Origin of the sequence: Psychrobacter aquaticus CMS 56 (assembly GCF_000471625.1) — a bacterium.
Taxonomy (GTDB): domain Bacteria; phylum Pseudomonadota; class Gammaproteobacteria; order Pseudomonadales; family Moraxellaceae; genus Psychrobacter; species Psychrobacter aquaticus.
This window is the reverse complement of the sequence record NZ_AUSW01000033.1, coordinates 115,343-164,068: the sequence shown is the minus strand read 5'-3', so window position 1 is coordinate 164,068 and position 48,726 is coordinate 115,343. Positions and strand designations below refer to the sequence as shown.

General features: G+C 42.6%; 40 protein-coding genes and 1 pseudogene (1 of these 41 running past the window's edge). 29 read left to right on the top strand and 12 right to left on the bottom strand.

The genetic code is table 11. The features are described 5' to 3' along the window. From M917_RS09605 to M917_RS09585, 5 genes are all read right to left on the bottom strand, one after another. A partial coding sequence (locus M917_RS09605) for a hypothetical protein (protein ID WP_040642507.1) occupies positions 1–1,370 on the bottom strand: 1,370 nt, incomplete at its 3' end. Between the two features lie 732 nt (positions 1,371–2,102). Continuing rightward, positions 2,103–2,441, bottom strand: a complete 339-nt coding sequence (locus M917_RS09600) for a hypothetical protein (RefSeq protein WP_021814627.1) — start codon at positions 2,439–2,441, stop codon at positions 2,103–2,105. Positions 2,442–2,573: 132 nt separating this feature from the next. Then, positions 2,574–2,702, bottom strand: coding sequence for a hypothetical protein (locus tag M917_RS14535; protein WP_264629460.1), 129 nt, complete (start codon positions 2,700–2,702; stop codon positions 2,574–2,576). Positions 2,703–2,918: 216 nt separating this feature from the next. Beyond that, complete coding sequence (locus M917_RS09590) at positions 2,919–3,737, bottom strand: DODA-type extradiol aromatic ring-opening family dioxygenase (protein WP_021814624.1); 819 nt, start codon at positions 3,735–3,737, stop codon at positions 2,919–2,921. A 119-nt stretch (positions 3,738–3,856) separates the two neighbouring features. Further along, positions 3,857–4,303, bottom strand: coding sequence for a DoxX family protein (locus M917_RS09585; protein ID WP_021814623.1), 447 nt, complete (start codon positions 4,301–4,303; stop codon positions 3,857–3,859). 160 nt (positions 4,304–4,463) lie between these two features. Between M917_RS09585 and M917_RS09580 the strand changes: the two genes are divergently transcribed. Continuing rightward, positions 4,464–5,381: a LysR family transcriptional regulator gene (locus tag M917_RS09580; protein WP_021814622.1), complete on the top strand. Its 918-nt coding sequence runs from the start codon at positions 4,464–4,466 to the stop codon at positions 5,379–5,381. A 122-nt stretch (positions 5,382–5,503) separates the two neighbouring features. On the opposite strand, the gene M917_RS09575 is transcribed toward M917_RS09580, so the two are convergent. From M917_RS09575 to M917_RS09565, 3 genes are all read right to left on the bottom strand, one after another. Continuing rightward, a complete protein-coding gene (locus M917_RS09575) occupies positions 5,504–5,800 on the bottom strand; it encodes a hypothetical protein (protein WP_021814621.1) in 297 nt (98 codons plus the stop codon). 244 nt (positions 5,801–6,044) lie between these two features. Further along, positions 6,045–6,362 (bottom strand): hypothetical protein, encoded by a 318-nt coding sequence (locus M917_RS09570; RefSeq protein ID WP_021814620.1) that lies wholly within the window; start codon positions 6,360–6,362, stop codon positions 6,045–6,047. A gap of 793 nt (positions 6,363–7,155) precedes the next feature. Continuing rightward, complete coding sequence (locus M917_RS09565) at positions 7,156–8,073, bottom strand: LysR family transcriptional regulator (RefSeq protein ID WP_021814619.1); 918 nt, start codon at positions 8,071–8,073, stop codon at positions 7,156–7,158. Between the two features lie 258 nt (positions 8,074–8,331). Between M917_RS09565 and M917_RS09560 the strand changes: the two genes are divergently transcribed. The 17 genes and pseudogenes from M917_RS09560 to M917_RS09485 form a co-directional block, all read left to right on the top strand. Further along, positions 8,332–9,450, top strand: a complete 1,119-nt coding sequence (locus tag M917_RS09560; protein ID WP_021814618.1) for a muconate/chloromuconate family cycloisomerase — start codon at positions 8,332–8,334, stop codon at positions 9,448–9,450. Between the two features lie 87 nt (positions 9,451–9,537). After that, a complete protein-coding gene (gene catC / locus M917_RS09555; RefSeq protein WP_021814617.1) occupies positions 9,538–9,828 on the top strand; it encodes a muconolactone Delta-isomerase in 291 nt (96 codons plus the stop codon). A 230-nt stretch (positions 9,829–10,058) separates the two neighbouring features. Next, positions 10,059–10,982, top strand: a complete 924-nt coding sequence (catA, locus tag M917_RS09550; RefSeq protein ID WP_021814615.1) for a catechol 1,2-dioxygenase — start codon at positions 10,059–10,061, stop codon at positions 10,980–10,982. Between the two features lie 152 nt (positions 10,983–11,134). Next, entirely contained in the window at positions 11,135–12,514 is a 1,380-nt protein-coding gene (benA, locus tag M917_RS09545; protein WP_021814614.1) for a benzoate 1,2-dioxygenase large subunit, read from the top strand. A 60-nt stretch (positions 12,515–12,574) separates the two neighbouring features. After that, positions 12,575–13,072, top strand: coding sequence for a benzoate 1,2-dioxygenase small subunit (gene benB, locus M917_RS09540; protein ID WP_021814613.1), 498 nt, complete (start codon positions 12,575–12,577; stop codon positions 13,070–13,072). 76 nt (positions 13,073–13,148) lie between these two features. Continuing rightward, complete coding sequence (gene benC, locus M917_RS09535; protein WP_021814612.1) at positions 13,149–14,165, top strand: benzoate 1,2-dioxygenase electron transfer component BenC; 1,017 nt, start codon at positions 13,149–13,151, stop codon at positions 14,163–14,165. Positions 14,166–14,212: 47 nt separating this feature from the next. Further along, on the top strand, positions 14,213–14,992 hold the full coding sequence (gene benD, locus M917_RS09530; RefSeq protein ID WP_021814611.1) for a benzoate diol dehydrogenase BenD: 780 nt from the start codon (positions 14,213–14,215) through the stop codon (positions 14,990–14,992). Between the two features lie 91 nt (positions 14,993–15,083). Then, positions 15,084–16,280, top strand: a complete 1,197-nt coding sequence (gene benE / locus M917_RS09525; protein ID WP_021814610.1) for a benzoate/H(+) symporter BenE — start codon at positions 15,084–15,086, stop codon at positions 16,278–16,280. A gap of 68 nt (positions 16,281–16,348) precedes the next feature. After that, complete coding sequence (locus tag M917_RS09520) at positions 16,349–17,056, top strand: 3-oxoacid CoA-transferase subunit A (RefSeq protein ID WP_021814609.1); 708 nt, start codon at positions 16,349–16,351, stop codon at positions 17,054–17,056. A 26-nt stretch (positions 17,057–17,082) separates the two neighbouring features. Continuing rightward, positions 17,083–17,742: a 3-oxoacid CoA-transferase subunit B gene (locus M917_RS09515; RefSeq protein ID WP_021814608.1), complete on the top strand. Its 660-nt coding sequence runs from the start codon at positions 17,083–17,085 to the stop codon at positions 17,740–17,742. 34 nt (positions 17,743–17,776) lie between these two features. Further along, complete coding sequence (gene pcaF, locus M917_RS09510; RefSeq protein WP_021814607.1) at positions 17,777–19,015, top strand: 3-oxoadipyl-CoA thiolase; 1,239 nt, start codon at positions 17,777–17,779, stop codon at positions 19,013–19,015. A 54-nt stretch (positions 19,016–19,069) separates the two neighbouring features. Next, positions 19,070–19,849 (top strand): 3-oxoadipate enol-lactonase, encoded by a 780-nt coding sequence (pcaD, locus tag M917_RS09505; RefSeq protein WP_021814606.1) that lies wholly within the window; start codon positions 19,070–19,072, stop codon positions 19,847–19,849. A gap of 80 nt (positions 19,850–19,929) precedes the next feature. Further along, positions 19,930–21,225, top strand: coding sequence for a M20 family metallopeptidase (locus M917_RS09500; RefSeq protein WP_021814605.1), 1,296 nt, complete (start codon positions 19,930–19,932; stop codon positions 21,223–21,225). A 72-nt stretch (positions 21,226–21,297) separates the two neighbouring features. Then, positions 21,298–22,644 (top strand): NADP-specific glutamate dehydrogenase, encoded by a 1,347-nt coding sequence (gene gdhA / locus M917_RS09495; protein WP_021814604.1) that lies wholly within the window; start codon positions 21,298–21,300, stop codon positions 22,642–22,644. Between the two features lie 496 nt (positions 22,645–23,140). After that, positions 23,141–24,505: an MFS transporter gene (locus M917_RS09490; protein ID WP_021814603.1), complete on the top strand. Its 1,365-nt coding sequence runs from the start codon at positions 23,141–23,143 to the stop codon at positions 24,503–24,505. A 175-nt stretch (positions 24,506–24,680) separates the two neighbouring features. Continuing rightward, positions 24,681–24,848: an Exonuclease, RNase T and DNA polymerase III gene (locus M917_RS14045; RefSeq protein ID WP_021814602.1), complete on the top strand. Its 168-nt coding sequence runs from the start codon at positions 24,681–24,683 to the stop codon at positions 24,846–24,848. 285 nt (positions 24,849–25,133) lie between these two features. Next, positions 25,134–26,081, top strand: a pseudogene (locus tag M917_RS09485) (Fic family protein); the annotation flags it as partial. Between the two features lie 1,140 nt (positions 26,082–27,221). On the opposite strand, the gene M917_RS09480 reads toward M917_RS09485, so the two are convergent. Together M917_RS09480 and M917_RS09475 are read right to left on the bottom strand one after the other, a co-directional pair. Then, positions 27,222–28,454, bottom strand: a complete 1,233-nt coding sequence (locus tag M917_RS09480; RefSeq protein WP_021814598.1) for an NnrS family protein — start codon at positions 28,452–28,454, stop codon at positions 27,222–27,224. A 435-nt stretch (positions 28,455–28,889) separates the two neighbouring features. After that, positions 28,890–29,273 carry a DUF1971 domain-containing protein gene (locus tag M917_RS09475; RefSeq protein WP_021814596.1) on the bottom strand — a complete coding sequence of 128 codons (384 nt, stop codon included), beginning with the start codon at positions 29,271–29,273 and terminating at the stop codon, positions 28,890–28,892. 236 nt (positions 29,274–29,509) lie between these two features. On the opposite strand from M917_RS09475, the gene M917_RS09470 reads away from it, so the two are divergent. After that, positions 29,510–30,988 (top strand): MFS transporter, encoded by a 1,479-nt coding sequence (locus tag M917_RS09470; protein WP_021814595.1) that lies wholly within the window; start codon positions 29,510–29,512, stop codon positions 30,986–30,988. A gap of 130 nt (positions 30,989–31,118) precedes the next feature. On the opposite strand, the gene narL is transcribed toward M917_RS09470, so the two are convergent. Further along, on the bottom strand, positions 31,119–31,784 hold the full coding sequence (narL, locus tag M917_RS09465; protein ID WP_021814594.1) for a two-component system response regulator NarL: 666 nt from the start codon (positions 31,782–31,784) through the stop codon (positions 31,119–31,121). A gap of 121 nt (positions 31,785–31,905) precedes the next feature. Continuing rightward, on the bottom strand, positions 31,906–33,861 hold the full coding sequence (locus M917_RS09460) for a histidine kinase (RefSeq protein WP_021814593.1): 1,956 nt from the start codon (positions 33,859–33,861) through the stop codon (positions 31,906–31,908). A 442-nt stretch (positions 33,862–34,303) separates the two neighbouring features. On the opposite strand from M917_RS09460, the gene M917_RS09455 reads away from it, so the two are divergent. The 10 genes from M917_RS09455 to moaB form a co-directional block, all read left to right on the top strand. Continuing rightward, positions 34,304–35,683, top strand: a complete 1,380-nt coding sequence (locus M917_RS09455; RefSeq protein WP_021814591.1) for a NarK family nitrate/nitrite MFS transporter — start codon at positions 34,304–34,306, stop codon at positions 35,681–35,683. A 344-nt stretch (positions 35,684–36,027) separates the two neighbouring features. Next, complete coding sequence (locus M917_RS09450; RefSeq protein ID WP_021814590.1) at positions 36,028–39,786, top strand: nitrate reductase subunit alpha; 3,759 nt, start codon at positions 36,028–36,030, stop codon at positions 39,784–39,786. A 122-nt stretch (positions 39,787–39,908) separates the two neighbouring features. Beyond that, positions 39,909–41,447: a nitrate reductase subunit beta gene (gene narH, locus M917_RS09445; protein WP_021814589.1), complete on the top strand. Its 1,539-nt coding sequence runs from the start codon at positions 39,909–39,911 to the stop codon at positions 41,445–41,447. 1 nt (position 41,448) lies between these two features. Then, positions 41,449–42,303, top strand: coding sequence for a nitrate reductase molybdenum cofactor assembly chaperone (gene narJ, locus M917_RS09440; protein ID WP_021814588.1), 855 nt, complete (start codon positions 41,449–41,451; stop codon positions 42,301–42,303). Between the two features lie 14 nt (positions 42,304–42,317). Continuing rightward, on the top strand, positions 42,318–43,043 hold the full coding sequence (gene narI, locus M917_RS09435; protein ID WP_021814587.1) for a respiratory nitrate reductase subunit gamma: 726 nt from the start codon (positions 42,318–42,320) through the stop codon (positions 43,041–43,043). 56 nt (positions 43,044–43,099) lie between these two features. After that, entirely contained in the window at positions 43,100–44,287 is a 1,188-nt protein-coding gene (locus tag M917_RS09430) for a globin domain-containing protein (RefSeq protein WP_021814586.1), read from the top strand. Positions 44,288–44,369: 82 nt separating this feature from the next. Next, positions 44,370–45,464, top strand: a complete 1,095-nt coding sequence (locus M917_RS09425) for a peptidylprolyl isomerase (protein WP_021814585.1) — start codon at positions 44,370–44,372, stop codon at positions 45,462–45,464. A 67-nt stretch (positions 45,465–45,531) separates the two neighbouring features. Further along, the gene (locus tag M917_RS09420) at positions 45,532–46,830 is read left to right on the top strand and encodes a molybdopterin molybdotransferase MoeA (protein WP_021814584.1); all 1,299 of its coding nucleotides are present in this window, start codon (positions 45,532–45,534) and stop codon (positions 46,828–46,830) included. A 206-nt stretch (positions 46,831–47,036) separates the two neighbouring features. Next, entirely contained in the window at positions 47,037–48,140 is a 1,104-nt protein-coding gene (moaA, locus tag M917_RS09415) for a GTP 3',8-cyclase MoaA (protein ID WP_021814583.1), read from the top strand. A 59-nt stretch (positions 48,141–48,199) separates the two neighbouring features. After that, positions 48,200–48,726 carry the 5' portion of a molybdenum cofactor biosynthesis protein B gene (gene moaB, locus M917_RS09410; RefSeq protein WP_021814582.1) on the top strand. Its footprint extends 7 nt past the window's final position, so the window shows 527 of its 534 coding nt (coding positions 1–527); the start codon lies at positions 48,200–48,202; its stop codon lies off the right edge, out of view.

The following is a 48,726-nucleotide window of genomic DNA, read 5'->3' as shown; positions in this document are numbered from 1 at the left end:
ACGTCAATCGCAAAAGATAATAACAACCCCTGAAGGCATTCTAGCTCAGAGTCTGTATACTTCTGCTCTTTTTTGAACTGTATTAACTTTAGTTTCCATGAGTTTTCATCCGAAAACTCGTTCTTTTGCATAAGCCTAAATGCATTAGGTGTAAAAACCAAGCTCCCCTTAATTTCGATGGATTCTCTATAGTTGAGCCAGTCAGGGACGCTATCATATATTGCCGTTATATTAGAAACATACCAGTCACCAAAGTTATCGTGCTTGAACTCTTTAAATTTATATAGAAAATTCTTCCCTTTTAAAATAAATTCATTGCCATATCTATCATTAAATACAGTGAAAGGATCTAATGTAATATCTTCTTTGATAATGTCGACGACATCAGTATTTGTTAAATTATGAGCATCATAATTTTGACTTTGATTATCGATTAGATAATTTTTTATAGTGTTCCTGATACCACTAAAGTAATCAGAATCAAAGCCTGCTGTTGTGATATAGAATACCGGCGAGAATGAATTATCAACTTCTGACAAGTCTGTAATGGCTTGCTCTACCAATAATTTTAGTTGAGTCTTATCCACTAATTTAGTATGGCCGGTTGAATGGCCTTCTAGTAGAAGTCTTAACGCCAATGCTTCGTTGCGCAGTAGTTTTTCTTGAAAACTGTCGGACTCAATTCCCAATAATTTTAATATTAAAACACCTAAGTCGCTCCAGTCTTGGTGAGTTGTGCAAATAACATCCTTGTGCTCACCCATAAATATAGGTTTATTAATCTTGTTAAAATCTAAGGATTTTTCAAAACCACTCAGCACAAATCTTTCTGTGTCGTCAATTTCTTCACTTTCTTTATAAATCACACTATTAGTATTGATGTTTCTGTGAATGATATCCTGGCCATGCAATATCTCAATACCCTCTATCAGCCTTAATACATTCTTCCATAAAAGCATTCTACTGGTAGTAGACATTATCTTGTTTTTGCTTAACCAATGACTTCTGCTATTAGAAAATAAGCTTATCCTTTTGGGCTTGGCTTCTATTTCTATTAGCTTGGTATCCAGTGTTTTAGACTCTTCATCAGTTGGATAGATTAGGCAGTAATTACCACTGTTATCGATGAAGCTATCATGAATTACTTCAAGATATTTTTCTGCCTTAGTAACAGATTTTAGCTTATTTAATTGGCGAGTTTCGTTTAACCAAATTTCCTTGGCTAGCTCTTCATTAAGTGAGTTTTTTGCATACCAAAATTTAAGCTTAAAAACTGTGTCATTATCTAAATACTTCCAAACTTCTAGTAAATCAGTCCGTGACTCTTCTTCAATTTTGAATTTATCAGCTATTGAGTCTATAAATGCCATTGTTATAAGTTCCAAGGTGTTTTGTTATAATATTGACCTCATTCTTAACTGAGTATATCAAGCTAATTACTTTTTGAGGTATGATAATTAAATCTTAAAATACACTGATAAAAGCATTTACAGAGTTTTTAGAGTATACGATAATGAAAACGCGAAACTACACCCCTGAAATTAAAGAATGCTCCGTTCGCATGCTGATTGAAGCGGCGGGCGACTATCCTTCCACCTGGTCAGCTATTCAAGCAATAGCACCAAAGATAGGCTTACCCCTGCTGTCAAATCCGTAGACATTAACTTGAAAGATTTTAATCAATAAATGGTCTGAGCAGATTGATGTGACTATCTCTGGCTGGCAAGTACAAAATATGAAGGTTAAATATAGATGGTTAACACTCAATCGGTTAGAGTATTAGTCATCTATCAATACCATTCTACTTTATATTGACAACTGCATAATTCGCGATTGCAATCGGTTTGTTTGAAGCTTCTACTGGTACAATAGCCAAATTTATTCTTACTTTTTCTCAACATAGCTCAGATAGATGGACATTTTCATGAATGCAATTTCAATAGTAGTAAATAGGCTACTAGCTATATATGAAACATAGCATTAGCAGCCTATTTTTTTACTCAAGTCATGTTTTTGATACTGGTATTTAGTAATACAAACTAATTAGTAGTGATTTATCACATATATAATTTCAAATATGTGCTGGCATGCCAGCCTTACTATTATCCAACATTACAACTTGTTAGCACTGGCGTACCCTTCTTGATAATTTTTAATAAATTAGCACCATCAGATTCACCCTCATAACTACTACTATAGTATCCGTCGATTTCTATTGTCATTGGAATGCGATAGCACTTCTTTTTATTAAGCTTTAATCTCTCAATCTGAGGATTGTCTGACTCAAGCGCAAACTGAGTAGGATAGTTTGTTTTAGGCACTTTGGGAATCATCGCTTTTGATTTGCTATCCACAGTAAATTCAGCCGGAAACCCTGCTTCATTAATCAGATTATATTCAAGAATTCCTGATACTACAGTCTTTCCTTTATATGTTGTCATGCCATCATTATTAGTAGTACCGATCTTTAATGGCGTAGCTGGTTTAGTGCTTGCCTTTGCTGCAGGGGCAGCATAAGCTGATACACCAGTAAGTGATAGAGTTGCTGCAATAGCAAGTGATACTATAACGTATTAAAGGTAAAAGGCGGTAACGTCATTATCTACCTCTCCTTTAATCTCACCTTGAGAAATAGCAATGGTCATCTTGCTCCCCGCAGTGTTATTATCAACGTCGTTATTTGCGGCGAATGCAGAAGCCATACTGACACTTAAAAGTAAGATAGCCACCTTGCTATATAATTTCATCATCCGCTTAAAAAACATCATCGACGCTCCTCTTTTGTCTTTTAATAGCCCACTCAATTTCTGGCTATTCTCATTTATTGATTTGTACTTATTGGTCAATAATAAAGTTGGCGCTCAACGCTGTATCGTTTTTTATTCGCGCCATATTTTCTATCAAATCTACGCCACCATTTAACCAAATTGAAAAGCGGATAACTGCGTTTTTAGCACTTGCTGGGAGTAAACCTTACGTCCTTTATCGCTCCCTGCTGCACCCACCGTCACCATCAGCGGTAGCAAATGCTCTTGTTGCCCTAATAGATGTGAATCCAATGCATGAGGCGCATCTACCCAATTAGTAAGCGCTGTAAAGCGCTCATCTGCATCGGCTGCAACGGTAGTCGTCAGCCACTCATCAAAACGCTCTGACGGTGCGGTAAAGCTTGCATCGCCATAGCCGCTCATATTGTGAAAACTCATGCCACTACCAATGATTAGCACCCCTTCTTGGCGTAAAGAAGCCAGTATTTCACCTACAGTCAAATGTGCTTTTGGATCCAAATCATTACGTAGTGATAACTGTACTACTGGGATATCAGCGTCAGGGAACATCAATTTCAACGGGATAAACATGCCATGATCAAAGCCTCTGGAACAGTCCTGCTTATTCGCTAGATCTGCATCGGTAAGCAACTTGCCTATGCGCTCAGCTAATACAGGCGCACCAGCTACGGGGTATGTCAGCTGATAAGTATGTTCAGGAAAGCCATAATAATCATAAATCAAGTCAGGTTTTGGGTCAGATGTCACCCTAAACTCAGGCGTCTGCCAATGCGCGCTAATGATCAAGATAGCCTTTGGCAGCTCAGGTAATTGAACAGCAATGCCTGTTAAAAAGTGAGCCATCCCATCCCACATATCCGCAGGTTGCCAATCCATAAAAAAGCAAGGTCCTGCACCGTGAGGAATAAAGAATACGGGCTGCTTAACTGCGGTTGATTGATTACTCATAAAATGCTACTCCATTGCTCTTTATCACCACAACGAATAAAGTGACAACAAGTGTAAATATTAAAAAAAGCGCTAGGCATCAGCTAATCTAGCTTTTGCTCTATCAATAGCAATTAAACTCAACCCATTTTTTCTGATAATGCCTTATCTATACTAAGATAACCGCCACCTTGTACGGCTAGGGAAAGCAAAGCGACCATCAAAACTAAGGCATATTCGTAACCACCATCAGCGGCAAATAGCCCATTACTGATATGGACAGAGAAAATAGCAATTAACATAGTAAATGCAGCAATGAGGGCGGCAGGTCGCGTGAGTAATCCTAATACTAAGGCAAGACCACCGAAGAACTCAGCACCGCCTGCCAATATAGCCATTAACAAGCCAGGCTCCATACCCATACTGCTCAGCCATTGCGCGGTGCCTGTTAGCCCATTGCCACCGAACCAACTAAATAACTTTTGCGCACCATGTGCGGCCAAAATTAAACCCACTGGCACACGCAAGATTAGTGCAGCCGCGCCAGCGTTAGAGTGTAAAGTCTTACTGAATAGTGACGTTTTCATTTATAATTTTTCCATTGTATTTATTATTAAGAATTATCTAATCTCTTAGAATGACACTACTTTACTATCAACGCGATAAAAGAGTAAGATAGATAATGTTGAATGATTAACAACATAGCATTGATAGTGCATTCAACATTGTGATCAATAAAGGATACAAATGGATAGAATCGAATCAATGCGCACCTTTGTCGCGGTAGTGAATGAAGGCAGCTTTAGTAAGGCAGCAATCACTTTGCAGCTCTCACCGCAATTGGTGAGTAAATATATCTCTAAGTTGGAGGAGCAGCTACATACTCGCCTGCTCAATCGCACCACTCGCAAAGTGAGCATGACTGAGGCTGGCAGCCAATATTTTATCCATGCGCAGCAGATTTTGTTGAGTATTGATAACATGGAGGCGCAATTGGGCGGATTGCAGCAATTACCTAAGGGTACATTGCGAATTAGTGCGCCTGTCTCATTCGCCTTAAAGCATATGGCAAAATTGATTACTGACTTTCAGGTACGCTATCCTTCAGTCACTGTTGATCTACAGTTGAGTGACCGAAAAGTCGATATCGTTGACGAAGGCTTTGATATTGCCTTACGAATTGGACAGCTCGATAGCTCATCGCTTATTGCTAAGAAAATCGCGCCTATCCGCGTGATTTTATGTGCAGCGCCTAAGTATCTAAAAGTTCATGGTACGCCTAAACGACTTGAAGATTTAGAATCGCATTGCTATTTGCACTATAGCTATATGAATCTAGAGACTAAGGGGCAAATTTTTAAATATATAAAAGCGAAACAGCTCAAAGAAGGCAGTATTTTTCATAGTAATAACGGCGACGTCTTGGTGGAAGCAGCCATTGAAGGCGCAGGACTAGTATTGCAACCGACTTTTATTGCTAGCAAAGCGCTAAACGCTGGCAAGCTTGTTATCGTTTTACCTGAATATGAATCCAACCCTTTAGGATTATACGCGGTCTATGCTCATAGAAAACTATTACCTCACAAGATCAGGTGCTTTATTGACTTTATGACAGACTATTATGGCTCCCCGCCGTACTGGGATAAGCAGGTAACTGGCGAATAATTAACCGCTTGAATAGCTAAGCGCTGTATGATTAACGGTTTTTAAGTTTGCGGCTCTTAGAGTGTAAATATTTAAAAAGACTCAGTACTTTAAAATATTTCATTCATAGCACTCATGATGAGTCAATTTGCCTTTTTTACTAAACTCGTTATTGGATAAGGCAACAACGCACTTTGTTTTGTCTTATGCTCTGAGGAACTGACTTGCGCGGTTGTCATCTTAATTTTTTGTTGCTGAACTTGAGAGGCGTTCGATTCTACTTGGTCATCAGCAGAATCAACAATAACTGAGCTGGGTTCAAATGCTTCTGACATCATAGGTAATATAGCAAACGTAGAGGTTACTGGTGCCGTTGCTACAGCCAAGCCTAAATATAGTAACCGTACTTTAGTATTAATAGAATCAAAATAGTTTCTCATGATAAGCCTCCTTTACCGCTATTATTAACACAAACTTTATCTCAACTGACCACGATACATTCGTCATACTTTAACTCTAAAAAACGTCAAGAGCGTACCCTATCATTGCCGCATGTTTATCGTCCTGAGCACTTTGAATGTAAGGTCTGCTGCGGCATGACAATATTATCCTGCACAAAAATAACTATGGCACTGACTATTTTTATTTGATTCGAAAATAAAAATAGTCAGACAATTTTTTTGTTTATTGTTGCTGATTAAGACCACGACGCCCTTTATCTTGTCTTTGAGATTTTGCAGCTTCGAGCTGTGCGCGCTGATCATTAGTCAAAACCGCCATTACAGATTCTCTTTTTTGCATGCGATCGCTGCTAATATTTCTTCTGATAGCGTCAATTTGCGTTTGTTGGGCGCTGCTGAGATTTAGCTGAGATAGCGAATTTTGTTTTCCTCCTTTATGCCCACCGCGGCGATCTTTACCTTTTCGCTCTGATTTCATGTTGTCAAGCTGTGCGCGTTGATCGGCCGTCAAAACCTGCTGTATCGCTTCGCGAGTTTGCAAACGCTCATTACGACTATTTTTTTTGATTGCCTGTATTTGGGTCTGCTGCGTAGCACTTTGACCCCTGCCGTCAAATCCGTACAGTTAAACTTGGGAGATTTTAGTTATGCAGCTTGACGATAATAGTCAAACTATACCTGCCTTGGCGTTTTATAACCTAGACCCTTCTGAATCCTAGTCTGATTATAATCCAGCTCAATATATTTGATGATAAGGTTGAAACAGTCGTTAAGGAACGATTTGTCCAGTATTCCAAGAGATAAAGTAGCATCGAACACCAATGAAAAAATTCGCAGCTAATGAATTAAATAAACAACCATCAAAAACTAAGTCTAAGCCAAGAATATTAAGAGCTCGACGTACAGACAACACTCAAGACCTCAATATTAAAAAAAGATTCTACAAACCAATATCTTGATTACTTAGAAAAGGTAAAACGGAAATAATCTTTTAACAATTCAAAAAGTCTTAGTCGCTAGTTCAATAGCTTAATCATTATGAGTATCTGAATAAGCTGAGAGATGTAGTTTTAAAATTAATATCGATAGTGGAGAATGATTCAATGCTAGAGTAGACCAAATGTTAATTTAAACTATAACTTATTAGGTTTCACACACCCCGATACTATGGTGTCCAAAATATCAATAACATCTCCATATGCCATGGATTTATTTTAATCTAATGAGTCGAAAAACCCCTACATGCTATTATTTGCATAGTGTAGAAGCCTGAGGTATGAAATTTACTTTTCTCAGGTGATGTTGTTAATATTGGGGTTTGACATGGTAGAGGCTTAAATGTTTTCACGTTTATAGTCAAAGCCTTCCGCATCGTAAATTTGATAAGTGACGTCCAGCAATGTTTTTAAAAGATCTGACTTGTCAAAGTGTCTGATACTCATCACAATCGGTGACGTTAACAGTCCATCTTCAAATGGGATATAAATTACTTCTTGACTACGCAAATGCTCAAGCGTTTTTGGCACGATAGTCAAACCTTCCCCTGCTGCCACCAATCCTAACGCAATATGCAACTCACGCACTTCTGTAAAATAGTTAGCCTTCAAATTACGCGCTTCAAATAACTCTAAGACATAATCGATAAAGCTGGGACGCGGTGCGGTTGGATATAACAATAAATTTTCGTTGGTTAAATCCATTAGCCTCACACTGGTGCGTCCTTCTTTTGCTAAAGGATGGTTTATAGGAACAGCCACAACCAAACTCTCCTCTCTAAGCACCATCCGCCTAATAGAGGCGTCTTCGAACAACAATCTACCAAATCCAACGTCTATTTTTCCGTCTACCAAACCTTGAGTTTGCTGCCAAGAATTTAGCTCATACAGCTTAATCTCTATATTTGGATACACTTCACGAAAACGCGCAATCACTTTTGGCAGTATGCCATATAGGATCGATGAGACAAAACCGATAGACAATGAGTGATCAAAACTGCCTTTACGAATGGTCATGGCTCGCAGATCGTCAGATTTTTTTAGTATCTGAATGGCATGATCATAAAAAAACTCCCCTGCCTCAGTGAGTTTGAGCGGGCGATTTTCCCTATCAATTAACGTGACACCTATCTCTTCCTCTAGCTGTTTGATTTGTCTACTGAGTGGCGGCTGTGAGATATACAAGCGCGCAGCTGCCTTATTAAAGCTCTTTTCTTCTGCGACTGCCACAAAGTAGCGTAAGTGCCTCAGTTCCATCTTTTATCTTCCTTGATTGGGCATTGCATTGGTTTTTTCAGTCATTTTTTCACGGGTTATGCTAGTTGCTATGACATCTGCGTAAGCTCGTTCTGGCATCCATCTCTATACCTAAAGAACATAACACGGTGCAGGTTGTATATCAAAATACCTAAAAGGTATCAATAATAGACTAAATAGGTCTTAGACATGTTGTTACCTAGCATTTATAGTTCTTATTAAGCATAAGGACGCACCACTTATCAACTAGGGACTGTTATGATTCGTTCAATTAATACCTTACTGGTACCAATACCTACTATTCGAGCGCATAAGCTTGCTTGCACCGTGATGAACGAACAAGTACTCGTGCTCGTACATATCCAAACAGAAGATGGTTATGAAGGCTGGGGCGAAGCGACGACGATTGGCGGCCTAAGCTATGCCGAAGAAAGTCCTCATAGCATCAAGACCAATATCGACACCTACTTTACCCCGCTATTACTAAAAGAGCAGCCCGCCAGCGCAGCAAAAGCAATGCAACTGTTAAACGATCACATCAACGGTAACCGTTTTGCAAAGTGTGCGATTGAAACAGCGTTACTTGATATCGAAGGCAAACGTCTGAACTTGCCAGTTAGCGAGCTGGTCGGTGGCCGTGTACGTGATCGTATCGAAGTGGCGTGGACGCTGGCCAGCGGCAATACGGCTACCGATATCAGTGAAGCCAAACGTATGATTGCACAAAAACGCCATCGCATTTTTAAATTAAAAATTGGTAGTAATCCTATTCTTGATGACGTCGCTCATGTATTGGCGATCAAACAGGCTTTACCAGATTGCCGCATTACGGTTGATGTCAATCAAGCATGGACAGAACTTGAGGCCATGCAAGGCATTAGCCTATTACAGACAGGCGGCGTTGATTTAATAGAACAACCCATCTCAATGCGTAATAAATCCGCGCTAAAACGTTTAACTGAGCATTTTGATGTGCCTATAATGGCGGACGAGATTGTCCAAGATCCTCAGAATGCCTTTCATTTAGCAGCAGATCATTGTGCTGATGTCTTTGCGGTAAAAATCAACCAAGCAGGTGGCTTAAAAGCCGCTTGTTTGATTGGACAAATGGCACATTTAGCAGGTGTCGAGCTGTATGGCGGTACGATGTTAGAAGGCCCTATTGGCACAGCGGCATCGGCCCATGTGTTCTCAACGTATCCGAGTTTGAGATTCGACACAGAGCTGTTCGGCCCGCTCTTATTGACCGAAGATATTTTAGTGCAGCCACTTGATTACCAAAATTTCGGACTAAACGTTCCTACTGGTCCGGGGCTTGGCATCGAAGTAGACAGCGATAAAGTTTATCGCTATGCCAAACAAGCAGTCGCTAAATAATAAAAGTTGTCATTTGCTACGAATGTTCAAAATGAAGCGCGGTAGCAACCAGTCAAATTTCTTCTCATGAAATGTAAGGAAACAGTTATGTTATATCACGTCAGAATGGATGTTTTAATCCCAACGGATATGGATGCCGATAAGGTCAATGAGCTTAAAGCAACCGAAAAAGCCCTCTCACAGAAACTTCAAGAACAAGGTAAATGGCGTCACATTTGGCGTTTGGCTGGCGAGTACTCGAACTTTAGTATCTTCGATGTTGAGAGCAATGAAGAGCTACACAACATCATGATGTCACTACCCCTTTACCCGTACATGAAAGTTGAGGTGACCCCATTGTTACGTCATCCATCGTCTATCCGTGATGACGATAGCTAAGCGGATAGATAACGCTATTAATAGGCTCAATGCAAGCCGCTAATAACCACCTATCCATAGCGTTTTCAGCAATAAACATCACTCGTTTCTTATAACTAAACATCATTGGTCTGTATGTGACCAAACGTATTTTATTACCCAAAATTTAATAAAACAGTCAGACAAACAAAATTTGAGTAAGAATACTCAATAACTTGACCTTTTAAACAGTCCTCAACAAGGAGAGAGACATGGAACGCAGCCAAATTGAAGCATTAGCCACGCAATTCATCAAAGGCAAAATTGACTTCCCTGAACAAGTCAATCCACGCGTACAAGCGATTGTATTACGTATCGTCACCGACCTCATGCAAACCATCAATGACCTAAAAATCACAGCCGATGAATACTGGACTGGCGTTGAATTCATTGGTGATTTGGGCAAAGAAGCCGGTCTATTATCGCCAGGTCTTGGTTTTGATCACTTCATGGATTTGATGATCGAAGAAGATTTAAAAGCAGCAGGACTGGACGGCGGCACTATACGTACTATCGAAGGGCCACTCTATGTTGCTGGAGCACCAGAAGAAAAAGGCTTTGCGCGCCTAGACGATGGTACGGATGTTGACAATGGTACGGTGCTATTTATGCAAGGGACTGTTTATGGTAACGATGGTAAACCACTGCCAAACGCCAAAGTTGAAGTATGGCATGCCAATAGCTTAGGCAACTATTCTTTCTTTGATGAATCACAGTCTGATTTTAACCTACGTCGCAGCATCATCACTGACGAAAACGGCCATTATGCCTTCCGCAGTATTGTACCGCTTGGTTATTCGGTGCCACCAGACGGCATGACGCAAAAAGTACTGGGCCCGCTAGGCCGTCATGGTCATCGTCCCGCCCATATTCATTTTTTCGCCAGTGCAGAGGGACATCGCAAATTGACCACGCAAATTAACATCGATGGCGATGAGTACTTATGGGATGACTTTGCTTTTGCCAGTCGTGAAGGTTTGGTGCCAGAAGTGACGATGGTTGAAGACGCTGAGCAGCTAACAGAAAAAGCCCTTGATAAACCTTATGCCAGTATTGATTTTGATTTCCATCTTGTCAAAGACATCGATACACCCGTCCAAGGCAGCGAAGTCGAACGCCGACGCGCCCAAGGTTAATGAGCTTTTAATAGCAACCATTTGATACTGAATACAAATAGTGAGTAAACCATAGCATTTTGCGTTTGATACGTCCCAAGCTGTCGTATCAAGCGTTACGCTCTTTACTCTCTACCCTGATTTAACACCGTTATTATACAAGGAAGGCCACCATGAGCGAGCGTATCAACCTAGTACCTGAAGGATCAGACATCACTATTGATGATTTTTTAGAAGAAAGTAAAGAACAAGGGATTTATCGTCTGCATCGTAGTGCCTTTACCAATGAAGAACTATTTGATCTTGAGATAAAATATATCTTTGAGAGCAATTGGGTCTATCTGGCTCATGAAACTCAAGTGCCTGATAACAATGATTACTACACCTCATACATTGGTCGTCAGCCAGTCATCCTTGCCCGCAATAAAGAGGGTGAGCTGCACTGTATGATCAACTCTTGCTCACACCGCGGCGCTCAGTTATGCCGTCATAAAAAAGGCAACAAAGCCACTTATACCTGCCCATTCCACGGTTGGACATTTAACAACTCGGGCAAACTGCTCAAGGTTAAAGACCCTCGCGGTGCCGGTTATCCTGAGATATTCAACAAAGACGGTTCACACGACCTCAAGCAAGTCAAACTTGCCAACTATAAAGGGTTTCTATTTGCCAGCCTAAATGATGATGTCGAACCTATCGAAGACTGGCTTGGTGGCTCTACCAAAATCCTTGACATGATTGTCAATCAATCACCAGAAGGTTTAGAAGTCCTACGTGGTACGTCAACTTATACCTTTGATGGTAACTGGAAACTGCAAGCGGAAAATGGTGCCGACGGCTATCACGTCTCAGCGGTGCATTGGAACTACGCGGCGACGACTGCCCGCCGCAAAGAGCAAGAAGCGGTAAAAGCGGACAACATCAAAGCCATGAATGCGGGTAAATGGGGTCGTCAAGGCGGTGGTTTTTATTCCTTTGAAAATGGCCATATGCTGCTATGGACTCAGTGGGAAAACCCACAAGACCGTCCAAACTATGCCTATCGTGACGACTATATCGCCAAATACGGCGAAGCCATGGCAGATTGGATGATTGGGCGCTCGCGCAACTTATGCCTCTATCCAAACGTCTACATCATGGATCAGTTCAGCTCACAAATTCGCATGCTCCGTCCACTAGCTGTCGATAAAACCGAAGTTACCATTTGGTGTATCGCCCCCAAAGGCGAAAGCGATGAAGCACGGACGCGCCGTATTCGTCAGTACGAAGATTTCTTTAACGTCACTGGCATGGCAACGCCTGATGATCTAGAAGAATTCCGCTCGTGCCAAGAAGGCTATAACGGCATCAAGCTTGAATGGAATGATATGTGCCGAGGCTCTGAACATTGGATAGAAGGTGCTGATGAAGGCGCCGCTGCCATCGATCTCAAACCTTTAATGAGTGGCGTTAAGACTGAAGATGAAGGCTTATATACCGTCCAGCATCGCTACTGGCATAAAGAGATGAAAAAAGCCCTAGAGCAAGAAAAACAGCTACATGGCGAAGGGTAATACGACAGCCAGTAACTTGCTTGTTATGGCAGGACTCATAAACATATAAGGATATCAATCATGAAAAATACCACCGTTAGTATCGAAGAGATTCGGCAGTTTTTGTACCGTGAAGCGCGTTTATTGGACGAGAAAAAATGGGAAGAATGGCTGACTTATTATGACGAAGATTGCCCTTTTTGGATGCCGAGCTGGGATGACGATGGTGAGCTGATTAGCGATCCGCAAAGAGAAATCTCACTGATTTATTACCCTGATCGTCGTGGTCTTGAAGATCGTATTTTCCGTATCGAAACGGAGCGTTCTTCAGCGACCATCCCTGATACTCGTACCACCCATAATTTATCTAACATTGAATTGCTTGAAGACAATGGCGGTATCGTGACGGTGCGCTTTAATTGGATCAACAAATCCTATCGCTATCATGAGACCAATACTTATTGGGGATACTCTCAGTACAAGATAGACATGACGCAAGAGCAACCAAAGATTTTGGACAAATATGTGGTCTTAAAAGACGACTATGTGCATCAAATCATGGATGTCTATCACGTTTAATCATTACTCACTTATTCTTCAGTCACTATTTAGTCGCTGCGTTTCACTTAATACGTGTTGAAAAGGGATATTTCTCATGGAATACAATATTGCTCTACAGTTCGAAGACGGCGTCACAGGTTTTATCAAATGTGAAGCAGATGAAACGGTCGCCGAAGCCGCTTATCGTCAAAAATTCAATATCCCAGTGGATTGTTTGGATGGCGCGTGCGGTACCTGCCGCTGCCATTGTGAATCAGGTAGCTACGAGATGCACCCTGATATGTATATCGAAGATGCACTCACAGAAGCGGAGGCCAGCGAAGGCTACGTATTGACTTGTCAAATGATCCCAGAAAGCGACTGCGTCATCAAGGTGCCAAGCTCCTCTGAAGCTTGCAAAGTAGGCAAATCGACTTTTAAAGGCAAGCTTCAACAGCTCAATGTCTTGTCTGAATCGACCATTCATTTTGGCGTTGATATCGAAAATCCAGATGCCTTGGTCTTTTTACCGGGTCAATACGTCAATATTACCATCCCTGATTCTAATGAGACTCGCTCCTACTCATTCAGCTCTGTGCCTAGTGCGAAGCAAGCTGAGTTTGTCGTCCGTAATATCCCTAACGGCAAAATGAGTACCTTCTTGTCTAATATCGCGCAGATTGGTCAAGAGATAAACTTTGAAGGGCCTTTTGGCAGCTTTTATTTGCGTCCACTGGTGCGCCCGACTTTATTTTTGGCAGGAGGTACTGGCATTGCGCCTTTCTTATCGATGCTAAAAAGCTTAGAAGCTGCTGGCGTCCATCACCCTGTCAATATGGTCTATGGCGTCACCAATGACACAGATTTGGTAGAAATCGCCAAACTTGAAGAGGTGAAACAAAACCACGCTTGGTTTGATTATCGTACCTGTGTGGCAAGTGAGGACAGTAACCATGAGCGTAAAGGTTACGTCACAAGCCACGTTGAAGACGATTGGTTAAATGGAGGTGACGTTGATGTTTATCTCTGCGGTCCTTTAGCCATGGTCGATGCGGTCAGTAACTGGCTAGATGCAAGCCAGCTAGAACCCAGCAATTTTTATTATGAGAAATTCACCCCCAGTGAAAAATAAAATGGCTGAAGCCATAGAGCGACAAGTAAAGTTTTTAGGAGACAGCAATGAGTAAGCACTTTGAAAATAAAGTATGTATCGTCACTGGTGCCGCCCAAGGTATCGGGCGCGGAGTCGCCTTACGTCTAGCAAGCGAGGGCGCAAAAATAGTCATGGCAGACTTCTCACCGTTGGTAGAAGAGGTACTAGCTGAAATCACGGCGAACGGCGGTGATGCCACGACGATCCAAGCGGATCTTGAAACTTATCAAGGCGCACAAGCAGCTATCGATAAGGCAATTGCTACTTATGGTCGTATCGATGTGCTCGTGAATAACGTTGGCGGTGCGATATGGATGAAGCCTTTTACTAGCTTCTCTGAAGAAGATATCCAAAAAGAAATCAGTCGTTCTTTATTTCCAACACTCTGGTGTTGCCGTGCGGTATTACCAATAATGGTTGAACAGCAATCAGGCACCATTGTTAATGTCTCCTCTGTCGCCACACGTGGTATCAACCGTATTCCTTATTCAACCGCAAAAGGTGGTGTGAATGCTATGACAGCATCACTCGCTTTTGAATATGCAAGTGATGGCATTCGTATAAATGCAGTCGCAACTGGTGGTACTGAAGCACCACCTAGAAAAATCCCACGTAATGCCAAGCCTTTAACGGATAATGAAAAGGTATGGATGAATGCGGTTGTTGATCAAACCATCGATCGTACCTTTATGAAACGCTACGGCACGATCGATGAGCAAGTCAATGCCATTGTGTTTTTAGCGTCAGAGGAATCCTCCTATATTACTGGCAGTACGATCCCTGTGGGTGGTGGTGATGCAGGCTAACAATGGCCAGTAAGATCAATGTCCAGTAAGATCGTAGCTTGACTAACGTCACTTCTACTCTCTGATTACCGCTGATTTGCAAGGAAGCAATATGGCCACTGTCATCCAAACATTAAGAGAAGATTGGTCACTCTCCGCATCGGTGGCAGGATTTTTGGCGGTGCTCATCTCGTATGCGGGCCCCTTAATTATCTTTTTTCAGGCCGCACAAGCCGCGCAGGTCTCAGATTCGATGATGGCTTCTTGGATTTGGGGTATCTCAATTGGTGCTGCCGTATCTGGCATTTACCTCTCTATTAAATACAAGACCCCTATCATCACCGCTTGGTCAGCGCCCGGTACCGCACTATTGGTAACCGTATTTCCTGAAATGAGCATTAATGAGGCGATATCCGCTTATATCATCTCAGCAGTGGTCATATTTTTTGTGGGTGCAACCGGTTCTTTTGACAAGATTTTAAGATGGATACCGAATGGCATTGCAGCGGGTATGATGGCCGGTATTTTGTTTCAGTTTGGCTTAGAGTTATTTGTCGCAACCAACACCATGCCATTTATCGTTTTTAGCATGCTTGGTTGTTACTTGCTCGCCAAGCGTTTTTCACCGCGCTATACCATGATTTGGGTACTGTTATGCGGGGTTATTTTAAGCGTTCTGCTCGGCAGGATGAACCCTGTTGATATGAATTTGGCGATTACCATCCCCACCGTTATCTGGCCTGAATGGACTTGGAACGCCACATTTAACCTGGCCATTCCCCTTATTTTGGTCAGCTTAACGGGACAATTTTTACCGGGTATGGCCATCTTAAACCTCAGTGGCTACGACACACCGGCCAAACCTATAGTGAGTGTCGCAAGCCTTGCGTCATTAATCGTCGCTTGTGTCGGTGGCATCACTATTGTACTGGCGGCGATTACCGCCGCGCTGTGCACAGGCAAAGATGCGCACGAGCTTAAAGAAAAACGTTATATCGCAGGCGTTGCCAACGGTATTTTTTATTTATTAGGCGGCTTGTTTGCTGGCAGCATTGTCAGGATGTTTAGCCTTTTGCCAAAAGAGTTGGTCGCAGCGTTGGCTGGACTTGCTCTTATTGGTGCTATTTCTGCCAACATCACGATTGCCATGAAAGATGATGGCCAAAGAGATGCTGCCTTAATCACCTTTTTAGCGACAGCTTCTGGCATGAGCTTTTTGGGGCTAAGCTCGGTATTTTGGGGCATTGTTATCGGTATGGTGGCACATTACATTTTGACAAAAAAACGTTTACTGCCACTTTCTTCTTAATAAAAAGCGCTACTTATTAATAATACGAGTCAGCGATATCTAATACTACTTTCTCATAGGATATAAATATGATTAACAAAGCGGATAAAAGTCTCACCGATGTACTCAGTCAAATCAAAGATGGCGCTACGATTATGATTGGCGGCTTCGGTACTGCAGGGCAACCTGCAGAACTTATCGATGGTCTCATTAAGTTAGGTATCAGAGACTTAGTCATTATTAATAATAATGCGGGAAATGGTGATTATGGTTTGGCCAAACTACTTGAGACAGGTGCCGTACGCAAAATTATCTGTTCATTCCCGCGTCAATCAGATTCTTGGGTATTTGATGAGCTTTATCATGCTGGCAAGATTGAGCTTGAGCTGGTGCCTCAAGGGAATTTGGCTTGTCGTATCCAAGCAGCTGGTATGGGACTCGGTGCAGTATATACGCCAACAGGCTTTGGCACCTTACTCGCAGAAGGTAAAGAGACTCGTAATATCGGTGGCAAAGACTACGTCTTAGAATATCCAATCAAAGCTGACTTTGCTTTAATTAAAGCCTCTAAAGGCGATCGATGGGGCAATTTGGTCTACCGCAAGTCTGCACGTAACTTTGGCCCAATCATGGCAATGGCAGCTGACGTGACTATCGCTCAAGTGTCTGAAACGGTTGATCTTGGTGAGCTTGATCCTGAGCACGTTATTACACCGGGTATCTTTGTGAAGCATGTGGTGCAAATCCAGCCAGCTAGTACTGAATCTGCTAGCACTGCAACTACAGCCACTGCTTAATACTGCCAACTATAAGGAGCGTCATCATGAGCCATACTTCCTACACTGTTTTGACCCGCGATCAAATCGCTGAGCGTGCTGCCCAAGATATTCCAGATGGTGCCTATGTCAATTTAGGCATTGGGTTACCTACCAAAATTGCAAAGTATTTACCTGCTGATAAAGACGTGTTTTTACATTCAGAAAATGGCCTATTGGCTTTTGGTCCGCCACCTACTAAAGGTGAACAGGATCCTGAGCTGATTAATGCTGGAAAAGAATACGTCACCATGCTCGATGGTGGTAGCTTTTTTCACCATGGCGACTCCTTTGCGATGATGCGTGGTGGTCACATTGACATCTGTGTACTAGGTGCATTTCAAGTTGCTGAAAACGGCGATTTGGCCAACTGGAGTACGGGTGCGCCAGATGCGATACCTGCTGTTGGCGGTGCCATGGACTTAGCTGTTGGTGCTAAAAAAGTCTTTGTGATGACCAACCATGTCACTAAAGACGGCGACCCTAAGATTGTCAGTGAGCTTACTTACCCTGTAACCGGAAAAAACTGTGTGGATCGTATTTATACTGACCTCTGCATCATCGACGTGACTGATAAGGGTCTGGTCGTCACAGAGATGATTGATAACCTAAGCTTTGAAGACTTACAAGCCTTGACGGGTGCCACACTCATTGACGCGACCAAATAAAAATACCTCATAATCAATACTTAGGATAATCGCCATGACTGATTCAACTACTGGTTTAAACAACGCTTATATCATTGATGCCATTCGCACCCCTTTTGGTCGCTACGGCGGCGCTCTAGCACCCGTACGTGCAGACGACTTAGGTGCTATCCCTATCAAGGCGCTAATGGAACGTAATGCTAATGTCGATTGGGTACAAGTAGATGACGTTATCTACGGCTGTGCCAATCAGAGCGGTGAAGACAATCGCAACGTCGGACGCATGTCGTCACTGTTAGCTGGCCTACCTTATCAAGTGCCAGCCACCACGGTGAATCGCCTATGCGGCTCATCTATGGATGCCTTAGCCATTGCGGCGCGTGCGATTAAAACAGGTGAAGCTAACCTTATTATTGCAGGTGGCGTTGAGAGCATGAGCCGCGCACCATTTGTGATGGGCAAATCGGAAAAGCCATTTGATCGTACTAATAAACTCGAAGATACCACCATGGGTTGGAGATTTATCAATCCAAAACTTGATGAGTTATATGGCACAGAAACCATGCCACAAACGGCCGAAAATGTCGCAGAGCAGTTCAATATCAATCGTGCTGACCAAGATGCATTTGCGTTACGTAGCCAACAACGTACTGCTGCAGCCCAAGAGTCAGGTTTTTTCAAAGATGAGATTGCTCCTGTCGTTATCCCGCAGCGCAAAGGTGAACTCGTCATTGTCGATACCGACGAGCACCCTCGTGCTGATACTACGCTTGAAACGCTAACCAAACTACGCGCCATTGTTAAAGAAAATGGCACAGTAACCGCTGGCAATGCGTCAGGTATCAATGATGGCGCAGCAGCTTTTTTAGTCGCGTCGGAGCAAGCCGTTAAAGAATTTAACTTAAAGCCGCGTGCGCGTATTGTGGCCTCAACCACGGTAGGTGTTGAACCACGTATTATGGGCTTTGCGCCAGCACCGGCGATGAAAAAGCTACTGGCGCAAACGGGGCTCTCTCTCGATAAGATGGATGTCATTGAATTAAACGAGGCCTTTGCCGCACAAGCTTTAGCTTGCACGCGTGACTTGGAATTATCTGATGATAGCGAACGTGTTAATCCTAATGGCGGTGCGATTGCGCTTGGTCACCCGCTTGGTGCCTCAGGAGCACGTTTGATTTTAACAGCACTCAATCAACTTGAGAAAACTGGTAAGCGTTATGCCATCTGCTCGATGTGCATCGGCGTAGGACAAGGCATTGCCATGATTATTGAGCGGGTTAATTACCAAGCGTAATACTTATTTCTACATACGCCTTTAACATTTCAATCCTAAATAAGGATACTCAGCATGCCCATATTTGACAACCAAGAAATTGCCCTAAACTACGCCACTTTTGGTGATAACAGCAATCCTGCTTTGATATTTTCCAACTCTTTAGGCACCAGCTATCATATGTGGCAGCCACAAATCGATGTCTTGCAAAATGATTATTTTATTGTCTGCTATGACACCCGTGGTCATGGTAATTCTTCCGCCCCAATAGGTCCTTATAATTTGGATCAGCTTGGGCAAGACGTCATTAATTTGCTTGATTACTTGAATATTAATAAAGCATTTTTTTGTGGCATTTCTATGGGCGGTATGACTGGTCAATGGCTAGCCATCAATCACCCTGACCGCTTTCATCACTTGATGCTATGCAATACTGCCGCGAAAATTGGTAATGAGGCGGCATGGGTAGATCGCGCGCAATTGGTACGTGAGCAAGGTCTAGATCCTATCGCCGCTACAGCTGCCTCGCGTTGGTTCACAGCAAGTTTTATTGATAATCATCCTGATGTAGTTAAAGCATTATCTGGCGCTCTCGCAGCTGGCAGTAGCGAGGGTTATGCCAGCTGCTGCGAGGCATTATCTAACGCTGATACTCGTGAGCAGCTAAAAGATATCCGCGTACCAGTCACAGTGCTTGCAGGTTCTAAAGATCCAGTGACGACGGTTGCCGATGGTCAATATATAGTCGGACATATTCCTAATGCTAAGCTTGCTACTATCGACGCGTCACACATATCAAATATTGAGCAGCCTGAAACATTCAATCAGCTACTCCGGCAATATTTAATCCATTAATCACGTCAAATCTATGGCGTATCTAAACGCGACTATGAAAAAAATACCAACAAGGAAGTTACCTCAAATAAGGAAGGGATATGAAAAGATCATTACGCGCATTAGTTATCAGTATTGCTGCCTGTAGCGCATTTAGCGCTCATGCCGATATTAATATCGATAAAGAAGTCAAAAGCGTTGAAAAGAAGGTGATTGAATGGCGTCGGGATATTCACCAGCATCCTGAATTAAGTAATCGGGAAACCCGTACCGCTGCTATTGTTGCCAAGCATCTAAAATCACTCGGTATGCAGGTTGAAACTGACATCGCCCATACTGGCGTTGTTGGATTCTTAAAAGGCGCTAAACCCGGACCGACGGTCATGCTACGGGCAGACATGGATGCCCTACCAGTCACTGAGAAAACGGATGTCCCATTCAAATCAACGATTGTGACTAAGTACATGGGAGAGGATGTGGGCGTCATGCATGCCTGCGGACACGATACTCATGTTGCCATGCTTATGGGGACGGCTGAAGTACTGGCCGCCGTACAAAAAGAACTGCACGGCAATATCATGTTCGTATTCCAACCAGCAGAAGAAGGCGCGCCTAAAGGAGAAGAAGGTGGTGCCAACCTGATGTTAAAGCAAGGTATCTTCAAAAAGTATAAACCAGATGTTGCTTTTGGATTGCATATTATGTCGAATCTAAATACTGGACAGATTGGTTATCGAAGCGGCCCTATCATGGCTAGTGGCGACACATTTGACATCACAGTGAAAGGCAAACAGACTCATGGTTCAGCGCCTTGGAATGGAGTTGATCCCATCGCTGCCGCGTCACAGATTGTAACCGGGGTCAATCATATCGTCAGCCGTCAAATTGACATCACTAAAGAGCCTGCTATTATCTCATTTGGTAAAATAAGCGGCGGGATACGTGACAATATTATTCCAGACAGTGTCAATATGATTGGCACAATTCGTAATTTCGATATGGACAATCGCGCTAAAATCTTTGACAACATAAAAACAACGGCCTCCCACATAGCCATGGCATCCGGTGCAGAAGCAGACGTCAAAATCACCCAAGGCTATCCTGTCACCATCAATGATCCAGCACTTACCGCGCAGATGCTGCCCACGCTCAAAAATGTAGCAGGTGCTGACAATGTCCTTGACGTACCAAAACTAACAGCCTCTGAAGATTTCGCGTTTTATTCTCAAGAAGTACCAAGTTTGTTTATTTTCTTAGGCGGTACACCCGTAGGACAAGACGCCAGTAAGGCACCCTACAACCACTCGCCCTATTTTTATGCAGACGAATCATCTTTTAAAATCGGTACTAAAGCGCTGAGCCAATTAGCTATAGATTATTTGGCCATGAATCAATAGTGCATAAAACATAGACGTCTCAATGACGCTAAACCATTATTTTTAGCTTTGCTATACAGATAAGGAAAAAACATGAGTATCAGTCAGACCATCGAAAAAGTCGAAGCACGTTATGCCCATCAACCTGAATTCGTTCAAGCGGTCAAAGAAGTTGCCATTACGATTGCACCACTCTACGACGCTCATCCTGAATACAATACGTTGAAAGTATTCGAACGCCTCGTTGAGCCTGACCGCATTATGGCCTTTCGTATTAACTGGGAAAATGACAAAGGTGAAGTTCAGGTTAACCGAGGTTGGCGCGTTCAGTTCAGTAATGCTTTAGGTCCTTACAAAGGTGGCGTTAGGTTTCATCCAACTGTCAATCAATCTGTTTTGAAGTTCTTAGGTTTTGAACAAATATTCAAAAACGCTTTAACTGGATTGCCAATGGGCGGCGGTAAAGGCGGCTCGGATTTTGATCCTAAAGGCAAAACAGACAGTGAAATCCGCCGTTTTTGTTACGCTTTTATGCGTGAGCTACATCACTACGTCAATAAAGACATCGATGTGCCTGCTGGCGACATTGGTGTCGGTGGGCGTGAAGTCAGTTATATGTTTGCCATGTATAAGAATCTCACACACGAATATGGCGGGGTTTTGACTGGGAAAGGCGTTGGTTTTGGCGGAAGTTTGATGCGTACGGAAGCAACAGGTTATGGCGCCGTGTATTTCTTAGAGAACATGCTTGCTGCGCAAAACGACGATATCATAGGTAAAACAGTACTGATTTCAGGTGCTGGTAACGTCTCATTACATGCTGCAGAAAAAGTCCATATGCTGGGCGGTGTCGTCGTCACCGTGTCAGACTCACAAGGCACTTTGTACGATGCAGCAGGTCTAAACCAAGAAAAAATCGACTGGCTAAAAGCCCAAAAAGCAAAAAGTAAGCCCCTGGCTGAATATGTCGATGTCTACGGCGGTGAATGGTTTGCAAAGCAAAAGCCGTGGCAATTCAAAGGCGATATCGCGATGCCATCAGCGACGCAAAACGAAGTCACTGAAGCAGATGCCAAGCTCATGGTTGACAATGGTATTACCTATGTCGTCGAAGGTGCCAACATGCCTCTGACCGCCGAAGCGATTGATTACATCCATTTACACCGCGTACATTATGCTCCAGGTAAAGCGGCCAATGCAGGCGGTGTGGCAGTATCGGCACTTGAAATGTCACAAAACTCAGTGCGTCAATACAAAACCTTTGAGCAGATAGATTTGCGCCTCAAAAATATCATGAAAAATATCCATGACAGTGCAGCAGCTGCCTCCGAACAGTACGGTCAAACTGATAATGGCTATATCAATTATATGGCCGGTGCTAATATCGTTGGATTTAAACGCGTTGCTGACGCATTGGTTGCTTATGGTATTTTGAACTAATTCTAGTTAAGAGTGTTTAATTCATCGTAATGACAATCTAAGGCGCTCATATATTAAAAAGATATATGAGCGCCTTTTTTATCACTATTTTTAACCCTATTATCTAAAAATAGTAAGTGGAGGATTTTTTAAAAAACAGAAATGACAGAAAACACCACGCTTATGAGTAACCAATATAGCCAATCTAGAATAAAAATAGCACATCCGTTAATTATGTTCTACTGGCATAAATTTTCTTCGCTGGCTGTTCGCAAGCGTAACAGATGCTTCATAAAATTCACACCAGCAGAACCGTAATTTTTTTTAAAGTGGATCAACTGTACTTTACTTCAACGCTAATCCCCTATTTTGGACAGAATAATATATCTTCTATACCACCAAAACGATATCCATACCTTTTAGGTATAAATTTATACTTAGAGGGTTTTTGACTTGACCCTTAGAAAACCCTAACTTAATGAGTACTTATAAGGATATTATTCATGGAGAAAGTCGAATGGAATCACCCACTTTAAACATCAATAAAGTTATTGATAACGCCAAATTTGCACCCTTTCATTGGAAAGTACTGTTTTGGTGTTTGTTAATCATTATCTTTGATGGCTACGATCTCATTATTTATGGTGTGGCATTACCGCTACTGATGGAAGAATGGTCACTGACCGCTGTACAAGCAGGTTTCCTTGCCAGCGCCGCCCTATTTGGCATGATGTTTGGTGCCATGTTTTTTGGTACGTTGTCTGACAAAATTGGTCGTAAGAAAACCATCATGATTTGCGTTGGCTTATTCAGCGGCTTTACTTTCTTAGGTGCCTTTGCTAGCGGTCCAATGCAATTTGCTGGTTTGCGCTTTATTGCTGGTTTAGGTATTGGTGGTGTGATGCCAATTTGTGTGGCTCTAACTTCCGAATACGCGCCAAAACGTATTCGCAGTACGTTAGTGGCTGTTATGTTCAGTGGCTATGCTATCGGCGGCATGGCGTCTGCTTTATTAGGGTCGTTTTTGGTGGTGGATTTTGGGTGGGAGATTATGTTTTATATTGCAGGAATCCCACTACTGCTATTGCCGATCATTTGGAAAATGCTGCCTGAATCTTTGATGTATCTTGTAAAAGAAAAGCGAGATACAGAAGCCAAAGCTATCGTGCAAAAATTGGCGCCACAAGAAACCATTACTACCTCTACCACTTTATTATTAGACGAGCCAACCAAAGGTGATGGTGCGCCTATTAAAGCGTTATTTCTAAAAAATCGAGGCTTTACCACCATCATGTTTTGGGTAGCCTTTTTCATGTGCTTGTTGATGGTATATGCTCTCGCCAGCTGGTTACCAAAGCTTATGATTCAAGCAGGTTACTCGCTAGGCGCTAGTATGCTGTTCTTATTTGCGCTCAATATTGGTGGTATGGTCGGCGCTATTGGTGGTGGTGTCCTGGCTGATAGATTCCATCTAAAGCCGGTATTAACTATTATGTTTGTCGCCGGTGCAGCCGCGTTAATATTACTTGGCTATAATAGTCCTCAAGCAGTGCTATATACCCTAATCGCGATTGCAGGCGCTACGACTATTGGCTCACAGATACTGCTCTATACTTTTGTGGCTCAGTATTATCCGACTGCTGTACGTACGACAGCTATGGGCTGGGCATCAGGTATCGGCCGCATTGGTGCTATCGTAGGTCCTATCTTGACTGGGGCACTACTTACACTTGAGCTAAGTCACCAGATGAACTTTTTGTTTATCGCCATACCAGGAATAATTGCAGCCATTGCTATTTTCTTTGTAAACTTGAATGCAGCAGTGGACAGTAAAACAACTCAAGAAAAACCTGTTGATTTAGACACATCTATAGCGACCTAGATCTGATTTGGACGTTATTTTCATTCATATATTCTTATTTTAGACTTATTAGTTTTTAGCGTATTCACAATGTGGGTACGCTTTTTCAATATCTCTTACATATTTATGAGTAGGGTCTGTTGACCACTACAGTCATGAGATAAGTGATGTGAAGAGCCTATATAAGTTTAGCGAAATGGCGCGTGTACCGACGCATTTAAGCTTTGGTAAACATAAAGGTGAGGCTATTGCAGATTTGACTACCCATTCTGATGGGGCTGGATATCTTAAGTGGCTACTAAAACAGGATACGGTTGATCCTTATTTAGCTGAAGCTTGCCAGCAAGCATTAGATTCCGTATAAATACACTGATGTAGTCAGTTTTATAGTCGAGCTATGCTGAAAATTTAGATCGATACTAGAAATAGTTAACGCTAAAGTAGATCAAGTTCTTATTGAAAATATAACTTATTAGGTAGTAAACCCCTCAATATTATGGTATTTAAAATATCATCAATATCTGCATATGCCATAGAACAATTTTACTCTGACAAATCGGAAAAGCTCTATATGCTATTATTCATATAGTATAGAGGGCTGGGGTATGAAATTTGCTTTTCTTAGGTGACGTTATTAATATCGGGGTTTGAAGGTGGAGAGTTCAGCGAAGAAGAAACAGGTAATATCTTACATACTGTCCCAAAAGATATTCAGAAAAGCGCCGAAAAAAGATTGTTTAATCTCAAAGATGCTTTGCTATGGGTGAATAAGCAGCGCAATCCACAATTTGAGCCTACACAAGGCAAACCATTCTTATTAGCAGATGTTACACATCTACATGCTTTAGTATCGCAAGGCTTAGATGAGGGGCATAACCCAGTCGGACAATTTAGAGACAACGAAAAATGGCAAAAGACCTATGTCGGTAATGCAGAGCATGGAGGGCGTTATCAGCCCCCAAAATGCCTTGAAGATATTGAATACCTATTACAAGCATGGATTGAATGGCTAAATAGCCCTACTATTATTAATCAGCATGTGATTATTAGGGCTAGTTTGGCTCATTACTATTTTGAGCTTATTCACCCTTTTTGGGACGGCAATGGTAGAACGGGTCGGTTGATTGAGATGTTAATATATGAGCAATCAGGATATAGACTGTCATCATCAGCTATATGGCAGTATTATCAAAAAAATATTCATGAATACTTTGCTTTATTTAATCATTGTCGTAAACAAGCTAAAAACAAAAAGGATCTGCCAAATACGCTATTTATTGATTTTGCGATGGATGGCATGCTGCAAACGATTAATGACTTACATGACCAGTCCAATCAACTGATTGGTTTTTTGCTGTATCAAGGTAGTTTGAATAATGCTAGGTTTAACAAAGCGATTTCTGAAAGACAGTTTAATGCCATTATGGTCATGATGGGCTTTAGTGATACTTATACCCCTGCTGCATTATTGCGTAATCCGCAAATCAAAGCTCTATATAGTAATCGCACGGAAAGAACCTTTTATAGAGATATAGAGTCCTTGATAGATGCAGGCTTTCTATTTGAACAAGATGGAAAACTGCTTTTAGCGATTTAAGAGAGCTTTTGAATATATAGGTGCTTCTAAGCGCAATACAAAGCTTATACTTTCAATTCAAATGATTAAGCGCGCAGCTTGCTGTGAATATGCGTGTAAAGTGTGCGATATTGGCTAATACGCATTTAACTGGATTTTTAGTTTGATTGACATTACCATTATCCATTGATATATTTAAGTTATCTGAGTCACCCCTTGAATAGTTATCAAGGATTGGTTGCTCAGACATTTTTATGTCTGTGAGTTGTGCCAACCTATTTATCAAATTAGGTAAAACTCAAATTGATAACAAACCTAAAAGCTCATTGACTTCACTATTATTAGCTTGATAAGATTCAGATAAGAAGTCTTGGTAATGGCTAGATCCGGAGAGCCGATCAAACGATTCGTTTGAGAAAGCATCCCCTAGAGCTGCCAAGGCTTCTTTTTTTGTGCTCATACTATTTAGAAACGCACGTTTATGCACGAAAAACGCACGTATAAATTGCTGATAATTGCGCGCGCGTAGTGATTAGCGAATTAATCCCATGCATTAGAATAGCAAGCACCATAGATAAGCATAATACTTGTAATCAAGTCTGTTTCATATAAGCAGCAAAATAACAGATTAGCGATAGTAAAATGTTGTACATACTGCTGTGCATACAATAATATTAATAACCACAACCCTTGTTAACAAAGGTTTTTAGCTTAAAGATTGAAGCGTGGTGGGCGCACCAATCATTGTATTTAGACATCACCTCGCATTACCTCAATTCCTCACAAGCCCTTATATACATGCCTATTTTTTTCTTTCTTGATTACTTGTTAGTAACTCTATGAGGTTCGCTCTTAAAACACAAAAAAGCCTTTCAAGCTTTATTCATATCCTGAAAGGCTTTTCCAATCACGAAATTTTATATAGGTGAGCGTTTCAAAGTTGGGGTTTAAATATTCACGAATAAACACTGCTGATCGCTAAAACTGTTTCAGACAAGGCACAAGTCGACGATAATGTTAATAACTTAGCGAGGCTTGCAACACAGTATGGGGCGGTTTTAGCATCAGCCTGAAAAGACAGGACTCTTTTTTGCCACTTCATTGTTAAAAACAGCCTCTGTCAGTGCCATGGTTGAATATCAAACAAACCCTAGTATTAACTTAGCCGAATAGTTTGTCAGGTCTTGGCTTTGACAATATAGGAATGTAAGTCGTACAGAATAAGGCAAAGCATAATATCCATGAGGTTTGCGCTATCATTAGCCAAATTAAATAATAGTCCATAGTGATAAGTGGCATAATCACTCGGAAGACGAACACCCCAATCATCAAGATGAACATCACTGGTACTGCCTTTGATGGCTGATGAATATTACGACCAGTATGACCTAAAGAGACGCGATCCATCATAGATAAAGTCATCATGCCGATGCCTGATAATGCTAGAGCATGTACAGCAATACTATGACTGAACCCAAACCAAGGCTGTAAGGCAAACAGGATAAAACTGCTACACATTCCCAAAAATGCTAAATATAGTGACCATAATAGTGGTTTTTTCCAAATACCATGATGATACCAGCCTAATAAACGAACGCCATTCACTAAAGCTACACCAAGCGCGCTGATGCTCAACAAGTATTTATCAGGATAAAAAATATCGCTAATCATAAAGATTAGAAAAGTAACTAAACTTAAGATATCAAGAGTTTTGCTGTTTTTAACTTTTATGGGTTCTGCATTAGCAGAGCTGATGCCACGCTCAATAAAGAACGGCACTACACGACGACCAATAGTAAGCACAAGCGCTATGATGAGATAAAGCCCTAAATAAATACCGACACGTACATAGTTCATGTCCCCGCTATAAATTCCCCAGTAGCATAGGCCATTGCCTACAGTTAACAGTCCTAACTTAGAAATAATGCCCATTTGCTTGTATTGTTTGACAGCCAACACGGCTTTAGTTATGACCCAAGTCATCGATACCATAAAAGCTAAGTCCCCTACTGCTGCCAACGCTAGCCAAAGATTTGAGCTACCCACACCCATTCCAACTAGCGCCCAGCCTATGCGAGCAAATCCCCAACATAGAAATATACCCAGTAGCCGATAGCCATACGGCATCATCATTCCTGTCCAAGTCTTGACCGCAGTCAATAAAAATCCAGCAATGACTGCTATCGTATAGCCATACAGCATCTCATGACCGTGCCAATACAGCGGATTGATAGCGTTAACGTCGATATTAGTCTTACCTGTAAACACGAATACCCATAGCAGCATTGTTAGTACTGCAAAGACGCCAGCTGCACTAAAAAATATACGAAAAGCAAGATTCAAAATAGCATGAGGTGAGGATGGTCGGTCTGCAGGTAATTGAATTTGGAGCATAGCAAGCGCCTTATGACAGGGTAAATTATAGATATCTGTTAACTATTTTTATTTCAGAGATAGCGCTTACTATGAACTTAAAGAGCTACCTAACATTATCAGTGAGTATATAAGGCCAACTACTTACTGACTACAACCTCAAAGACCTGAATAATAGTCTGATTTGGCTAAGTTTCACATTATGGTTGAACACAAAATAGGCTTAATCAAGTTGTTCAAAATCGTCGCCAATAAATATCGCAATCGTCGTCAGCGCTATGATCTTAGAATAAAGCTATTCGCTGGTGTTGTTAATTTCGAGCTTGGCCTATGACTTTTGCAAGAGGTCTATTGGAGACTGTTTTATTCGAGTTAAGAAGTTAGACCTAACAGGGTTAACTTCAAAGGTCAGTACACAACCATTCGTACTATATGTACGCTTAAATTAAATAACGACTACTCGATTGGTTTATCAAACAGTTTTGCAATAGGTTTGCTATGAATAGTAGAACTATTAAACATAGACTTATTACCCGCATCCCCTTCTGTCCAAAAGTTGATATTGAACTGGGCATCATCACTTAATTCTACGCGGTGCCAATATTGGGGCGGACTGACAGCAAATTGCCCTGCTTTGATTACAATGGTTTGTTCTGGCTCAGTAGTCGCCTCGTTAGCAAAACCATAAAAGGTGACCGTGCCTTGCATGACACAAATCTGACCAAATACGCCTTCTGCCGTGTTGTGATGGGTCAATAATGCTTTGGGAACTTTGTCCTTGGTAAAAAAGTGAGTAGAACGTTTTATTTTCCAGTGACTTGGGATTATTGATTGACTCATGATAGTTCCTTAGCTAATTAGATTCGTTCATTTTAGTCTTCGACTTAAGAGTGTCTTGCGACTCTCCTGCGACTCTAAGTATCAATCAATATATCAAATTGAGTCTACTTTTTAATCCTCATTAAGTAGTATGTAAAACAGGATCTATACTGCTTTCGCCTAATAGTAGCGTCTCCTACTTGTTGCTACATTGTCTCCCTTTAAACCAGCAAGTTTTATGGTGGAGGACACTTGTCATGCATGCAAAAGAGCTACTTGAGGTTGAACGTCGTGATATAAGAGCACTTCACTACACGTGGATTGCTTTTTTTCTTACCTTTTATGTCTGGTTCAATATGGCGCCGCTCGCAACGTCGATGCTACAGACTGAAAGCTACTTAACCTCTGATCATATTAAGTTATTTTTAATTGCCAATGTCGCTTTAACGATTCCTGGTCGTGTGGTGGTAGGAATGGCATTGGATCGTTTTGGTCCTCGGCGTGTATTCTCTATACTCATGGTGGTGATGGCGATACCGACGTGGTTTTTCGCTTTCGGTAACTCCGCCATGCAGCTATTCGTCGCGCGGTTGTTTATGTCTATCGTTGGCGCAGGTTTTGTGGTCGGTATACATATGACCGCATTGTGGTTTAAGCCCAAAGACATCGGCTTTGCCGAAGGGTTTTATGCTGGCTGGGGCAACTTTGGCTCCGCCGCCGCCGCGATTACCATCCCCACCGTTGCGCTACAGTTTTTTGGTGGTGAGGATGGATGGCGTTGGGCCATTGCATTATCTGGCTTGCTCATGGCAGCATATGGCGTTGCCTACTGGTTTTTGATAACCGATGGCCCTACAGAAGATACTCATAAAAAAGCCCGTAAAGCAGGCGCCTTAGAGGTGTCAAGTTGGCGAGATCTTTTACTATATTGTCTGTTTATCATTCCTTTATATGGCGTATTAGGCGTATTGGTTTACCGCACTCAAAACATGGGATTTCTGAGTGAGACAGGTGCGTGGGCTTTTTATATTCTGATCGCTGTTGTGGTTATCTACCAAATTTATAAGGCCATTAGCGTCAACGTGCCCATGCTCAAAGCGGGTATTCCTGAAGACGACAAATACCCCTTTACCTCTGTGGCTGCCCTCAATGTCACTTATTTCGCCAATTTTGGGGCAGAGCTAGCCGTGGTTTCCATGTTACCGATGTTTTTTGCAGCAACGTGGAAGCTTGACCCTACCGTAGCAGGTCTAGTGGCGTCGACTTTTGCTTTTGTGAATTTATGGGCACGACCGTTAGGGGGCTATATCTCCGATCGCGTCGGTAACCGTCGTTTGGTAATGTTGATATATATGTTCGGCATTGGTATCGGCTTTGGTCTGATGGGGTTACTGAATGCGGAGTGGCCATTATTTATTGCTGTGGTCTTCACCATTCTATGTTCAGTGTTTGTGCAAGGCGCAGAAGGCGCCACTTTCGGTATTATTCCGTCGATTAAACGACGCCTAACGGGTCAAATATCTGGTATGGCAGGGGCGTATGGTAACGTTGGGGCGGTATTTTACTTATTTGTCTTTACCTTGGTTGAACCAAATCAGTTCTTTTTTATTATTGCTATAGGAGCGTTTATTGCTTGGATACTTTGTTTTTTCTGGTTAAAAGAACCTGAAGGTGCTTTTGATGATGAATACAAAATGTCATCGGTAGATCGGCAGATGGCTGCCGAAGAAGGCTAATCTGATTAACCTGTATAAGGAAACCACCTCACTAGCAAGCTAGGTGGTTTTTTGGCATAGATAGAGGTGTATCGTTGCAAGTACGGACATTACCTAAAAGACCAATCTTTCATAACTGCTGTGTGGTCATCTATGATTGCTTAGACAAATGATTCACTGTCCATACCGCCGCTTCTACCCGTGTGCGCAGCCCTGTTTTATTGAGAATGTGCTTAACATGAACCTTGACGGTGGATTCTGCGATATTCAATTTATTGGCAATCATTTTGTTACTGAGTCCTTCAGCAATCATTTGAATCACCTGTAGTTCTCTACTCGTTAGATTGCCTGCAATGTCCTCAATACTGGGTGTACGCAACGTTTGTGCCAATATCGATGCAAGATTGGGACTGATGACCAGCTCTCCTCGCAACACTTTTCGAATATCAACGATAATTAACTCAGGTTCCATGTCTTTTAATAAGTAGCCATCGACGCCCAACTTTAAGGCCTCTTGTACATCTTCACCGCTGTCAGAAACCGTGAACAAGACGATCTTGATATTGATATTTCTTGCTTTGATTTCTCTTAATGTTTCGATACCAGTGAGTACTGGCATTTTATGGTCAAGTATCACCAAATCCACTTCATCGTTTTCTAAAAAGGTCAATGCTTCTTGACCATTGCTGGCTTCACCCACGACTTTGACATCGCTCTCAAGACTTAATAGTTCAAATATACCGCGGCGTAGCATAGGATGGTCGTCCACCAATAACAACCGAGCAGGAGAAGTGCTGGTATAAACTTTAGTACTCATAACATACTCACAAATTAAAAAATGGTGTAAAAATTTCATTATTCAAAATCAGACCACAACACACTTAAAAATAACAAGCCAATCATCCAAAATTATTGTTTTGTTAGGGGCTGTATAGAATTCACAAATAAGCATCTTTGTTGCTATCTTCATCAAAAAAGTTGGGTTCAAATCTGACCGTGATGATGGTGCCTCGCGGCTGATTTTCAGTCACGATTAGCTCGCCACCGATGTTATGAGCGCGCTCATTCATAATCATTAAACCGTGGTGCTGTGTTTGATCGACACTACCTGACATGCCGATACCATCATCAATGATGCTCATAGCGATGTGCTTATCGTCCTCTTCATAACCGAGATGAATCTCTACGTGTTGTGCTTGGGCATGGCGGCTGATATTTGACAGGGCTTCTCTGGCAATTTGAATCAAATCTATCTGTTCAGTGGCACTCAGATTGAGCGTCATAATGTGATTGTGTACCGCCATATCAAAGTTACCCTTCAAGGCAAACTCGCTAGCGGCGTCATGTAATGCTTCATCAAAACTGTCGGTATCAATAGTCAGGCGAAAAGTGACCAATAAATCTCTTAACTGCTGATAAGCTGATCCCAGTCCCGTTTTTATCTGCTCAATATTTTGATAGATAGGCGCTTGTACTGGCTCGCTGCCAGCATTTTTAAGATGCCTTTCTAAAACACTCACTTGGATTTTTAGATAAGACAACGACTGCGCTAAAGAGTCATGCAATTCTCTAGCAATGGTCGAGCGCTCTTCGAGCAAAATAAGCTGATGCTCTTGCTGTCTTTGCTTGCGCAGCGATAGTGCGGCACTGATTAAATTGGTCAATGCAACGATTAATTCGTTGTTTTGTGCATCTAATTCCGTACTCAAAAACAGAAAAGCACTTTCCTCTTCTGTCATTTTAATGCGCTGTGATGGCGATATGTCACTCTTGTTATCGGATATAAAAGAGCTACTCATCGCTAGGGCTGACTTCGGTCTGACGCGCAACTCACCAAACTCTTCTTGTTGATGGCTAATAGGATAAGACTTGGTGAGCTCGCCATTTTTGGTTACACAGTTATCGCAATTGAGCTTTTTGCACAGCTCTTTCATTTTTTCGCCATGAAGAACGATGGCGTTTTTTTGGGTGATATATTTATTCTGTATACACAGCGTAAATTCTAAATGTGGAAAGGTTTTGCTGAAATCGGCAATCAACGCATCGAGCCGATATAAGCTCACTTGATTGGTAGTGATAGATTTTGAAAAGTCATAAAACAGTGACAGTACTTGATTGGCTTTTACCAAATGCTGGGTTTTTATCTGCACTTCATTTTCAAGCGAGCGCTGAGAAGTCTCAATCGTACTCGCCATTTCATTAAAAGAGCTGCCAAGCGTCTCAAACTCTCTATAACCGGTAATAAATACTCTGGTGTCGCACTTGCCTTCCTTAAATCGATTATTGGCTTTAATCAGTTGCTGAATAGGCATTAGTACCGATTGATGTAATCTACGCATGCCAATGAGCATAATAATGATGGTTAGTATCAATGAGAGCATTTGCAAATTTTGCTGCCATGTCTGCCGCTGCTCATTTCTGTACTGTAGGTCACCAACAAAGCGATTTACATCTTCGATATACTGCGCTGAGACGCCATAAAATCCTTGCTTGTCTTGTGCTAATAACGCAGGCTTTAGGTCGCGAAACCACTGGGATTTGATTTGACTCAGCTCATGGTTAATAAGTGTATGTCTATTGGCACTCGTTAGCTGATACGCCTGTAACTCTTCAAGCCGGCTTTCCATGTCTTCAATAAGAATATCTACTTTTTCAGCGGTGTCTTTATCAGAAAAGTCTAATCTGTCTTGTTGTCCTGCCTGCTTGTCACTTTGATTCTCTAAACCACTCTGTTTAATACTGAGGTTTGAGCTAAAAGGATCATCTGCCTCAAAATCAGTCGCTATCTGAAGGCTAATACGATATGTCGCCATTCGAATCGAGCCTGCAATATTAATCGCTTCGGCATCTGATTTTGCTATCCAAGCGAGTACCCCACTACCAACCGCTGACATGAAACATAAAACAAAGATTATGAGAATCGTAATCAAAGCATGAAGGAACAAAGATCGTCTTCGTAGACTATACATAATTAATCACGTTCACCCATCAAAAACTCGTTTTTGAAAACCTCACACTTAAAACTTTGAAGACCATGGTTTTGAGTATAAAGGGATTGAAACATCAACCCATCACTAATAAATCTGCCTGCCATATACTCCTTTTAGTCATCAGTATACCACTATGTATTAATACTACTCATGACGTTAACAAAGTACTGTAAATCACTATTTGTTATGCATCCATCAAGTGATGGTTAGCATTAATTCGTAATCGTAGGCGCGCTTTTTTATCATTTGTAATAAAAGCGACGGCGTACCGCAATTTTTATAGCTGCTTAACGATATAAAAATATCAATAATAACTAAGCACAAACGATATTAAGTGAGGAATAGTATGGGCAATGATTACAACTTCAAAGGTGGTAAGCTCATTACTGACTGGCGTCCTGAAATAAAAGAGTTCTGGGAAGGTGGCGGCAAAAAAGTCGCTACCCGAAATTTATGGATATCTATCCCATCATTATTACTGGCATTTGCAGTATGGATGGTATGGAGCGCGGTCATCGTTCGCCTACCAGAGGTCGGCTTTGACTTTGATGCCGGACAGCTATTTTGGTTGGCAGCGTTGCCAGGTCTATCGGGGGCAACACTGCGGATTTTTTATTCCTTTATGGTGCCTATTTTTGGTGGACGTCGTTGGACAGCGATTTCTACGGCATCGTTACTCATCCCAGCACTATGGATGGGGTTTGCTGTACAAAATCCTGATACGCCGTTTATGATATTTGCCATTATTGCGCTACTTTGCGGCTTTGGTGGGGGAAATTTTGCGTCATCCATGTCTAACATCTCTTTTTTCTATCCCAAAGCGGAGCAAGGCACTGCGCTTGGCCTGAATGCAGGTCTTGGCAATCTAGGTGTATCTGTGATGCAGTTCGTCGTTCCAGTCATCATACTGGTGGCGGCATTTGGTAGTTTGGGCGGCGATCCACAGGTATCAGATACTGGTAAATTGTTTTATCTACAAAACGCCGGCTTTATCTGGGTACCATTTATCTTATTATTTTCAGTGCTGGCTTGGTTTGGGATGAATGACATCTCCACTGCTAAAGCTTCTTTTAAAGATCAGTCGGTTATCTTTAAACGCAAACACAACTGGATCATGTGTATTCTTTACATGGCAACGTTTGGCTCATTTATTGGATTTTCAGCGGCGTTTCCAATGTTGATTAAAAACTCATTCCCAGCCATTGATGCCCTCAAATTTGCTTTTTTAGGGCCGCTGGTTGGGGCGTTATTTCGTCCAATAGGAGGCTGGATTTCTGATAAAGTTGGCGGTGCTAAAGTGACGCTTTGGAACTATGTGGTGATGGTATTAGCAGTCTTGGCTGTGATGTACTTCTTGCCAAGTGAAACCAGTGAAGGCAGTTTCGTTGGTTACTTTATCTCCTTTATGGTGTTATTTATCACCACGGGTATCGGTAACGGCTCTACCTTTACCATGATTCCAGTTATTTTTAGAACCTTTCACGAACGCCTTGAGCCTGAAAAAGCAGGGACAGAGCCGCTATTTATTGAAATACGTAAAGAGTCAGCGGCGGTGGTTGGATTCACCTCAGCAATCGCCGCTTATGGCGCGTTCTTTGTACCAAAAATGTTCGGCTCAGGACTGGGTATTGACGGTACTTTTATCACTTTGATTATCTTTTATGTGCTCTGCATTGTGTTGACTTGGTGGTATTACAGCCGTTCTAACGCTGAGATTCCTTGTTAATACACTTCTTTTAAATAAACCGTCACTCATCCTTTTAACCGTGCTACTTGCTGATGTAAGTAGCACTTTTTTTGTCTTAAATATTATTTTAAATATTGGGTGCTGCTTTTTTGCTTATTAATTATTAGTACTCATTGGCTCTTAACAATGTTTTTAAGAAGATTTGAGTTTTAGCAGCTACTACTAAGGTGGTAGTGCTCTGCTCATGTTAGCTAATAGTAAGAGCATGATGGCTTAATTAAAATAACACCATCGAAAAATATTTACAGCTTGGGCAAAGGGTTATTTGTACCGCGCCATTTAGCTTTAGATACACCATAGGCAATAATACAGAGGATAGCGAAATGAGCCATTTACTCGACCAGTTCCGTTTTTTTAAGCGTAAAAAGGGTGAGTTCGCCGATGGACACGGCGAGACCCGTGATGAGTCGCGTGATTGGGAAAATGTTTATCGCAGCCGTTGGCAATATGACAAGGTCGTGCGTTCAACGCATGGTGTCAACTGTACCGGCTCTTGTTCATGGAAAATCTACGTCAAAAACGGCTTGGTCACGTGGGAAACTCAGCAAACCGACTATCCAGAAACACGCCCAGACCTACCAAATCACGAACCACGTGGCTGCCCTCGTGGCGCAAGCTATAGCTGGTATATGTACTCTGCCAACCGTGTTAAATATCCTAAGGTTCGTAAGCCGCTACTCAAATTATGGCGCGAAGCCAAAGCGCAGTATCCTGACCCAGTGGATGCTTGGGGCAGTATTGTCCAAGACTCTATCAAAGCGGAACAGTATAAGTCCAAGCGTGGTTTGGGTGGTTTTATCCGCTCGACATGGAGCGAGGTCAATGAAATCATCGCCGCCAGTAACGTCTATACCGCCAAAACCTTTGGTCCTGATCGTATTGTTGGCTTCTCTCCGATTCCTGCCATGTCTATGGTCAGTTACGCGGCTGGTAGTCGTTATTTGTCTCTTATTGGTGGTGTCTGCTTATCATTTTATGACTGGTACTGTGACTTGCCACCCGCCTCGCCCATGGTTTGGGGCGAGCAGACTGACGTACCAGAATCAGCGGATTGGTACAACTCTGATTATATTATTGCGTGGGGTTCAAACGTTCCGCAAACGCGTACACCTGATGCGCATTTCTTTACCGAAGTTCGTTATAAAGGTACCAAAACTGTCTCTATCACTCCTGACTATGCTGAAGTATCTAAACTAACCGACTTATGGCTCAACCCTAAGCAAGGGACTGATGCCGCCGTGGCTCAAGCCTTTTGTCACGTCATTATCAAAGAGTTTTATCTCAAGCAGCCAAGCGATTACTTCTTAGACTATGCCAAACGCTACACCGATTTACCCGTTCTAGTTATGCTAGAAGGTGAAGAAGGCGCACGCCATGCTGGTCGCTATCTGCGTGCTTCTGACTTAATTGATAACTTAGGACAAGAGAACAACCCTGAATGGAAAACGATTGGTCTAAACAGCGATGGTGAACTGGTTTCTCCCCTTGGTTCTATCGGTTATCGCTGGGGTGAAAAAGGCAAATGGAACCTTGAGCAAAAAAATGGTACGACAGGCGCAGACATTGACTTGACATTGACTTTAAAAGACAGCAATGAAACCTGCATAGTTGGCTTTGATTACTTTGGTCATGTTGAACACCCACATTTCGCTTCAGTACCAGGCGAAGCCGTACAACAAAAAACCGTACCTTGTAAAACCATCACCCTTGCCGATGGTACCACTGCTATCGTCGCCACTGTATTTGATTTAACCGTTGCCAACCTTGGTGTGGATAATGGTGTTGGCGGCGAGCATGTCACCGATGACTATAACGACGCTACGGTACCAGGCACCCCTGCTTGGCAAGAAGTGATTACTGGTCTGAGCCGTGAACGTGTCATCCAAGTAGCTCGTGAGTTTGCAGAAAACGCCCATAAAACCCATGGTAAATCGATGATTATCATCGGCGCTGGTATGAATCACTGGTATCACCTCGATATGAACTATCGCGGCGTGATCAACATGCTCATGCTTTGTGGCTGTATCGGTAAATCTGGTGGCGGCTGGGCGCATTATGTTGGTCAAGAAAAACTGCGTCCACAAACAGGCTGGTTACCTCTTGCCTTTGCACTCGACTGGATGCGTCCACCACGCCAGATGGCTGGTACTAGCTTTTTCTATGCGCACAGCTCACAGTGGCGTCATGAGACTATTTCTGCCCATGAAATACTCTCGCCACTCGTCAATAAGAAATTCTTCCCAGAACATATGCTGGACTACAACATTCAGGCAGAGCGCGCAGGCTGGCTTCCTTCTGCTCCGCAATTAAACTGCAACCCATTAACTATCGCTGCTAAAGCCAAAGCAAGTGGTAAAGACGTGGCAGAGTATGTCGTCGATTCTCTTGAAGATGGCAGCATCCGCTTTGCTTGTGAATCTCCAGACAACCCAGACAACTTCCCACGCAATATGTTTATCTGGCGCTCAAACCTATTGGGCTCATCAGGTAAAGGCCATGAATATATGCTCAAGTACTTCTTGGGTACCAAAAATGGCTTGCTCAATGAAGAAAATGCCGCAGGTCACCTGCAACCGAAAGAAGTGGATTGGGTAGAAAAAGGCCCTACTGGTAAATTGGACTTGGTTGTCACGTTAGACTTCCGTATGTCTTCTACCTGCATGTATTCAGATATCGCGCTACCGACAGCGACATGGTATGAAAAAGACGACATGAACACATCAGACATGCACCCCTTTATCCATCCACTTACTGCCGCGACCGACCCTGCTTGGGAATCTAAAACGGATTGGGAAATCTATAAAGGCATTGCCAAGAGCTTCTCTGATATCTCAAAAGGTCACCTCGGTGTTGAGACTGATGTCGTCACCTTGCCGATGCAACATGACACCCCAGGTGAGTTGGCGCAGCCATTCGGTGGTACTGACTGGAAAACGGCTGGCGAAAAACCAGTACCCGGCAAAAACTGCCCGATGATCTTGACCGTTGAGCGCGACTACCCGAACACTTATGCCAAATTCACCTCCCTTGGTACTGCTCTAGAAAAACTAGGCAACGGCTCAAAAGGCTTGAACTGGGATATGAAAACCGAGGTCAAACAACTGGGTGATTTAAACCACCGTGTGACTGAGCCGGGCATCTCTGAAGGCAGGCCGCGTCTAAATACTGCTATTAATGCGTCTGAAATGATTTTGATGCTGGCGCCTGAAACCAATGGTCATGTAGCCGTAAAAGGGTGGGAAGCATTGTCTGAATTTACTGGACGCGAGCATGCCCATCTTGCCAAATCTAGCGAACACGAAAAAATTCGTTTTAAAGACATCGTCGCGCAGCCTCGCAAAATTATTTCAAGCCCAACATGGTCAGGGATTGAGTCTGATAAAGTGAGTTATAACGCCGGTTATACCAACGTCCATGAGCTCATTCCTTGGCGTACGCTGACTGGTCGTCAGCAGTTTTATCAAGATCATCCTTGGATGCAAGCGTTTGGTGAGCAGATGCAGCAGTATCGTCCACCTATCGATACCAAGACTACTGCGATGGTAAAAGATGCCAAGCCGAACGGTAATAAAGAGATTGTACTGAATTTTTTAACACCGCATCAAAAATGGGGTATTCACAGTACCTACTCTGAAAACTTATTGATGCTGACGTTGAGCCGCGGTGGACCTTGCGTTTGGATGTCAGAAGTTGATGCCGCAAAAGCCGGTATCGTCGATAACGACTGGATTGAGCTATTTAATGCCAATGGCGCGCTCACCGCTCGTGCCATCGTCAGCCAGCGAGTCAAAGAAGGCATGACCATGATGTATCACGCTCAAGAAAAACTGGTCAATATTCCAGGCTCTGAGCAAACCGGTACGCGTGGCGGTATTCATAACTCAATGACCCGGACTATCTTGAAACCGACGCATATGATTGGCAGCTATGCCCAGCAATCTTATGGCTTTAATTACTATGGCACTGTGGGTTGTAACCGTGATGAATTTGTCGTGATTCGTAAGATGTCAAAAATCGACTGGCTAGAAGATAAGCCAGATAACGAATTACCGCATCCATTACCAACCACCATTGAGGATTAAAGCGTTTTCTTCTCCTGAAAATACGTCGTTTTAGAATTTATTTTTTTAAACAATATCTTTTAAAACGACCTCGATGAAGAACAAAGAGCTGCTTTTTCTACTAATATTTGGAGCACAGATCCATGAAAATTCGTTCGCAAGTCGGCATGGTGCTTAACCTTGATAAATGTATCGGTTGTCATACCTGCTCAGTCACCTGTAAAAACGTCTGGACCAGCCGTGAAGGTATGGAATATGCCTGGTTTAACAACGTTGAGTCAAAGCCCGGTATTGGCTACCCCAAAGAGTGGGAAAACCAAACCAAATGGAAAGGCGGTTGGATACGTAACGCCAATGGCACCATAAATCCACGCATCGGTGGTAAATTCAGAGTATTAGCAAACATTTTTGCCAACCCTGACTTGCCAGAAATCGATGATTATTACGAACCGTTTGATTTTGATTATCAGCATCTTCATACCGCGCCTATCAGTACCCATCAGCCTATCGCCCGCCCGCGTTCAGCCATCACTGGCAAGCGAATGCAAAAGATTGAATGGGGTCCTAACTGGGAAGAGATTCTAGGAACGGAGTTTGAAAAGCGTCGTAAAGATAAAAACTTTGACAACATTCAAGCGGATATCTACGGAGAGTATGAAAACACCTTCATGATGTATTTGCCGCGTCTGTGCGAGCATTGCTTGAACCCAACTTGCGTAGCGTCTTGTCCTAGTGGCGCTATCTACAAGCGCGAAGAGGATGGCATTGTCTTGATTGACCAAGAAAAATGTCGTGGCTGGCGCATGTGTATCTCAGGCTGTCCTTATAAAAAGATTTACTACAACTGGAAATCCGGCAAATCTGAAAAATGTATCTTCTGTTATCCACGTATCGAAGCTGGCTTACCGACTGTCTGCTCAGAAACCTGTGTTGGCCGTATCCGTTATTTAGGCGTATTACTATATGACGCTGACAAAATCGCCGCAGCAGCTAGTACGCCAAATGAAAAAGATATTTATCCCGCGCAATTAGACTTATTTTTAGATCCTAATGATCCTGTCGTTATTGCTCAAGCGCTAAAAGACGGCGTACCGCAGTCAGTCATTGATTCTGCTCAGCGCTCGCCAGTATATAAGCTAGCGGTGGATTGGAAGCTTGCGCTACCGTTACATCCTGAATACCGTACGCTACCAATGGTTTGGTATGTACCACCATTATCACCGATTCAAAATGCTGCTGAAGCGGGCAAAGTCGGTATGGATGGGCTCATTCCAGATGTCGACAGCTTACGTATTCCGCTACGTTATTTAGCCAATCTCTTGACCGCAGGTGATGAAGAGCCCGTTCGTCTTGCGTTAAAACGTCTGCTGGCGATGCGTAGCTACAAGCGTATGCAACTGGTGGAAAAGCAAGAAGTTCAAAGCATTTTAGATGACGTCGGTTTGACCAAGCTTCAGGTTGAAGAGATGTATCGTTATCTCGCTATCGCCAACTACGAAGACCGCTTTGTCATTCCCACTGCCCATCGTGAAGAAGCCTTGAGTGATGCTTTTGCTGAGCGTGGCGGCTGCGGCTTTACCTTTGGCGAAGGCTGTTCAGGCACTTCTGATAATAGTATGTTCGGACAACGCAAAACCAATCGCCGCGATTTCATTGATACCGTACAAAAGTGGGAGTCTTAACATGCAAACTACTCAACTTGGTCATAACTATTCAGTAGATGAGCCTATTGCCCCACCCCTCATTGGCGCATCGGACTTAAAGCTTCTAAAGGTACTGAGCTTACTCATTGACTATCCAGATAATGAGCTGTTTTTGGGTGATACCTTTGCGGATTGTACAGAGATTGTCGCTAGATCAACCATTATCAGCCCAGCAGTGCGTCAACAAATCATCGACTTGATTGAAGACTTAATCGATACCGGATCGCTTGAGGCGCAAGCACGTTATGACGGGCTGTTTGAGCGTGGTCGGTCTTTATCACTTTGGTTGTTTGAACATGTGCATGGCGAGTCACGTGATCGCGGTCAAGCCATGGTTGATTTGATGGGTCAGTATGAAGAAGCTGGCTTTGAGATTAGCGTGAAAGAGCTGCCCGACTATTTGCCTTTATATCTTGAGTTTTTAGCGTATCAAGCAACGGTTATCGACGATGATATTCAGATTCGTATGGATATCGCTGATGTCAGCCACATCATTGCATTACTTGCTGCCAGACTCGAACACCGCGGCAGTATGTATAAAGGCTGCTTTAATGCGCTATTGCAGATTGCTGGTAAGCCTCTTGATATGGTCGAAGAGTATCAAGAAAAAATCAGCAAAGAGAAGCCTGATGACAGCTTTGAAGCATTAGACAAAGAATGGGAAGAAGAAGTGGTCACGTTTTTGGATGCGCAACAAGAAGAGCGTTGCTCCTCGCAGACCAGCACCCAAAGTCTGGCGGCAAAAGCGGGTGTTAGAACGGCCCTCACTAAAAACACTGTCGACGCCCCTGTGCACTGGGTGGACTTTAAAACCAACCAATCGGTTAAATCATAATAAGGAGAAAGGACGTGAACATTGCAGATCCTAGTGTGCAGTCTTTAGCTAACCTCAATTGGCTACAAATTTTTCTTTTTGGCGTTTATCCGTATGTGGCATTAACCATCGCTATCATTGGCACTTGGGTACGTTTTGATTTATCTCAGTATTCGTGGAAAACCGGCTCAACGCAGATGCTAAGAACCAAAAATATGCGTCTTGCCAGCAATTTGTTCCATGTTGGTATTATCGTGGTATTACTTGGGCATTTATTCGGTATGTTGACACCGCATTTTCTCTATGATCGATTTATTAGCGCCGGCCATAAGCAGATTTTGGCAGTGGTCGTCGGTGGTATCGCGGGGGTATTTTGTTGGTTTGGTTTGGTTATGCTCATGTGGCGGCGCTTTACTGATGATCGTATTTCCAATACCTCATCGTTTTCAGACAAGCTGATACTGGTGTTGTTATTTATTCAACTCAATCTAGGTCTGTTGTCTATTTTTACCTCAGTGAAGCATTTAGATGGTTTAACCATGCTGAACTTAGCAGGTTGGGCTCAAGACATTACTATCTTAAGACCTTGGCATGCAGCAGCGCGTATCGAACAGACTGACCTGATTTATCAATTACACATGGCGCTAGGCATTACCCTTGTAATGATTTTCCCTTTCACTCGACTGATACACATCATTAGCGCACCCATTTGGTATCTTGGTCGCCGTTATCAGATTGTAAGGCAAAAGCAGTCTCAATAAAGAATGTAATACTGCTTATTTTTTTAATTCATAAACTTACCCAAAAGGATCTTCTAATGGCTTCTACTCAAACAATAGAAATTATAAAAGCAACCGTTCCAGTTCTTGAAGAACATGGTACTGCCATCACCAAAGTATTCTACAAAAATATGTTCATTGAACACCCTGAACTGCTAGATATTTTTAATGAAACCAACCAAAAGCTAGGACGTCAACAAAACGCACTGGCCTCGACGGTATTAGCAGCGGCTAAAAATATCGAACACTTAGCCGTTCTACTACCACAAGTGACTGGCATCAGTCATAAACATCGCGCGCTACAAATCCTGCCCGAGCATTATCCTATCGTTGGTAAGCACCTGATTGGCGCTATAAAACAAGTGCTTGGCGAAGCGGCAAATGATGACATCATCAATGCGTGGACTGAAGCTTATGATGAGATTGCGAATGTTTTTATTCAACTTGAAAAGGATATGTATAAAGAGGAGATGTGGCAAGGTTTTACCGCGTTTAAAGTCATCGAAAAAGTAGCCGCCGCTACCGACATTGCTGCCTTTACGGTGGTGCCAGTAGACAGTAGCCAAAACATTGATTTGAGCACACTTAATTTAACAGCTGGTCAATATATCACTGTAAAAACAAATCCAAAAAATAGCGAGCATTTAGCATTACGTCATTACTCTTTATACTCAGCGCGTACCGATAATGGTATTCAGTTTGCAGTAAGACGTGACAATCGTGACGAGCATCGTGGATTGGTCTCTAATTATTTGCATGATGACTTGCAAGTTGGCGATACGGTTTCATTATCGGCACCAGCGGGTGATTTTGCTTTGAATAAAGCCCTGATGATACAAAATGACATTCCATTAGTGCTTATCAGTGCGGGGGTTGGGGTAACGCCTATATTATCGATGTTAGAGGCGCAAGTAGCAGCCAATCCAAAGCGCCCTATCATTTGGGTGTATGCGTGCCAAAATAAAGACCATCATGCCTTCAATGATGAGACTCATAAGCTGTTAGCGTCAGCTGCCAATGTCAAAAAACATATCTTTTATTTTGAAGATGGGCAGCTGTTAGATAACACGTGGTTGGCTACCTTGCCAAAGCCTGCCGATGTGTATGTTTGCGGATCTATGCCGTTTATGGAAAGTATTATTGATGGATTAATGACTTTAGAGCATGGTGTTGATAGCGTTCACTATGAACCATTTGGCCCTAAAATGAGTTTGCAAGCCTCTTAATCTGATAACCAAAATATTAATAGACGTTTAGGAATAGCCCTTTTAAACGTTTATTACCTGAATTTTTAGCGGAGCAGCAACGATGACTGTCAGTACTTATAATCCAGCCGACCATGCTACTAATAACGCCAGTAGTCATATTAACAGTGATGATCATGCCGCTCATGCTTCTACTGGTGCTGATAACACACATAGCGGTCATGATTGTGGCCATGACCACAGCCACGATCATAGCCATGAGCACAATCATAGTCATGGTGATGATATCGTGCATCTAATGCCAACCTTGACGGATCTGCAAAAACCGCATTCTGACCAAGAATTTATCGAAAAAGCAATGGCAGAAGAACGCAGCAATCATAAAAACCTGATTGCCTCTAGCCGTGATGAATTACCTTCTGTGCTGGTAAATGGCGTGATGATAGACAGAACGGCTATCGCGCAAGAGCTACAATACCATCCGGCAGAAAAAAAAGAGGACGCTGTCTTTTTGGCGACTCAGGCTTTAGTCGTTCGTGAACTGCTTAAACTTGCCGTTTTAGATGAGCCAAGCCTCGGTGAGGCTGCATGGTTAGATGACGAAGAAAAAACAATCTCTGTTTTAATAGACACCAATGTACAAGCGACGATTCCTGATATGGCAACGTGTGAGCGTTACTATAAGCAAAATATCACTGATTTTATGACCGATCCTATTATGACAGTGCGCCATATCTTGCTGGCGTGTTTGCCTGAAGATGGCGATGAGCGCTTAAAGCTTAAAAAGACCGCTTACGAATTTATCGAACAAATCAAAAATAATGCCAACCCTGATGCAGAATTTATCCAATTGGCACGCCAGCATTCTGCTTGTCCGTCAAAAGAACAAAGCGGTGAACTGGGTATCATTAGTAAAGGACAAACCGTGCCAGAATTTGAAGGGACGTTATTCAAATTAAAGGTAGGTCTAGCGGCGAGCCCCATCGAAAGCAGGTATGGTTTTCACATTGTTGAGGTGCTCAATAAAGAGTCAGGGATACAAATGACTTATGAGCAAGTCAGCCCAGCCATCCACAACAAGCTGAGCCAACAAGCATTTCACCAATCATTATGCGACTACCTGTTTACCTTAGCCAATGCCGCAAATATAGAAGGCATTGAGATGACCCTTGAGCAAGAAAACGTCTTTCGGGGTTAATTCATTATTTCCAACGTGTCTCTGGTGAGATACGAATGCTTATGGTTAGTAAAAAGGGTATAAAGTTATGATTACGGTTGAAGCGTTACAGTCAGCAATCAAACAGCGAGTAAACAGCTACAATCAAAACGACTGGCCACTATGTAAAAGACCGGTCAGTACCTGTTCTCTGTCAGACAGCCTTAACCACATATTGGCTGAGTATGTTATCTCATCATTTGCGGTGCCCAGGCAGAATGTATCTGCGATGGATGGTTATGCTATTGCTCACAATAGTAACCTTTCTAAAGGCGTTATTATCGAAATTATTGGAGAGTCTCAAGCGAGTGCACCTTACATAGGTAAGGTAAAGAAGGGTCAAGGCATTCGTATCTTTACTGGTGCATTAGTGCCCGATAGGTGCGATACGGTTATTATGCAAGAAAACACCAATTTTGCTCATATAAAAGACAATATCGATAAAACTCAGCCTTACAACATTATTTTATCAAAAGCGTCAGAAGTAGATGCCAATATCCGTAAGCAAGGAGAGGAGATTCAGGAAAATGAGCTGGTCTTACAGCAAGGAAAGCGCATCAACCCTGCTGATATCAGCTTACTGGCCAATTTGGGTATCGGCAAAGTAAAGGTGTTTAAACCGCTCACTGTAGGACTGCTGGCGACTGGTGACGAACTTATCGCACTTGGTGGTAAGCTAAAAACGTTAGCACAAATATACAACTCCAACACCCCGACCCTCAAAAGCCTATTAGACCCTTTACCTATCGTTATTCATGACTATGGAATCGTCCCTGATGATATGGCTCAGCTCACTAAAGTCATTCATAAAGCCATGCAAAAGTGTGATGTGTTAATTTCCACCGCTGGAGTATCGGTAGGTGATTATGATTTTTTGACGCCAGTCGTTGAGTATTTGGGTCAAATTAATCACTACAAAGTCGCGATGAAGCCGGGCAAACCTTTCGTATTTGGCGAATTAACAAAAAACGTTGATAAGCCAGTATTATACTTTGGCCTACCAGGCAATCCACTATCGACAGTGGTCAGCACCTTACAGTTTGTGATTCCAGCATTGTGGCAGCTGTCAGGCGCTAGCTTGTCAGAGCAACCCAAGCAGTTAAACGTCCAAGCTCTACTAATGAATGACATCTTAAAATCAACCGGACGTACTGACTTTCAGAGCGCGATACTAACGCAAAACGAGACAGGCAGCTATCAAGTTGACGGTTTCTCAACTCAGCAATCGCACCGTATTAAGCAACTTAGTCGCGCCAATTGCTTTATCGTGTTGCCTCAAGACGCGGGTGATATCTCCGCTGGTGAACAAGTTCGGGTTCAGCCCTTCCCTTGGGTTTTTCATTCATAATTATTTCAATTTCATTCACTCTAAGACAGCCAGTCACTACTACTTTGGTGGTAGAAGATAGCTGCCTTAAGGTGAATGGTTATTTGCTTGCAATTTGTCATAATAAGACTTGAATACAGCATAAGACGCAAAGACAACGCTCCCACTCACAACCTGAGGCAATGCCTAAAAGTACAGCACATACTTAATATGAATGGTAATCATCTATGAACCATCTTGTCCCCATCGTAGGAAATACTCAATGGTATTCGCCTACCGCTGCACCCGATGTTCTTGCTCGTCACGCATTAGCAACCTCTGCTATCTCGTCATCTCACTTCCCTACAACGCCTTCTCAACCACTGACCGATGGCTTCGCAAGACGTCTGAATTATTTGCGACTGTCAATCACGGATTTTTGTAATTTTCGCTGTGAATATTGCTTGCCAAATGGCTATCAAGGCAAACCGCCACAGAATGAGCTAAGCGTCACTGAAATCGCCACTTTAGTTCGTGGTTTTGCCCAAGTAGGTACTAAAAAAGTAAGGATTACAGGCGGTGAGCCGTCTATACGCCGTGATGTCGTTGATATCATTAAAGCTATCAAACAAACCCAAGGTATTGAAACGGTCGCTATGACCAGTAATGGTTATAAGCTCGGTAAGCACTTAGCAGACTGGAAAAAGGCTGGACTGGATCAAATCAATATCAGTATAGACAGCTTTGATGCCCCGACCTTTCATAAAATGACTGGTTTTGATATGTTGCCGCAGTTGCTAAAAGATATGGATACATTGTTAGAAACCACGGATATCAAGCTCAAAATAAACAGTATTTTGATGGCCGAAACAGCCTTTGAAAATCTAATGAGTGCCATCGACTATGTCAAAGACAGACCGGTCACTTATCGATTTATTGAGTTTATGCAAACCAGTGACAACCGCGACTTGTTTTTTGCTCAGCATGCGCATTCCGATATTATTACCGATTATTTACTAAAGCACGGCTGGCAGACTCTGAAGCGTGGCAGCAGTGACGGTCCAGCGATAGAGTATGGACATCCTGATTATCAAGGACGCATCGGTATGATTGCGCCTTATGCTGCCCATTTTTGTGACAGCTGTAATCGTCTGCGGGTCAGCAGCCAAGGCAAAGTACATCTGTGTTTGTTTGACCAAGGTAATTACGACATTCGTAAGCATCTACAGCAAGATGATGTCGCAGGATTGGTCAATACTTTACATAGCTTTATGCCGATTAAACCTGCGCATCACCAGCTTCATGACTCGAACAGCGGCATCATGCACAATCTGTCTTTAATCGGTGGTTAGTGGCTTCATAGTCAAATTTCTTCTCTACCTTTATTAATTATAGTTATCAAGGAACATTTATGAGTAAGCCACAAGCCCCATTTACCGCGCTTAATATCGCCATCTTGACGGTCTCTGACAGTCGCACGCTCGCAGAAGATACCTCAGGACAGTATTTGGTTGATCAGCTAAAAACAGCAGGCCATCAATTGGCTGATCGTCAGCTAATCATTGACGATATTTATCAGATTAGAGCCGTTATTAGCGGGTGGATTGCAAATCCCAACATCCATGCTGTGATCACGACTGGTGGCACAGGATTTTATATCCGTGACAGTATGCCGGAAGCGGTCAGCATATTATTTGATAAATCCATTGATGGTTTTGGCGAGATGTTCCGTCTTATCTCAAAAGAGGATATCGGTATGTCAACCGTGCAGTCGCGTGCGATTGCAGGAATGGCAAATGGTACGGGGATTTTTTGTTTGCCCGGCTCGACAGGTGCTTGTCGCACTGGTTGGGAAGGTATCTTAAAAGAACAGTTTGATAGCCGCACTCGCCCTTGTAACTTTGTACCGCATTTTATGCGTATCAATCCCAGTCATTC

Coding starts and splice junctions, on each gene's coding strand:
- M917_RS09600 (WP_021814627.1), bottom strand. CDS start 2,441: ATGACAACATATAAAGGAAAGACTGTAGTATCAGGAATTCTTGAATAT.
- M917_RS14535 (WP_264629460.1), bottom strand. CDS start 2,702: ATGGCTTCTGCATTCGCCGCAAATAACGACGTTGATAATAACACTGCG.
- M917_RS09590 (WP_021814624.1), bottom strand. CDS start 3,737: ATGAGTAATCAATCAACCGCAGTTAAGCAGCCCGTATTCTTTATTCCT.
- M917_RS09585 (WP_021814623.1), bottom strand. CDS start 4,303: ATGAAAACGTCACTATTCAGTAAGACTTTACACTCTAACGCTGGCGCG.
- M917_RS09580 (WP_021814622.1), top strand. CDS start 4,464: ATGGATAGAATCGAATCAATGCGCACCTTTGTCGCGGTAGTGAATGAA.
- M917_RS09575 (WP_021814621.1), bottom strand. CDS start 5,800: ATGAGAAACTATTTTGATTCTATTAATACTAAAGTACGGTTACTATAT.
- M917_RS09565 (WP_021814619.1), bottom strand. CDS start 8,073: ATGGAACTGAGGCACTTACGCTACTTTGTGGCAGTCGCAGAAGAAAAG.
- M917_RS09560 (WP_021814618.1), top strand. CDS start 8,332: ATGATTCGTTCAATTAATACCTTACTGGTACCAATACCTACTATTCGA.
- catC (WP_021814617.1), top strand. CDS start 9,538: ATGTTATATCACGTCAGAATGGATGTTTTAATCCCAACGGATATGGAT.
- catA (WP_021814615.1), top strand. CDS start 10,059: ATGGAACGCAGCCAAATTGAAGCATTAGCCACGCAATTCATCAAAGGC.
- benA (WP_021814614.1), top strand. CDS start 11,135: ATGAGCGAGCGTATCAACCTAGTACCTGAAGGATCAGACATCACTATT.
- benB (WP_021814613.1), top strand. CDS start 12,575: ATGAAAAATACCACCGTTAGTATCGAAGAGATTCGGCAGTTTTTGTAC.
- benC (WP_021814612.1), top strand. CDS start 13,149: ATGGAATACAATATTGCTCTACAGTTCGAAGACGGCGTCACAGGTTTT.
- benD (WP_021814611.1), top strand. CDS start 14,213: ATGAGTAAGCACTTTGAAAATAAAGTATGTATCGTCACTGGTGCCGCC.
- benE (WP_021814610.1), top strand. CDS start 15,084: ATGGCCACTGTCATCCAAACATTAAGAGAAGATTGGTCACTCTCCGCA.
- M917_RS09520 (WP_021814609.1), top strand. CDS start 16,349: ATGATTAACAAAGCGGATAAAAGTCTCACCGATGTACTCAGTCAAATC.
- M917_RS09515 (WP_021814608.1), top strand. CDS start 17,083: ATGAGCCATACTTCCTACACTGTTTTGACCCGCGATCAAATCGCTGAG.
- pcaF (WP_021814607.1), top strand. CDS start 17,777: ATGACTGATTCAACTACTGGTTTAAACAACGCTTATATCATTGATGCC.
- pcaD (WP_021814606.1), top strand. CDS start 19,070: ATGCCCATATTTGACAACCAAGAAATTGCCCTAAACTACGCCACTTTT.
- M917_RS09500 (WP_021814605.1), top strand. CDS start 19,930: ATGAAAAGATCATTACGCGCATTAGTTATCAGTATTGCTGCCTGTAGC.
- gdhA (WP_021814604.1), top strand. CDS start 21,298: ATGAGTATCAGTCAGACCATCGAAAAAGTCGAAGCACGTTATGCCCAT.
- M917_RS09490 (WP_021814603.1), top strand. CDS start 23,141: ATGGAATCACCCACTTTAAACATCAATAAAGTTATTGATAACGCCAAA.
- M917_RS14045 (WP_021814602.1), top strand. CDS start 24,681: ATGGCGCGTGTACCGACGCATTTAAGCTTTGGTAAACATAAAGGTGAG.
- M917_RS09480 (WP_021814598.1), bottom strand. CDS start 28,454: ATGCTCCAAATTCAATTACCTGCAGACCGACCATCCTCACCTCATGCT.
- M917_RS09475 (WP_021814596.1), bottom strand. CDS start 29,273: ATGAGTCAATCAATAATCCCAAGTCACTGGAAAATAAAACGTTCTACT.
- M917_RS09470 (WP_021814595.1), top strand. CDS start 29,510: ATGCATGCAAAAGAGCTACTTGAGGTTGAACGTCGTGATATAAGAGCA.
- narL (WP_021814594.1), bottom strand. CDS start 31,784: ATGAGTACTAAAGTTTATACCAGCACTTCTCCTGCTCGGTTGTTATTG.
- M917_RS09460 (WP_021814593.1), bottom strand. CDS start 33,861: ATGTCAGCGGTTGGTAGTGGGGTACTCGCTTGGATAGCAAAATCAGAT.
- M917_RS09455 (WP_021814591.1), top strand. CDS start 34,304: ATGGGCAATGATTACAACTTCAAAGGTGGTAAGCTCATTACTGACTGG.
- M917_RS09450 (WP_021814590.1), top strand. CDS start 36,028: ATGAGCCATTTACTCGACCAGTTCCGTTTTTTTAAGCGTAAAAAGGGT.
- narH (WP_021814589.1), top strand. CDS start 39,909: ATGAAAATTCGTTCGCAAGTCGGCATGGTGCTTAACCTTGATAAATGT.
- narJ (WP_021814588.1), top strand. CDS start 41,449: ATGCAAACTACTCAACTTGGTCATAACTATTCAGTAGATGAGCCTATT.
- M917_RS09430 (WP_021814586.1), top strand. CDS start 43,100: ATGGCTTCTACTCAAACAATAGAAATTATAAAAGCAACCGTTCCAGTT.
- M917_RS09425 (WP_021814585.1), top strand. CDS start 44,370: ATGACTGTCAGTACTTATAATCCAGCCGACCATGCTACTAATAACGCC.
- M917_RS09420 (WP_021814584.1), top strand. CDS start 45,532: ATGATTACGGTTGAAGCGTTACAGTCAGCAATCAAACAGCGAGTAAAC.
- moaA (WP_021814583.1), top strand. CDS start 47,037: ATGAACCATCTTGTCCCCATCGTAGGAAATACTCAATGGTATTCGCCT.